Annotated in this window: 53 protein-coding genes and 2 pseudogenes; 42 read left to right on the top strand and 13 right to left on the bottom strand. The window is 49.2% G+C overall.

What is annotated here, in order from left to right:
• The 4 genes and pseudogenes from ACTCCX_RS06170 to ACTCCX_RS06155 form a co-directional block, all read left to right on the top strand.
• A pseudogene (locus ACTCCX_RS06170) lies at nucleotides 1-181 on the top strand (amino acid ABC transporter ATP-binding protein); the annotation flags it as partial.
• Between the two features lie 216 nt (nucleotides 182-397).
• Nucleotides 398-2,065, top strand: a complete 1,668-nt coding sequence (locus ACTCCX_RS06165) for a peptide ABC transporter substrate-binding protein (protein ID WP_463275187.1) — start codon at nucleotides 398-400, stop codon at nucleotides 2,063-2,065.
• Between the two features lie 130 nt (nucleotides 2,066-2,195).
• A complete protein-coding gene (pepT, locus tag ACTCCX_RS06160) occupies nucleotides 2,196-3,488 on the top strand; it encodes a peptidase T (RefSeq protein ID WP_463275186.1) in 1,293 nt (430 codons plus the stop codon).
• A 37-nt stretch (nucleotides 3,489-3,525) separates the two neighbouring features.
• Nucleotides 3,526-4,482 carry a hypothetical protein gene (locus tag ACTCCX_RS06155; RefSeq protein WP_422293689.1) on the top strand — a complete coding sequence of 319 codons (957 nt, stop codon included), beginning with the start codon at nucleotides 3,526-3,528 and terminating at the stop codon, nucleotides 4,480-4,482.
• A gap of 98 nt (nucleotides 4,483-4,580) precedes the next feature.
• On the opposite strand, the gene fghA is transcribed toward ACTCCX_RS06155, so the two are convergent.
• Together fghA and ACTCCX_RS06145 are read right to left on the bottom strand one after the other, a co-directional pair.
• The gene (gene fghA, locus ACTCCX_RS06150; RefSeq protein WP_463275185.1) at nucleotides 4,581-5,411 is read right to left on the bottom strand and encodes an S-formylglutathione hydrolase; all 831 of its coding nucleotides are present in this window, start codon (nucleotides 5,409-5,411) and stop codon (nucleotides 4,581-4,583) included.
• A 4-nt stretch (nucleotides 5,412-5,415) separates the two neighbouring features.
• Nucleotides 5,416-6,531 carry an S-(hydroxymethyl)glutathione dehydrogenase/class III alcohol dehydrogenase gene (locus ACTCCX_RS06145; RefSeq protein WP_068561550.1) on the bottom strand — a complete coding sequence of 372 codons (1,116 nt, stop codon included), beginning with the start codon at nucleotides 6,529-6,531 and terminating at the stop codon, nucleotides 5,416-5,418.
• 123 nt (nucleotides 6,532-6,654) lie between these two features.
• Here ACTCCX_RS06145 and ACTCCX_RS06140 point away from each other — a divergent pair, with 123 nt between their 5' ends.
• From ACTCCX_RS06140 to ACTCCX_RS06090, 11 genes are all read left to right on the top strand, one after another.
• Nucleotides 6,655-6,993 carry a winged helix-turn-helix transcriptional regulator gene (locus tag ACTCCX_RS06140; RefSeq protein WP_083546523.1) on the top strand — a complete coding sequence of 113 codons (339 nt, stop codon included), beginning with the start codon at nucleotides 6,655-6,657 and terminating at the stop codon, nucleotides 6,991-6,993.
• A gap of 398 nt (nucleotides 6,994-7,391) precedes the next feature.
• Complete coding sequence (locus tag ACTCCX_RS06135; protein WP_463275184.1) at nucleotides 7,392-10,049, top strand: lipocalin-like domain-containing protein; 2,658 nt, start codon at nucleotides 7,392-7,394, stop codon at nucleotides 10,047-10,049.
• A 213-nt stretch (nucleotides 10,050-10,262) separates the two neighbouring features.
• A complete protein-coding gene (locus ACTCCX_RS06130; protein WP_086990034.1) occupies nucleotides 10,263-10,847 on the top strand; it encodes an NfeD family protein in 585 nt (194 codons plus the stop codon).
• A complete protein-coding gene (locus ACTCCX_RS06125) occupies nucleotides 10,848-12,362 on the top strand; it encodes a flotillin family protein (protein ID WP_086990031.1) in 1,515 nt (504 codons plus the stop codon).
• Nucleotides 12,363-12,529: 167 nt separating this feature from the next.
• The gene (locus ACTCCX_RS06120; RefSeq protein WP_463275183.1) at nucleotides 12,530-13,627 is read left to right on the top strand and encodes a glycerol dehydrogenase; all 1,098 of its coding nucleotides are present in this window, start codon (nucleotides 12,530-12,532) and stop codon (nucleotides 13,625-13,627) included.
• The gene (ald, locus tag ACTCCX_RS06115; RefSeq protein ID WP_463275182.1) at nucleotides 13,624-14,736 is read left to right on the top strand and encodes an alanine dehydrogenase; all 1,113 of its coding nucleotides are present in this window, start codon (nucleotides 13,624-13,626) and stop codon (nucleotides 14,734-14,736) included. Before ACTCCX_RS06120 ends, ald begins: the two co-directional genes overlap by 4 nt.
• A gap of 131 nt (nucleotides 14,737-14,867) precedes the next feature.
• Complete coding sequence (locus ACTCCX_RS06110; RefSeq protein ID WP_068561544.1) at nucleotides 14,868-15,941, top strand: GntR family transcriptional regulator; 1,074 nt, start codon at nucleotides 14,868-14,870, stop codon at nucleotides 15,939-15,941.
• A 165-nt stretch (nucleotides 15,942-16,106) separates the two neighbouring features.
• Nucleotides 16,107-17,717 (top strand): xylulokinase, encoded by a 1,611-nt coding sequence (locus tag ACTCCX_RS06105; RefSeq protein WP_463275181.1) that lies wholly within the window; start codon nucleotides 16,107-16,109, stop codon nucleotides 17,715-17,717.
• 16 nt (nucleotides 17,718-17,733) lie between these two features.
• A complete protein-coding gene (locus ACTCCX_RS06100; protein WP_119092681.1) occupies nucleotides 17,734-18,432 on the top strand; it encodes an L-ribulose-5-phosphate 4-epimerase in 699 nt (232 codons plus the stop codon).
• Nucleotides 18,433-18,445: 13 nt separating this feature from the next.
• On the top strand, nucleotides 18,446-19,870 hold the full coding sequence (gene araA / locus ACTCCX_RS06095; protein ID WP_068561542.1) for an L-arabinose isomerase: 1,425 nt from the start codon (nucleotides 18,446-18,448) through the stop codon (nucleotides 19,868-19,870).
• Nucleotides 19,871-19,977: 107 nt separating this feature from the next.
• Nucleotides 19,978-22,383, top strand: a complete 2,406-nt coding sequence (locus tag ACTCCX_RS06090; protein ID WP_463275180.1) for a phosphoketolase family protein — start codon at nucleotides 19,978-19,980, stop codon at nucleotides 22,381-22,383.
• 230 nt (nucleotides 22,384-22,613) lie between these two features.
• On the opposite strand, the gene ACTCCX_RS06085 is transcribed toward ACTCCX_RS06090, so the two are convergent.
• Nucleotides 22,614-24,395 carry an ABC transporter ATP-binding protein gene (locus tag ACTCCX_RS06085; RefSeq protein WP_068561540.1) on the bottom strand — a complete coding sequence of 594 codons (1,782 nt, stop codon included), beginning with the start codon at nucleotides 24,393-24,395 and terminating at the stop codon, nucleotides 22,614-22,616.
• Nucleotides 24,376-26,133: an ABC transporter ATP-binding protein gene (locus tag ACTCCX_RS06080; protein ID WP_463275179.1), complete on the bottom strand. Its 1,758-nt coding sequence runs from the start codon at nucleotides 26,131-26,133 to the stop codon at nucleotides 24,376-24,378. Before ACTCCX_RS06080 ends, ACTCCX_RS06085 begins: the two co-directional genes overlap by 20 nt.
• 123 nt (nucleotides 26,134-26,256) lie before the next feature.
• Between ACTCCX_RS06080 and ACTCCX_RS06075 the strand changes: the two genes are divergently transcribed.
• The 3 genes from ACTCCX_RS06075 (at nucleotide 26,257) to ACTCCX_RS06065 (ending at nucleotide 28,723) form a co-directional block, all read left to right on the top strand.
• Nucleotides 26,257-27,096 carry an AraC family transcriptional regulator gene (locus tag ACTCCX_RS06075; protein ID WP_463275178.1) on the top strand — a complete coding sequence of 280 codons (840 nt, stop codon included), beginning with the start codon at nucleotides 26,257-26,259 and terminating at the stop codon, nucleotides 27,094-27,096.
• Between the two features lie 584 nt (nucleotides 27,097-27,680).
• Nucleotides 27,681-27,833: a hypothetical protein gene (locus tag ACTCCX_RS06070; protein WP_463275177.1), complete on the top strand. Its 153-nt coding sequence runs from the start codon at nucleotides 27,681-27,683 to the stop codon at nucleotides 27,831-27,833.
• A 167-nt stretch (nucleotides 27,834-28,000) separates the two neighbouring features.
• Nucleotides 28,001-28,723 (top strand): RibD family protein, encoded by a 723-nt coding sequence (locus tag ACTCCX_RS06065; RefSeq protein WP_463275176.1) that lies wholly within the window; start codon nucleotides 28,001-28,003, stop codon nucleotides 28,721-28,723.
• A 101-nt stretch (nucleotides 28,724-28,824) separates the two neighbouring features.
• Here ACTCCX_RS06065 and ACTCCX_RS06060 read toward each other — a convergent pair whose 3' ends face one another.
• A complete protein-coding gene (locus ACTCCX_RS06060; RefSeq protein ID WP_068561527.1) occupies nucleotides 28,825-29,193 on the bottom strand; it encodes a VOC family protein in 369 nt (122 codons plus the stop codon).
• Between the two features lie 180 nt (nucleotides 29,194-29,373).
• On the opposite strand from ACTCCX_RS06060, the gene ACTCCX_RS06055 reads away from it, so the two are divergent.
• Nucleotides 29,374-30,060, top strand: a complete 687-nt coding sequence (locus ACTCCX_RS06055; protein ID WP_072763807.1) for a CBS domain-containing protein — start codon at nucleotides 29,374-29,376, stop codon at nucleotides 30,058-30,060.
• Between the two features lie 259 nt (nucleotides 30,061-30,319).
• On the opposite strand, the gene ACTCCX_RS06050 is transcribed toward ACTCCX_RS06055, so the two are convergent.
• Nucleotides 30,320-31,759 carry a SulP family inorganic anion transporter gene (locus ACTCCX_RS06050; protein ID WP_463275175.1) on the bottom strand — a complete coding sequence of 480 codons (1,440 nt, stop codon included), beginning with the start codon at nucleotides 31,757-31,759 and terminating at the stop codon, nucleotides 30,320-30,322.
• Nucleotides 31,760-31,992: 233 nt separating this feature from the next.
• Between ACTCCX_RS06050 and ACTCCX_RS06045 the strand changes: the two genes are divergently transcribed.
• Entirely contained in the window at nucleotides 31,993-32,286 is a 294-nt protein-coding gene (locus ACTCCX_RS06045) for a helix-turn-helix domain-containing protein (RefSeq protein ID WP_068561524.1), read from the top strand.
• 63 nt (nucleotides 32,287-32,349) lie between these two features.
• Here the strand turns inward: ACTCCX_RS06045 and ACTCCX_RS06040 are convergent, their stop codons facing one another.
• The gene (locus ACTCCX_RS06040; protein ID WP_463275174.1) at nucleotides 32,350-33,153 is read right to left on the bottom strand and encodes a Cof-type HAD-IIB family hydrolase; all 804 of its coding nucleotides are present in this window, start codon (nucleotides 33,151-33,153) and stop codon (nucleotides 32,350-32,352) included.
• A 202-nt stretch (nucleotides 33,154-33,355) separates the two neighbouring features.
• On the opposite strand from ACTCCX_RS06040, the gene ACTCCX_RS06035 reads away from it, so the two are divergent.
• Both ACTCCX_RS06035 and ACTCCX_RS06030 read left to right on the top strand, forming a co-directional pair.
• Nucleotides 33,356-33,598, top strand: a complete 243-nt coding sequence (locus tag ACTCCX_RS06035; RefSeq protein ID WP_068561522.1) for a hypothetical protein — start codon at nucleotides 33,356-33,358, stop codon at nucleotides 33,596-33,598.
• 24 nt (nucleotides 33,599-33,622) lie between these two features.
• Nucleotides 33,623-33,934 carry a hypothetical protein gene (locus ACTCCX_RS06030; RefSeq protein WP_463275173.1) on the top strand — a complete coding sequence of 104 codons (312 nt, stop codon included), beginning with the start codon at nucleotides 33,623-33,625 and terminating at the stop codon, nucleotides 33,932-33,934.
• Here ACTCCX_RS06030 and corA read toward each other — a convergent pair whose 3' ends face one another.
• Complete coding sequence (corA, locus tag ACTCCX_RS06025; RefSeq protein ID WP_463275172.1) at nucleotides 33,935-34,888, bottom strand: magnesium/cobalt transporter CorA; 954 nt, start codon at nucleotides 34,886-34,888, stop codon at nucleotides 33,935-33,937.
• A 146-nt stretch (nucleotides 34,889-35,034) separates the two neighbouring features.
• Between corA and ACTCCX_RS06020 the strand changes: the two genes are divergently transcribed.
• A complete protein-coding gene (locus tag ACTCCX_RS06020) occupies nucleotides 35,035-35,838 on the top strand; it encodes a Cof-type HAD-IIB family hydrolase (RefSeq protein ID WP_463275171.1) in 804 nt (267 codons plus the stop codon).
• A 131-nt stretch (nucleotides 35,839-35,969) separates the two neighbouring features.
• Nucleotides 35,970-36,353 carry a MerR family transcriptional regulator gene (locus tag ACTCCX_RS06015; RefSeq protein WP_463275188.1) on the top strand — a complete coding sequence of 128 codons (384 nt, stop codon included), beginning with the start codon at nucleotides 35,970-35,972 and terminating at the stop codon, nucleotides 36,351-36,353.
• A 74-nt stretch (nucleotides 36,354-36,427) separates the two neighbouring features.
• Here the strand turns inward: ACTCCX_RS06015 and ACTCCX_RS06010 are convergent, their stop codons facing one another.
• Nucleotides 36,428-36,883, bottom strand: a complete 456-nt coding sequence (locus tag ACTCCX_RS06010; protein ID WP_422309374.1) for an OsmC family protein — start codon at nucleotides 36,881-36,883, stop codon at nucleotides 36,428-36,430.
• Nucleotides 36,884-37,111: 228 nt separating this feature from the next.
• Here ACTCCX_RS06010 and ACTCCX_RS06005 point away from each other — a divergent pair, with 228 nt between their 5' ends.
• The gene (locus ACTCCX_RS06005) at nucleotides 37,112-37,459 is read left to right on the top strand and encodes a hypothetical protein (RefSeq protein WP_086990091.1); all 348 of its coding nucleotides are present in this window, start codon (nucleotides 37,112-37,114) and stop codon (nucleotides 37,457-37,459) included.
• A 93-nt stretch (nucleotides 37,460-37,552) separates the two neighbouring features.
• Here ACTCCX_RS06005 and ACTCCX_RS06000 read toward each other — a convergent pair whose 3' ends face one another.
• Nucleotides 37,553-37,786, bottom strand: a complete 234-nt coding sequence (locus ACTCCX_RS06000) for a hypothetical protein (RefSeq protein WP_463275170.1) — start codon at nucleotides 37,784-37,786, stop codon at nucleotides 37,553-37,555.
• A gap of 156 nt (nucleotides 37,787-37,942) precedes the next feature.
• Complete coding sequence (locus ACTCCX_RS05995) at nucleotides 37,943-38,467, bottom strand: LysR family transcriptional regulator substrate-binding protein (RefSeq protein WP_463275169.1); 525 nt, start codon at nucleotides 38,465-38,467, stop codon at nucleotides 37,943-37,945.
• Nucleotides 38,468-38,534: 67 nt separating this feature from the next.
• Here ACTCCX_RS05995 and ACTCCX_RS05990 point away from each other — a divergent pair.
• Nucleotides 38,535-38,816 (top strand): annotated as a pseudogene (locus tag ACTCCX_RS05990) (hypothetical protein); the annotation flags it as partial.
• A gap of 249 nt (nucleotides 38,817-39,065) precedes the next feature.
• Here ACTCCX_RS05990 and ACTCCX_RS05985 read toward each other — a convergent pair.
• Nucleotides 39,066-39,620 (bottom strand): plasmid pRiA4b ORF-3 family protein, encoded by a 555-nt coding sequence (locus tag ACTCCX_RS05985; RefSeq protein ID WP_321434026.1) that lies wholly within the window; start codon nucleotides 39,618-39,620, stop codon nucleotides 39,066-39,068.
• Nucleotides 39,621-39,778: 158 nt separating this feature from the next.
• Here ACTCCX_RS05985 and ACTCCX_RS05980 point away from each other — a divergent pair, with 158 nt between their 5' ends.
• The 6 genes from ACTCCX_RS05980 to ACTCCX_RS05955 all read left to right on the top strand — a co-directional run bounded on the left by ACTCCX_RS05980 (nucleotide 39,779) and on the right by ACTCCX_RS05955 (nucleotide 46,469).
• Complete coding sequence (locus tag ACTCCX_RS05980; protein WP_422302818.1) at nucleotides 39,779-40,117, top strand: thioredoxin family protein; 339 nt, start codon at nucleotides 39,779-39,781, stop codon at nucleotides 40,115-40,117.
• Nucleotides 40,118-40,233: 116 nt separating this feature from the next.
• Nucleotides 40,234-41,982 carry a LytS/YhcK type 5TM receptor domain-containing protein gene (locus ACTCCX_RS05975; protein WP_463275168.1) on the top strand — a complete coding sequence of 583 codons (1,749 nt, stop codon included), beginning with the start codon at nucleotides 40,234-40,236 and terminating at the stop codon, nucleotides 41,980-41,982.
• 2 nt (nucleotides 41,983-41,984) lie between these two features.
• Nucleotides 41,985-42,719, top strand: a complete 735-nt coding sequence (locus ACTCCX_RS05970) for a LytTR family transcriptional regulator DNA-binding domain-containing protein (RefSeq protein WP_463275167.1) — start codon at nucleotides 41,985-41,987, stop codon at nucleotides 42,717-42,719.
• Between the two features lie 157 nt (nucleotides 42,720-42,876).
• Nucleotides 42,877-44,382: a carbon starvation CstA family protein gene (locus ACTCCX_RS05965; RefSeq protein WP_276645769.1), complete on the top strand. Its 1,506-nt coding sequence runs from the start codon at nucleotides 42,877-42,879 to the stop codon at nucleotides 44,380-44,382.
• A gap of 254 nt (nucleotides 44,383-44,636) precedes the next feature.
• On the top strand, nucleotides 44,637-44,996 hold the full coding sequence (locus ACTCCX_RS05960) for a Na-translocating system protein MpsC family protein (protein ID WP_463275166.1): 360 nt from the start codon (nucleotides 44,637-44,639) through the stop codon (nucleotides 44,994-44,996).
• Between the two features lie 183 nt (nucleotides 44,997-45,179).
• A complete protein-coding gene (locus ACTCCX_RS05955) occupies nucleotides 45,180-46,469 on the top strand; it encodes an L-lactate MFS transporter (protein WP_463275165.1) in 1,290 nt (429 codons plus the stop codon).
• Between the two features lie 89 nt (nucleotides 46,470-46,558).
• Here ACTCCX_RS05955 and ACTCCX_RS05950 read toward each other — a convergent pair whose 3' ends face one another.
• Nucleotides 46,559-46,816: a hypothetical protein gene (locus ACTCCX_RS05950; protein ID WP_276645779.1), complete on the bottom strand. Its 258-nt coding sequence runs from the start codon at nucleotides 46,814-46,816 to the stop codon at nucleotides 46,559-46,561.
• Between the two features lie 335 nt (nucleotides 46,817-47,151).
• On the opposite strand from ACTCCX_RS05950, the gene ACTCCX_RS05945 reads away from it, so the two are divergent.
• The 10 genes from ACTCCX_RS05945 to ACTCCX_RS05900 all read left to right on the top strand — a co-directional run bounded on the left by ACTCCX_RS05945 (nucleotide 47,152) and on the right by ACTCCX_RS05900 (nucleotide 54,024).
• A complete protein-coding gene (locus ACTCCX_RS05945) occupies nucleotides 47,152-47,505 on the top strand; it encodes a CidA/LrgA family protein (RefSeq protein WP_463275164.1) in 354 nt (117 codons plus the stop codon).
• Nucleotides 47,506-47,515: 10 nt separating this feature from the next.
• Nucleotides 47,516-47,743, top strand: coding sequence for an LrgB family protein (locus ACTCCX_RS05940; protein WP_463275163.1), 228 nt, complete (start codon nucleotides 47,516-47,518; stop codon nucleotides 47,741-47,743).
• Complete coding sequence (locus ACTCCX_RS05935; protein ID WP_463275162.1) at nucleotides 47,743-47,985, top strand: LrgB family protein; 243 nt, start codon at nucleotides 47,743-47,745, stop codon at nucleotides 47,983-47,985. The genes ACTCCX_RS05940 and ACTCCX_RS05935 overlap by 1 nt, the downstream gene beginning before the upstream one ends.
• Nucleotides 47,986-48,196: 211 nt before the next feature.
• Nucleotides 48,197-48,952 carry a nucleoside phosphorylase gene (locus ACTCCX_RS05930; RefSeq protein WP_463275161.1) on the top strand — a complete coding sequence of 252 codons (756 nt, stop codon included), beginning with the start codon at nucleotides 48,197-48,199 and terminating at the stop codon, nucleotides 48,950-48,952.
• Nucleotide 48,953: 1 nt separating this feature from the next.
• Nucleotides 48,954-49,562 (top strand): ECF transporter S component, encoded by a 609-nt coding sequence (locus tag ACTCCX_RS05925; RefSeq protein WP_463275160.1) that lies wholly within the window; start codon nucleotides 48,954-48,956, stop codon nucleotides 49,560-49,562.
• A gap of 12 nt (nucleotides 49,563-49,574) precedes the next feature.
• Nucleotides 49,575-50,342, top strand: coding sequence for an energy-coupling factor transporter transmembrane component T family protein (locus ACTCCX_RS05920; RefSeq protein WP_068561503.1), 768 nt, complete (start codon nucleotides 49,575-49,577; stop codon nucleotides 50,340-50,342).
• Nucleotides 50,339-51,190, top strand: a complete 852-nt coding sequence (locus tag ACTCCX_RS05915) for an energy-coupling factor ABC transporter ATP-binding protein (RefSeq protein ID WP_068561502.1) — start codon at nucleotides 50,339-50,341, stop codon at nucleotides 51,188-51,190. The genes ACTCCX_RS05920 and ACTCCX_RS05915 overlap by 4 nt, the downstream gene beginning before the upstream one ends.
• Nucleotides 51,183-51,983, top strand: a complete 801-nt coding sequence (locus ACTCCX_RS05910) for an energy-coupling factor ABC transporter ATP-binding protein (protein WP_463275159.1) — start codon at nucleotides 51,183-51,185, stop codon at nucleotides 51,981-51,983. Before ACTCCX_RS05915 ends, ACTCCX_RS05910 begins: the two co-directional genes overlap by 8 nt.
• 257 nt (nucleotides 51,984-52,240) lie before the next feature.
• Nucleotides 52,241-52,675 (top strand): MarR family winged helix-turn-helix transcriptional regulator, encoded by a 435-nt coding sequence (locus tag ACTCCX_RS05905; RefSeq protein ID WP_463275158.1) that lies wholly within the window; start codon nucleotides 52,241-52,243, stop codon nucleotides 52,673-52,675.
• Nucleotides 52,676-52,677: 2 nt separating this feature from the next.
• Entirely contained in the window at nucleotides 52,678-54,024 is a 1,347-nt protein-coding gene (locus tag ACTCCX_RS05900) for an MATE family efflux transporter (protein ID WP_463275157.1), read from the top strand.
• Nucleotides 54,025-54,482: the final 458 nt, after the last annotated feature.

The following is a 54,482-nucleotide window of genomic DNA, read 5'->3' as shown; positions in this document are numbered from 1 at the left end:
GGAAGGCACCACTATGGTCATTGTCACGCATGAAATGACCTTCGCCAAGGAAGTGGCCAACCGCGTCATCTTCATGGATCAGGGGGTCATTGTGGAGGAAGGCGCCCCTGAAGCTATTTTCGGCAATCCGAAAGAAGCCCGCACCAGAGGGTTCCTGCAGCGGATTTTGGCCCGCGCTTGATCTAGCTGGCAGCTCCCTTATTTAGCTCGTCCTACCGTTCGCAACGGGGGCGAGCTTTTTGTGGTTATTGGAAGTATCGGCGTTGCCTATCACAGTTGTTCGGAAATCGGAATTATCCTAAAGCATCCTGTGATGGTAAGCTACTTGTACATACATATCAAAGAAGTGAATTCCAACATAGGGATAAAAATAATGAGAATCGTCAGGAGGAACAGTATGTTAAAAGATAAATGGGTCATCACGACAACGCTAGCGATAAGTTTGGTGTTGGCGGGCTGTTCGACCGGGGATGCCGCAAACACGGAAAGCAGCGAAGGGGCAGCCGCTTCATCCGCCACACCTGCCGCGGAGCAAGTCATCACTATCACGAATACGGGGGAGTTGGCTTCCTTGGACAACGCCATCTCAGCAGATAACTCCAGCTTGGTGGTGCTCGAGAACGCAAATGAAGGTCTTTATCGCGTCGGTGACGATGGCGCGTTTGAATTGGGTATCGCCGCCGAAGAGCCTGTCGTCAGTGAAGACGGACTGGAATATACTTTCAAGATTAGGGAAGATGCGAACTGGTCGAACGGTGATCCAGTGACCGCGCAGGATTTCGTCTATACCTACCAAAAAATCGTCGATCCAGCAACGGCTTCCCCGAACATCAACAAACTGTACCCGTTGAAGAATGCCGAAGCAATCAACAATGGGGAGTTGGACAAAGCCGAACTGGGTGTCGAAGCGGTCGATGAAAAGACCGTGAAGTTCACTTTGGGCAATCCGACCGCTTATTTCAAGGATTTGTTGGGGACGTCTTCCTACTTGCCGCAGAACCACCAAGTGGCGAGCGAGTTGGGCAGCGCCTACGGAACGAACAGTGAAAACACGGTGTACAATGGACCTTTCGTCGTGGAAGGTTGGGAAGGCACGGATCTGAACTGGTCGATGGTTCCAAACGAAGCTTATTGGGACGCGGAAAACGTCAAATTGGATCAGATCAACTGGGAAGTCAGCAAAGAAATCGCCACGAACATCAACTTGTTCGAATCCGGTGAAGTCCAGTTGACGCAGATCAGCAATCCTTACATTGAACAATATGCAGGATCCGACGCTTTGGTGACGGAACCGAAAGCTCTGTCCGGCTATGTCTGGTTTAACCAAGGCCGCACAAGCACAGCCAATGTCCATCTAAGGAAAGCTTTGTCTTATTCATTCGACAAGGAAGCGTATGTGAACACGGTTTTGAATGATGGTTCCGTGCCTTCGAATGGTTTTGTGCCATCCAATTACGCCTTCAATCCGGAAACGGATGAAGATTTCCGCGAAGAGAGTGGCGATTTGGCTGCCTACGATCTGGAAACGGCTCAGGCCGAGTGGGAAACTGCGAAGGAAGAATTGGGCATCGAAACGCTGTCGATCGAATTGCTGACATCCGATACCGAGACTTCCAAGACAACTGCCGAATTCCTGCAATCGCAATGGCAAGAGAACCTGCCGGGCTTGACGATCACAATCCGCAATGTGCCACTGAAGAGCCGCATGGAATCGACCACGAACGGTGACTATGACATCGCCTACGGAACCTATACGCCGAGTTATGCCGATCCGATCGCCTTTTTGGAGATGTATGAATCCACAAGCGGCTTGAACAGTTCGCGCTTTGCGGATGAAGGCTACGATGCTTTGTTGGACGACACTAGAAGCACGTATGCCAACGATCCGGAAGGTCGTTGGGAAGCACTGTTGGCGGCAGAAGAGACCTTGATCGCCGAGAACGCCGTGAATGCACCGATCTATCAAGGCGCCAACGCCAATTTGGTCGATCCATCCTTGAAGGATGTGCAGATCCAACCGGTGGGCGCAGCGATGTATTTCCGCACGGCTTACGTGGAAGAGTAAACGGACAACAGACTGAAAACAAGCTCTTGAGAAAATATCCGCTTAACGGACTTGCCTGCAGAAGGCGCCCGTTAGTCGGATATTTCCTTATATCGATATGAAAATCGTCAAAGAAAGGCGGATGAGGAATATGTACGAAAATTTATTAGAAAGATTCATCGCATACGCAAAGGTCGACACGCGTTCGGACGACAGTAGCTACACGGTGCCATCCACACATAACCAAGTGACTTTCGCCCTGGAGTTGGCGAAGGAACTGATCAGAATCGGTCTGGAGGAGGTCGAATATAATGAAACGAACGGCTTTCTGACCGCGACCCTGCCAAGCAATACGGCAGAAGCAGTGCCGGTCATCGGTTTCATTGCGCATCTGGACACGGCCGATTTCAACTCAGTCAATATCCATCCACAGGTCCATTGTGCTTATGATGGCGGCGATATCGTCTTGAACGAGGCTGAAAAAATCATCCTCTCGCCGAAGGAATTCCCGCGCTTGCGGAACTATATCGGGGAGACGGTCATCACTACGGACGGCACGACCCTGTTGGGCGCCGACGACAAAGCCGGCATTGCCTCGATCGTGACCGCCTGCGAGCAATTCATCGCGCATCCGGAACGGAAACACGGGAAGATCCGCCTCGCTTTCGGACCCGACGAAGAACTGGGAGCTCGCGGGGCGAAACTGTTCGATGTGGACCATTTCGCCGCCGACTTCGCCTACACGATCGATGGCGGGCCGATTGGAAATCTGACTTACGACAATTTCAATGCAGCCCAAGCGGAACTCACCATCCGCGGCACGAGCGTCCATCCTGGTTCCGCAAAGGACACGATGGTCAACGCTCTGCTGGTCGCCAGCCAATTTGCGGCAGCTTTGCCTCAGCACGAAACGCCAGAGTGCACCAGCGGCTACGAAGGCTACTACTTCCTGACTAGCCAGAGCGGGACCGTCGATGAAGTCAAACAGACCTACTACATCCGCGATCATGACCGTGAGCGATTCGCTGCCCGTAAGCGTTTCTTCACCGAACAGGTGGCGGCGTTCAACTCCCAGTTTGCCGAACCGCGGATTTCCTTGACGTTGTTCGACCAATACTACAATATGCGCGACATCATCGAGCAGCATCCGGTCGTTGTCGATCTGGCTGTGCAGGCTTATGAATCCTGCGGCATCACACCGGTCTTTAAACCGATGCGCGGCGGAACGGACGGCTGCATCATCTCGCACAAAGGTTTGCCGACCCCGAACCTGTTCTCCGGCACTGAAAACGGCCACGGGAAATACGAATTCGTGACGCTGGAGACGATGGAGAAATCCGTCGACGTCATCATGGCGATCGTCGAACAGAGTGCCGTACTGAGTAAAACTTTTCAGCTGGAAGGCATCTTCTCCTTAACGCAAGCCGTCAAAAATCGGGTATAATATACTTAGCAAACTGCAATTGGGGAGGGTGAATTGCATGAAAGAAACGGAAAAAGTATTGAAACAGTTGAACAAATTCATTTTGAATCACGTCGAGGATTACGACTCTGTGGATGAAGCAGTTGAAGCATTCACGAAGCTTTCCAACGAGGCCAGTGCCAAGGGCGAAACGTTCGTAATCGGAGAAATGACAAACGAGGAAAAAGCGACTGAAGAGCTGGAGAAGCTGGAGTTCGCGGCTTCCGAACGCGAATACGCAGCGATTTTGGAGCGTGCCTTGAAGTTGGATCCGGATAATTTGGAAGCCCGGCTATTTAAACTGGATCCTGAATCACTCGAATTCATTCATGAACTCAAGAAACTGGAGACACTCGGAAAGGCAGTGATGCAAAAGCGCGGTCTGGATGATGAGGAGTCCATCGGAAACTATTGGGGAATCGTCGAAACCAGGGCATACTTGCGCATCAAGGCGCTGTATGCGGATGAATTGCAGAAACGCCGGATGTTGACGGCTTCCGTGAGGGAGTATGAAGATATTTTGCGGTTGAACGAAGCTGACAATATGGGGATCCGCTACATTCTGATGGGTATCTACTGTCAGTTGGAACAAATGGAAAAAGCCAAAGAGCTTTACCAGCGCTCCCCTGAAGCATCCGCTCAGATGCTGTTGCCGCTGATTCTGCTTTCATTGAAATACGATGACGAGTTGAGCGCGAAACGCTATTACAAAGATCTACAGAAAGAAAACAAAAGCTGCAAAAAAGTTTTTGGCCGGCGGGAGTTTGATCTGGAGAGCATGGTGGAAGCAATCGATGCTGTTGATTATCTTGCGGACAGCGAAGAAGAACTCTACATCGCGATTTCCAATGTAATGACCGACTTTGCGGTCGTGCCGGATATGTACTATTTCAACTGGCTGAAGAAAAATCTAATCAAACCGCCTTCATCTAAACCGTCTAAGCCATCTAAGAAATGGATCCAGAAGAAAAAATAGTTGCCTGGGTGTTTGACAAAAGCTCGGTAAAAAAGCCGATAAGGAAACGGAATATCCGTGACCTTATCGGCTTTTTGTGTGCTTATGGTTGCTGCTTTCTACTTCAAACAGTCTTTATGGAATTGCAGATGGTCTTCGATGAAGGTAGCGATCGTAAAGTAACTGTGATCGTAACCGTCCAGTTTTTCGTAGCGCACTTTCTTGCCTTCAGTGGCTTGCAGGAAGGCTTCCTCGTTCAGTTGGACATCATAAAAATTGTCAGCTGTCCCTTGCGAAATAAGGATGGGCGGAGCTGCAGGGCTTTCCGCGATCAAGCTGGTCGCGTCCCACTCCGTCCAATTTGTTTCATCAGTCCCCAGGTAGGCGGTGAAGGCTTTTTGGCCCCAGGGAACCTGTGACGGATTCAGGATCGGTGCAAATGCCGAAATGGAGCGGAAGCGTTCCGGATTCTTCAAGCCGATGACCAACGCGCCGTGGCCACCCATCGAGTGTCCCATGATGCTCTCTTTTCCTGAAAAATTCGGAATCAGAGCATAGACAAGTTGAGGCAATTCTTCCGTCAAATAAGCATACATCCGATAATTTTTTGCCCACGGTTCCTGGGTGGCATTCAGATAGAAACCGGCGCCTTGGCCTAAGTCCCAACCTTCATCATCCGCCACAGCCGTTCCGCGCGGAGAAGTGTCCGGCATGGCAATGGCCAGTTGGTGCTGGTTTGCGTATTTTTGGAAGGCGCCTTTTTGGCTGAAGTTGTCGTCGGTGCACGTCAAGCCTGAAAGCCACCATATTAAATCTGTCGGCTTATTGTCCGTTTGTTGGGGCAGGAATAGACTGAAAACCATATCGCAATCCAGTGTTTCAGAGTAGTGGCGGTATTTTCTTTGTTCGCCCCCGAACGCTTTATGCGTTTCGATCAGAGTTGTTGTCATGTCCTTATTCTCCATAGGTCAAAATCGTGCGGATCGACTCGCCTTTGTGCAACAGGTCGAAGGCTTCATTGATGTCGGTGAAATTCAGGTGATGCGTGATGAAGCTGTCCAAGTCGATTTCGCCGTTCATGAAATCCTCAACCATTCCGGGCAGTTCTGTGCGGCCTTTGACACCGCCGAATGCAGAACCTCTCCAGACGCGTCCTGTCACCAATTGGAACGGACGGGTATGGATCTCTTTGCCGGCTCCCGCGACACCGATAATGATGCTTTCGCCCCAGCCTTTGTGGCAAGCTTCCAAAGCGGCTTTCATGACTTCGACATTTCCGATGCATTCAAAACTGTAATCCACGCCGCCGTTGGTCATTTCGATCAGGACTTCCTGGATCGGACGATCATGTTCGCTTGGGTTGACGAAATCAGTGGCGCCCATTTTTTTGGCCAGTTCCCATTTGTCGGGATTCATATCAATAGCGATGATGCGCTTGGCTTTGGCTTTTTTCAAACCTTGGATAACAGCCAGTCCGATCGCTCCAAGTCCGAAGACTGCAGTCACTGCGCCTTCTTCGACTTTTGCCGTGTTTTCGACAGCCCCGAGGCCGGTCGTCACGCCGCAACCGAACAAAGCAACTTTATCCAATGGCGCCTCTTTATCGATGTTGACTAGGTTGATTTCATTCACAACGGTGTATTCACTGAAAGTACTTGTCCCCATATAGTGATAAATCGGCTCTCCGTTGTAAGAGAAACGGGTCGTTCCATCCGGCATCAAGCCCTTGCCTTGGGTTTCGCGGACGGCTGAACACAGATTTGTTTTGCCGGACAGACAGAATTCGCATTCCCCACATTCCGGCGTGTAAAGAGGAATGACATGGTCCCCGGGCTTCACGGAAGTGACTTCATCACCCACGGCAACGACCACACCGGCGCCTTCATGGCCCAACACGGCAGGGAAAACACCTTCCGGATCTTCACCCGACAAAGTGAACGCATCGGTATGACAGACGGAAGTGTAAAGAATTTTCACCAATACTTCTTTGGCTTTTGGCTCTGCCACATCTATTTCCACGATTTCCAACGGTTTGCCTGGTCCAAAAGCGACAGCTGCTCTGCTTTTCATAATTTAATTTCCTTCTTTCTAAAAAATGGTATTTCGTTCTGTTAAAGAATACTATATAATGACTGTTGTGTGAATACTGACATAATTGTCACTATGGTTAATTTTATGAAAAGAGGCTGCCTGATGATCCAATACCAAGAGAAAGAATTTTACAACACTAAAGATTTAGCGTTATCTGTTGTGGGGGGAAGATGGAAAATTGCCATCATCTGGTCCTTACTCCACAACGGAACGCTGCGGCTGAGCGAGTTCAACAAGATCCTTCCTGACATCAACCAACGGATGCTGATCCGGCAGCTGCGGGAGTTGGAGCGCGACCTGATCATCGCCAGGACGGTCTATCCTGTTGTTCCCCCAAAAGTCGAGTATCACCTGACCGACATCGGCAAGGAATTGGCACCGGTCGTCCAATCGATTTGCGACTGGGGAGACCAATATCTGAAAGTAATAACGGAGGAATAGTCTGTGATTGAGTCATTAGCCGGAAGAGTATAAGGCTGCAAGAATACTAAAAACCCGCCAAACCCTTTTTGGCGGGTTTTTAGTATCGAAAGGTGAGTGGAGTACCCCGCCAAAAACCAGTTGGCCGCTTATCTCGGCGAATATAACGCAAAATAAACGACCAAAAGCCCGTTGGCGGGTTATTTCAGCCAAAACGAAAGAAAAATAACCCGCCACCCTGCTCAAAATAAAAAAGTAACCTCCGACCACCATAATAGTTGTACGAACAAATTAAATTTTATATCTTAATTTGTAAGTACATCTATTTTGTGCGGAATCAAATGTTAGCGGTTGCAATTATAAAGGAGGCGTTTTTTATCATTACCAGGTCAAGAATATCCAAGTTGTTGCTTTGCGGTATGGCCATCAGCATGGCTGCAACGGTCCAGTCCAAGTCACAGGTGCACGCGGCAGAATCAGATGAGCCCATCACTTTCTCGAATGCATCGGTCCACGATCCTTCCATCATCCAAGATCAGAAATCCGGGATGTATTACGTATTCGGCTCGCATATCGCAGCCGCGAAATCGCCGGATCTGATCAATTGGCAGAATTTCACCAACGGCTACACCAGTACGGACAACACGATTTACGGTGACCTGAGCGGAAACCTTTCCGAATCCTTCGCTTGGGCCGGGGAAGATGATGCTGACAGCAAAGGCGGCTATGCGGTCTGGGCACCGGATGTCATCTGGAACAAGCAGTACAGAAATGCGGACGGCAGCAAAGGCGCCTACATGCTGTACTACAGCGTTTCATCTACTTACATTCGTTCGGCTATCGGCTTGGCTGTGTCCAAGAATATCGAAGGACCCTACACATATGTCGATACGATCATCTATTCCGGATTCACGGAGGAAGAAACGTATGATGCGAACAGTGACGTCAACAAGCAATGGGAGAGCACAAATATCGATGAGCTGATCGAAGAGGGCGTACTGGAAGAGCCTAATCCAGAGTGGTTCACGGAAAACGGTGTCTACAACAATGCGGAATACACGAACGCCATCGATGCCAATGTCCTGTACGACAAGCAAGGGAAACTGTGGATGACGTATGGTTCGTGGTCGGGCGGGACCTTCATTCTTGAATTGGACAAAAAGACGGGCATTCCGCTTTACCCGGGCGAAGACGGCGTGACTAAGGATGGCCGAATGATCGACCGTTATTTCGGAACCAAGATCGCCGCCGGGTATGGGCGTTCTTCTGAAGGGACTTATGCCGTCTACGACAAAAAAGCAGGCTATTATTATCTTTATTTGACATATGGTGGATTGGCGTCTGACGGCGGCTACCAAATGCGACAATTCCGTTCGAAGTCGATCACAGGACCTTACGTGGATGCAGCAGGAAGCGAAGCCGTCTATCCCGAAACCTTCGACAAAGGTGTAGGCAATTTCCCCGGGGTCAATGACCATCAGGCTATCGGCAACAAACTGATCGGGAACTTCCTGTTCACCCGCGAATTGGGTGAAGACGGAACCGGGGACGGCGTCGGCTATCTGTCGGCGGGACACAATTCCTATTACATCGATGCCAAAGCTGATAAGGAATTTCTCGTGTTCCATACCCGCTTCCCGAACAAAGGCGAGACGCATGAAGTGCGTGTCCATCAGACGTTCAAGAACAGCAACGACTGGCCGGTTCCGACACCGTATCGCTATGCCGGCGAGACGATAACGGAAGTGACCCGAGAAGAAGTCACCGGCACTTACAAATTCGTCAACCACGGCAACCAGATCACCGGCCAATTGACGGAATCCACACTGATTCAGTTGCAGGCTGACGGTACGGTTGCGGGGGCACAGGCAGGCACATGGCGGCTGTATGATGATTATCGGGTTGAGCTGAAACTGGCTGACGGCACTTATGACGGGGTGTTCATCAACCAATGGGATCCGACGACAGAAGCGTGGGTCATGACCTTCAGCGGCATGTCCGAGAGCGGACAGGTCATCTGGGGAAGTCAAACGAGTACGACAACGGACGCGCAGCAGATGGAGAAAATCAAAGCGGAACTTTCTGCGTCCATGCCGGAATCCGTCGTGAAGAACATCGAGTTGCCGACTACCGCTGCGGGCGGAACCACTATCCAATGGACTTCCTCCGATCCTGCAGTCATTTCGGAAACAGGCGTCGTCACACGTCCCGAAGCGGACCAACCGGCAGCGATCGTGACGTTGACGGCACTTATCCAAAACGAGCTGCAATCGGAGCAGCTCAGCTTCGAAATCCAAGTCGAACCGAAGGAAGCCGGCAAGCTTTCGGCTTATTATTCCTTTGATGAGACCTATCAGAATGCGGCAGGCGATCAAACCGATGCGCAAGTGACCGGGGACCGGATCAACAACACAGGCGGAGCTGTGCCGTTCGTTGAGGGTATCAAAGGGCAGGCTGCTTCGTTCGACGGTAAATCCGGACTGTCGCTTGGAAAGGGCTTGATCACCCAGAATGCCTATACCGTAGCTTTTTGGATCAATCCAGCTGAGTTGAATCAGTTCACGACGGCCTTCTTCGGGGCTGCCACTGAGCAAAGTTGGATCAGCCTGACGCCTGTAGGTCCAGCCAACCAGACGATGCTCTGGTCTGGTCAGCAATGGTATGATGCGCCGATCGGTTCCACCATCCCGGCTGATACGTGGAGCCACGTGGCCTTTACCGTTTCGGATGGAAAGGTTGCCGTCTATACCAATGGCGAGGAACGGTTCGCGGGTGAGGCGTTCCCGAACATCTTTGAAGGTTCAGCTGCATCATTCGGCTTGGCCGTCAACTACTGGGATCAGCCGTTCAAAGGTCTGATCGATGAATTGTACATCCAGGACGGCATCGTCCTCCCGGCGGATGAAATCAAAGCGCTGTACGATGAAGGGGCCGCAGTTAATCCTGATGCGCTCGTCGCCGAAACATCCGTCAGCCAATCGACTTTATTGTACGGCGGACTTGCTATCGGAGTTATGGCCATCGCTAATGTTTCGGGGATTTACTTCAACAAGTCAGGTAAGAAAACAGAAGAGTAGTTCATCCGAATGGGGAAGCCATGTTTTCCTTGAACGGAAATGTAAAGAGGCCGGATCGCTGTATCTGGGCCTCTTTTGGTGGTTTCCGGCTAGGCCATAGCCGAAAAGGCCAAAAGGGTTCTGGCTTTACTTCAGGCTCATTTTGTTCGATAATGAACATGTGCGCGGCTCATTTTTGTTACAAAAAATTTATCGAAAGGAGGATGACGAAATATGATTACACTTTTCCGAACGATTGAGCCGTTGGAATTGCTGTTCATCATTGGTGTGGCCGGCACTGTCTTGACATTCCCGCTCAATGATATTTTGTCTGTGGGCTTCTACGATATCACTGATTTTTTTCTGGGCATTTTGACGGCGAGTCTGCTCGTCAATGCGCTGCAAAAATCGGATAGTTGGTCAAATGCCTCGTTCGCAGTGGCTTTTCTGGTTGTTTCAGCTTTCATCATCGCCTTCAAGATTTTCTTTGTCCTGCCCTTATTGAAGCGCGCGGAAAACAGCACCATCACCAGCTCAAAAGATTTGGAAGGCAAAGAAGCGACGGTGACCGTGCCGATCGGGCAGAAAACGATCGGTGAAATCATCGTATCGACCGGATTCGGTAAAATGAACAGAATGGCGCTCATCTATGCCTGTTCCGACACCGCGGATATTCTGAACATCGCCAGCGGAGAAACGGTACTGATCATTGAAGTCCGGGATAACATTGCCTATGTCACGCCCTACAGAAATGCTATCCACAGCCCTGTGGATAAAACGACTGAATGGAATCAAAAAAAATATAAAGGTGGAAAATAAATGACGAATTTTTTGGATCAGTTTATGGGTATCGGTATTTTAGTGGTTTTATTGGTGGTTGCTTTGATCATTTTCATCGGGCGCTACAAAACGGCTTCGCCGGATAAGGCGCTGATCGTCAGCGGAAGTTTTCTTGGCAGCAAGAATACGCACATCGACAAAGCGACCGGCAACACGATGAAAGTGGTGCGCGGCGGTGGTACTTTTGTCATCCCGGTATTTCAGACAGCCAAGGAGCTATCGCTCTTGTCGAGCAAATTGGAAGTCAGTACGCCGGCTGTCTACACGGAGGAAGGGGTTCCTGTCTCAGCTGACGGAACAGTTATCATTAAGGTCGGTTCCACAGTGGAAGAAATAGCCACAGCAGCCGAACAGTACTTAAGCAAGCCGACAGAGGATCTGGAGAATGAAGCCCGCGAGGTTTTGGAAGGCCATTTGCGCTCCATTCTGGGTTCTATGACGGTCGAAGAAATCTACAAGAACCGCGATAAGTTTTCGCAAGAAGTCCAGGCAGTCGCCAGTGTTGATTTGGCTAAGATGGGCTTGGTCATCGTCTCTTTCACCGTGAAGGAAGTGACGGATGAAAATGGTTATCTGGATGCTCTGGGACAACCGCGGATCGCCCAGGTCAAACGGGATGCGCATATCGCTCAGGCTGAAGCCGATAAAGAGACGCGCATCAAGCGTGCCCAAGCGGAGCAAGAATCGAAGGAAGCCGAAATTTTGAGAGAGACCCAGATTGCGGAATCGAATAAACAGAAGGAATTGAAGCTGGCGGCATTCCGTCAAGAGCAGGACGTAGCCAAAGCAAAAGCCGATAATGCTTATGCGCTGGAAAAAGCGCAGCTGGACATCTTGTTGAAAGAAAAAGAAATGAACGTTGACATAACGGAACGTGTGAAACAAATCGAACTGGAAGAGAAAGAAATCATCCGGAGAGAAAAACAATATGACGCAGAAGTGCGTAAGAAAGCTGATGCAGAGCGGTATGCCATCGAAACCAAAGCGGCTGCCGACAAACAAAAAGCAATCTGGGAATCCGAAGCAAGGGCCAAAGAGAAGGAACTGAACGGTTTGGCGGAATCTGCCAGCATCCTTGCGATCGGGGAAGCCGAAGCGAAAGCGAAGGAAGCTTTAGCGAACGCGTTGAAACAATACGGGGAAGCAGCCATCTTGACGATGCTGATCGAAAAATATCCGGATATCGTGCGTGCTGCTGCGGAACCGATCTCCAATATCGACAGAATCACGGTAATCGATGGCGGCAACGGCAGTCAAGGGGCTGCAAAAGTGGCCAACTATGCCAGTCAAGTCCTCACTGCTACCCAGGAAGGCCTCAAAGAAACGACCGGGATGGATGTGACTGCTTTGATCGAGTCTTTCATCGGAAATAAAAATATCGGCAGCAAACTGGGCGCGCTCAATGACACCTTGTCTGCAGACATTTCAGCTGATAAGGAGATCAGTCCAGCGGCAGCCGGCAAAGAACCGGAATCGGGAGTAGCAGTTTCTTAAAAGTAGGCATACAGCCAAGGCCTAACAGTCAGAATATTCATAAAATCAGAATCCTTCGGAAGCCCAAAAGCTCCGAAGGATTTTTTTTTGACCAGAAAAAAACGGGGTGTAATTGTGGTAAAATCATTATATGATAATTAAATCACAATTGGAAAAGGGGCGCGCATATGGCTTATCATGTTTTTCGGTCGCCTAGCCGGTATATTCAAGGAGTAGGCGCTATAGACATATTAGGGAAGGAAACGGCTGTCTATGGGAAAAGGGCATTCCTGCTTACGGACGATTTCGTTTGGTGCTTGCTCCAGGAAAAAGTGGAACGGGCGCTGGAGGGTTTTCCTTACCATTATGAAGCCTTCACTGGCGAAGCCTCGCTTGATGAAATGGTCCGTTTGGCTGACGCGGTCGCCGATGTCACTGCGGATGTGGTCATCGGTCTCGGCGGCGGCAAAATCATCGATGTCGCGAAAGGCATCGCAGCGGCTTGTGATTTGCCGGTCGTGATTGTCCCGACCACCGTTTCCACGGATGCACCGACCAGCGCCATCTCTGTTCTCTATACCGAGGACGGGTTGTTCGATCATTACCGGTTCTATGCGAAGAACCCTGATTTGGTGCTCGTGGATACGCAGATCGTTATTCAAGCGCCGATTCGATTCTTCGCAAGCGGTATGGCGGATGCCTTGGCTACCTGTGCAGAAGCGCTGGCAACGAAAGCCTCGGGGGAGAATGCTTTGGCCGGCGGTTTGCCAACGATTGCCGGCACCGCTATTGCGGAAGCGTGCGAAGAAACCTTATTCCGTGAAGGACTCAGCGCATTCGCTGCTGTCCAAAAAGGCTTGGTGACGCCGGCTGTCGAGGCGATCGTCGAGGCGAACACGCTGCTGTCGGGACTGGGTTTTGAAAATGGTGGCTTGGCCGCCGCCCATGCCATCCACAACGGATTCACGGCCATCAAAGGCGAGGTCCATCGCTTGACGCATGGGGAAATAGTCGGCTTTTGCCTGTTGGTCCAACTCATACTTGAAGAGCGCCCACAAGAAGAATTCAAAAGGTATAGCCGTTTCCTGGCCGCAATCGGGATGCCGACGACTTTGGCCGAGATGCATCTGACCGGAGCCACGCGTGAAGAGCTCCTTGAAATCGGAAAGCTTGCAGTGGCGCCGAGCAACACCATGAAAAATCTAAACAAAAACATAACGGCTGAGCAAGTCGTCGCCGCCATTTTGGCAGTGGATACATTCATCGGAAAGGAAGAAAAAGAATGATCATTGGAGTACCGAAGGAAATCAAAAATAACGAAAACCGCGTGGGAGTAGTGCCGGCAGGTGTGCAGATGCTGGTACAGAACGGCCACCAGGTAATGGTCGAATCCGGATGCGGTGTCGGATCAGGATTCGAAGACGGACAATACGAAAAAGCGGGAGCGAAAGTGTTGGCAGACGCAGGCCAAGTCTGGGCCGCGGAAATGGTCATCAAAGTGAAGGAACCGTTGGAATCGGAGTACAAATACTTCCGCGAAGACCTGATTCTGTTCACATACCTGCACTTGGCGGCCGCACCGAAATTGACGGAGGCGATGCTGCAAGGGGGCCTGACCGCAATCGGCTACGAAACGATGGTCGGCAAGAAAGGGGACTTGCCGTTGCTGACGCCGATGAGCGTCATAGCGGGCCGTCTTTCCGTCCAGATCGGTGCGCAGTTCCTGGAAAAACCATACGGCGGTAAAGGTATTCTGTTGAGCGGCGTTCCGGGTGTTGCGAATGGGAAAGTCGTCATCATCGGTGGCGGTGTGGCCGGACGCAATGCGCTGCAGATTGCGTTGGGTTTAGGTGCCCATTGCACGATCCTGGACGTCAGACCGGAAATATTGACGGAAATCGAAAATTTGTACGGAAACGCGGTCATCACGTTGCTGTCGAACGAGTGGAACATTGCCCATGCCATCAAGGATGCTGATGTCGTCATCGGGGCTGTCCTGATCCCAGGCCGGAAAGCGCCTACGTTAGTGACCGAAGAAATGGTGAAAAGCATGCAGCCGGGTTCCGTGATCGTCGACATCGCCGTGGATCAGGGCGGTATTTTCGAAACCGAAGATCGCACGACCACCCACGACAATCCAGTCTATGAAAAATACGGCGTCCTGCATTATGCGGTGCCGAACATGCCTGGTGCCGTCGCACGCACTGCCACGATTGCGTTGACAAATGTGACCTTGCCTTATGCTTTGGAGATTGCTGATCAGGGAGCAGTCCAAGCGGCAAGAAACAATCCGACCATCCTGACCGGATTCAACGTGCACAACGGCAAGTTGACGAATAAAGATGTCGCCGAATCGGTCGGTGCAGTCTACACCCCAATCGAAACTTTGTTGTGAAAGTTACCGGAATCCCTGCTATATCAAGCAGGGATTCCGTTTTTTGCATAGTATCCATCAATGGGCACTTGTATTTTTCTGCACAGTTTACTATACTATTTGTACGGACATATATAGAGGGAGAACATACGATGAAAACAAAATACCAGGTGATTGCCGATGAGATACGCTCAAAAATACTTTCGAACGAATTCGTGGTAGGTAAAGTCATTCCGCCCGAACTGCAATTACAGAAGGACTATGGAGTCAGCCGCCATACCGTCCGGGAAGCGATCGCCTTGTTGGTGAATGAAGGCTTTTTGCGCAAGGAGAAAGGTTCCGGGACTTACGTCGACGATACGTATCAGAGACGTGGTGACGGAGTGTCTTCGAGCAAAACGATCGGCGTTATCACGACGTATCTGTCGGATTATATTTTCCCGTCGATCATCCGCGGCATCGAGCAGAAGCTGCGGGAAAATGGCTACTCCTTGCTGTTGGCGAGCACGAACAACGATGTCGATCAGGAGCGGGAGTGTCTGGAACAGATGCTCAGCCAAGGCGTCTCGGGGCTGATCGTGGAACCGACAAAAAGTAACCAATACAATCCAAATTTGGCTTATTATCTATCCTTCAAGGAACGCGGCATACCGGTCGTCATGATCAATGCCAACTATGAGGAACTGTCGGTCCCGTTCATTTGCGTCAATGACACGAAAGCGGGCTATCTCGCTACGAAACATCTGTTCGAGCAAGGCCATCAGCATTTGGCGCTGATCACGAAAATCGATGACCTGCAAGGGAAGTACCGCATGAAAGGCTTCATCAAAGCCCACGAAGAGATGCGTACAAATTTCGATCCGAAAAATGTCTACACGTACACAACAGAGACGAAGGCGCAAGTTTTCCAAACGATTCGGGAGAAACTGGCGAGCGATCAGGAAGTCACCGGAATCGTCTGCTACAACGATGAAGTGGCGCAGGGCTTGATCCAAGCGCTTGCTGACATGGGCAAACGGGTTCCGGAAGATTATTCAGTGGTCGGCAACGACGATTCGTTCCTGAGCACGGCAGGCAGCGTCAAGCTGACGACGCTTTCCCATCCGAAAGAAGAATTGGGAGCGGCAGCTGCTGAATGGATCATGCTGGCCGTACAGCAAGAAGTGACAGGCAACAAAATATTCGAGCCGGAGCTGATCATCCGCGATTCGGTCAAACGGATCTGATAACTGAAGAATGAAGCTGTCCCAAAAACCGGGATGGCTTCTTTTTTTGTGTTCGGACAAATATTCAAATTACTCCTTTACATGTACGGACATATAGAATATAATGAATCCAAGAAGAACGGACAGCATCCGCAAAAGGGTGTACCGCAAAAAGGAGGAAATATTTTGACTGAGAAGTTACAAGCGATAGTCACTGATATCGAATCGCGGCAGACGAGCATCGGAATCGAATTCGGCTCCACCCGCATCAAGGCGGTGCTGATTGACTCCCGCTTCACTCCGATCGCATCCGGCAGTTACGAATGGGAAAACCAATTGGTGGAAGGCATTTGGACGTATTCATTGGACCAGATTTGGAAGGGCCTTCAGACAAGCTATGCAGAACTGACGCGCGAGGTTAAAGAGAAATACGGCGTGACCTTGACCGCAGTCGGATCGATCGGTTTCAGCGCGATGATGCACGGCTACATGGCGTTCAATCAGGAAAATGAGTTATTGGTGCCGTTCCGGACTTGGCGCAACGCCACTACGGCTGATGCCGAAAAGGAATTGACCGCACTGTTCAAATACAATATCCCGCAACGCTGGAGCATTGCTCACCTGTATCAAGCGGTTTTGAATAAGGAAGAACATACAAATGAAGTCGCTTTCTTTACGACTTTGGCAGGCTACATCCATTGGCAACTGACAGGCAAGAAAGTTTTGGGAATCGGCGACGCATCCGGGATGTTCCCGATCGATGTCGAGAAGAAAAATTACGACGAACGGATGATTGGTCAGTTCGATGCATTGGTCGCAGAAAAAGGCGCGACTTGGAAATTGGCGGATCTGCTGCCGGAAGTACTGTTGGCAGGGGACGCAGCCGGGAATCTGACGGAAGTGGGGGCCAAACTGCTTGATCCGACAGGCACACTCGAAGCGGGCATCCCGTTATGTGCGCCGGAAGGGGACGCCGGGACCGGCATGGTCGCCACGAACAGCGTGGCGGAGCGCACCGGAAATGTATCCGCAGGGACTTCGGCATTTGCGATGATCGTATTGGAGCAGGACTTGAATGAAGTGCATCCGGAAATCGATCTCGTGACGACACCGGCAGGAAGCCTGGTCGCGATGGTCCATACCAATAACTGTTCATCCGATATCAACGCCTGGGTCAAGCTTTTTCGGGAATTCAGCGAAGCTGCCGGTTTTACAATTGATACGGACAAATTATTCGCTACGTTATTCAACAAAGCGCTTGAAGGCGATGCCGATTGCGGCGGATTGCTCTCGTACGGTTACTACTCGGGCGAGAACATCACCCATTTGGCGGAAGGTCGGCCGTTGTTTGTCCGCACACCGGAAAGCAACTTCAACTTGGCCAACTTCATGCGCGTGCATCTCTTCACCGCTTTCGGAGCGATGAAGATCGGCATGAATATCCTGAAGCAGGAACATGTTGCAATCGACAAGATCGTCGGCCACGGCGGTATCTTCAAAACCCCTGAGGTCGGCCAGAAAGTACTGGCTGCCGTCATGGACGCACCGGTCACCGTCATGGAGACAGCGGGAGAAGGCGGGGCATGGGGCATCGCATTGTTGGCTGCCTACATGGACCGCAAGGAAACGTCAGAGAGTTTGGATGCATTTTTGGACAAGAAAGTATTCGGTGCCGATGAAGGCATCACGATCGCTCCTGATGTGCGCGACGTTGAAGGTTTCGGAACCTTCATCGAACGTTACCAAGAAGGGCTGGCGATCGAACAGGCTGCAGTCGAGCATTTGAGTTTGAGATAGAAGGGAAGGAAACATCTTGCTGGAACAATTAAAAGAAGAAGTTTTTCAAGCCAATCTGGAATTGCCGGAACGGGGATTGATCAAATACACCTGGGGAAACGTCAGTGCGGTTGACCGCGAAAAAGGCTTGTTCGTCATCAAGCCCAGCGGTGTCGGCTATGACGACATGAAAGCGAGCGATATGGTTGTCTGCGACTTTGACGGCAACGTCATCGAAGGGGATCTGAACCCGTCATCCGACATGCCGACGCATGCCGTCCTCTACAAAGAATTCCCGGAAATCGGCGCGGTTGTGCACACACATTCGACTTGGGCCACGATTTGGGCGCAAGCTGGATTGGATGTGCCGGCCATGGGTACGACACATGCCGATACCTTCTACGGCACGGTTCCCTGCGCGCGTTTCCTGACGCAAGCGGAAATCGATCGGGGTTACGAGGAAGAAACGGGAAACGCCATTGTGGAAACGTTCCGCGAACGCGGCATCAAACCGATGGAAGTTCCCGGCGTATTGCTGCATGGGCACGGGCCTTTCACTTGGGCCAAGGATGCGAAGGGTGCTGTACTGAACGCGGTCGTATTGGACGAGGTCTGCAAAACCAATCTGTTCGCCCGTCAATTGAATGCCTTCGCGGAAGAACTGCCGCAACGCATTCTGGATAAACATTATTTGCGAAAACACGGAGAAAACGCCTATTACGGGCAGAAAAAATAGAGGAGCTGGAGATATGTTAGAAGTAGGAAAAAAAGAATTTTGGTTCGTAGTCGGTTCACAACATTTATATGGTGAAGAAGCTTTACAAACAGTTAAAAACAATGCGGCTGTTATCGTGGAAAGCCTGAACAACAGCGGCAAACTGCCTTATCCGCTTGTGCTGCAGGAATTGGCGGTAACGCCCGATACGATCACGAAGATCATGAAAGAAGTGAATTACCGTGATGAAGTGGCAGGTGTGATCACTTGGATGCATACCTTCTCGCCAGCCAAAATGTGGATCCGCGGAACGAAACTGTTGCAAAAACCGTTATTGCATCTGGCAACTCAATTCAACGAAAGCATTCCATGGGCAACAATTGATATGGATTTCATGAACTTGAACCAAGCGGCACATGGCGACCGCGAGTACGGCTTCATCAATGCGCGCCTGAAAAAGAACAACAAAGTCGTTGTCGGCTATTGGGAACGTGAAAATGTCCAAACCCAAATCGCGGAATGGATGGACGTGGCGGTAGCCTACAATGAAAGCTTCTCCATCAAAGTGGCGCGTTTCGGCGATAACATGCGTAACGTTGCCGTGACCGAAGGCGACAAAGTGGAAGCACAAATCCAATTCGGCTGGACAGTCGATTACTACGGCATCCGTGATCTAGTGGACTATGTCGATGCGGTCGCAGACGAAGAAGTCGATGCTTTGTTCAATGAATACAAAGATTTGTATGATTTCGACTACGGCGATTATGAGCAAGGCAAATGGGAAGCGCACGTCAAAGTGCAGGCGCGTCAAGAAATCGGCATCCGTCGTTTCTTGGAAGCGGGCGGCTATACTGCCTTTACCTCAAACTTTGAAGATCTGCATGGCCTGCAACAATTACCAGGTCTCGCAGTACAACGTTTGATGGCAGAAGGCTACGGATTCGCAGGCGAAGGCGACTGGAAAACAGCAGCAATCGACCGCTTGATGAAGATCATGTCCCACAACATCGACACCGGCTTCATGGAAGACTACACGTATGAAATGGCTGAAGGCAGAGAAGCGATTCTGCAATCGCATATGTTGGAAGTCGATCCAGGACTGGCAGTCAACAAACCGAAAATTCTGATCGCACCATTATCGATGGGGAATCGTGAAGAGCCTGCCCGCCTTGTATTCGACGGCAAAGCAGGGGACGGCGTTGTCGTTTCGATGGCTGACTTCGGAACGCACTACAAGTTATTGGTGAATGAAGTTCTTGCCTTTGAACCGACTGAGGCAGCTCCGAACCTTCCTGTCGCACGCGTCCTTTGGGAAGTGAAACCGAATTTCCATGACGGCATCCGCGCTTGGATCGAAGCTGGCGGCGGTCACCACACTGTTGTTTCATTGAGTTTGAGCACAGATCAGATCCTGGCTTGGGCAAAACTGGTCGGCCTTGAAGTGGCCTTAATCAAATAGTTTTTTTCGATCGGTTTGACAGAAAATCGTCAAACCGATTTTTTGGAGGGCATTTGTGAAAGTGTTCGCAAACGTTTTCAATAATATAATGAAAAGGAGCAACAAAAATGACTGCATTTGATTCAAAAGCGTATCTGGACAAGGTGGATGCCTTCTGGCGCGCCGCCAATTTCATCTCCGTGGGACAACTGTACCTGAAGGACAATCCTTTGCTGCAACGCCCGATCGAGGCAACCGATGTGAAGCTGCATCCGATCGGCCACTGGGGAACCATCTCCGGACAGAACTTCATCTATGCCCACTTGAACCGCGTCATCAACAAATATGATTTGAACATGTTCTATGTCGAAGGTCCGGGACATGGTGGCCAAGTCATGGTTTCGAACGCCTATCTGGACGGTTCTTACACAGAAATCTATCCGGAAATCACGGAAGATCTGGAAGGGTTGACGAAACTCTACAAACAATTCTCCTTTCCCGGCGGGGTCGCTTCCCATGCGGCACCGGAAACACCCGGATCGATCCATGAAGGCGGCGAACTCGGCTATTCGCTTTCTCACGCCACCGGCGCTATCTTCGACAATCCGGAAGTGATCGCGGCGACTGTCGTCGGTGACGGGGAAGCTGAAACCGGTCCGTTGGCGGCTGGTTGGTTCTCCAATGTGTTCATCAATCCGGTCACGGATGGGGCTGTCTTGCCGATCCTGTACCTGAACGGCGGCAAAATCTCCAATCCGACGATCCTCGACCGTAAATCGAACGAAGAATTGACGCAGTACTTTAACGGCATGGGCTGGGAGCCGTTGTTCGTGGAAGGGACCGATCCGGAAGCGGTGCATCCGATCATGGCGCAAGTGTTGGATACGGCTGTCGAAAAAATCAAAGCGATCCAAACCGAAGCCCGTAAAGGCTCCGCAGCCGAAGCGAAGATGCCGGTTTGGCCGGTCATCATTTTCCGCACCCCGAAAGGCTGGACGGGTCCGCAAACATGGGACGGTGAACCGATTGAAGGCGGCTTCCGCGCTCACCAAGTGCCGATTCCGGTAGATGCGCATCATATGCAACACATCGATGCGCTGGTGGATTGGATGCAGTCCTACCGTCCCGAAGAACTGTTCACTGCCGACGGCCAATTGGTGGCTGAGCTGAAAGAAATGGCACCGAAAGGCGACCGACGGATGGCTATGAATCCGGTCACGAACGGCGGAATCGATCCGAAACCACTCAATATTCCGGATTGGAAGCAGTATGCCGTCGACACGACGACTCCGGGCGCAGTCATTGCCCAGGACATGATCGAGTTCGGTAACTTCGCGCGCGACCTGGTCGTGGACAATCCGGATAACTTCCGCATCTTCGGACCGGATGAAACCAAATCGAACCGCCTGAACAAAGTCTTCGAAGTGACGAACCGCGTCTGGATGGAAGCGATCGATCCTGCTTATGATGAATGGCTTTCACCGTCCGGCCGTGTCATCGATTCGCAGTTGTCCGAACACCAGGCCGAAGGCTTCCTGGAAGGGTATGTCCTGACCGGTCGCCATGGTTTCTTCGCAAGTTACGAGGCTTTCCTGCGCGTGGTGGACTCGATGATCACCCAACATTTCAAATGGTTGCGCAAAGCCAAAGAACAGACATGGCGCAAGCACTATCCGTCATTGAACTTGATCGCGACTTCTACCGTTTTCCAACAAGACCACAATGGTTACACCCACCAAGATCCGGGTTTGTTGACGCACTTGGCTGAGAAGAAACCGGAATTCATCCGCGAATACTTGCCGGCGGATGCGAACTCCTTGATGGCCGTGATGGCGGAAACGATGGTTTCCGAGGAACAGATCAACCTGATCGTGTCTTCGAAACACCCGCGTCCACAATTCTACTCTGCTGAAGAAGCAGAAGTATTGGTGAAGGATGGCCTGAAAGTGATCGACTGGGCTTCGACTTGCGGTGACGAAGAACCGGATGTCGTGATCGCAGCAGCGGGAACGGAACCGAACCTGGAGGCACTTGCGGCAGTCACGATTCTGCACAAGCAGTTCCCGGCATTGAAGATCCGTTTCATCAACATCGTGGATCTGTTGAAACTGCGCCATCCGGATGTGGATCCGCGCGGCTTGAGCGATGAAGCCTTCGACGCCTATTTCACGGCCGACAAACCAGTCATCTTTGCTTTCCACGGTTTTGAAGGCTTGATCCGTGACATCTTCTTTGATCGCCACAACCATAACCTGCACATCCATGGCTACCGCGAGAATGGGGACATCACGACACCATTCGACATGCGCGTCTTGTCCGAGATGGACCGTTTCCACTTGGCGCAGGATGCGGCCAATGCTGTTTACGGCGAAGAAGCGTCAGCCTTCTCGCAAAAGATGACGGAAACGGTGGACTTCCACCATAAGTTCATCCGCGAGAACGGCGAGGACATTCCGGAAGTGATGGAATGGAAATGGGAAGCTTTGGAAGGTGCGGCAGCAGCCAAAGAACTGATCGCAAACAAAGCGGACTGACGTAAGAAAAACTGTTAAAAACATCAAAAAGATGCGTTCCCGCGCCTAGGAGCAACTGCTCCAAGGCCGGGAACGCATCTTTTTCGGATATTTTTTGTAAATGGAGAAGCTGCCGGGAAATACGGCAATAATCATGTTCGTGGGACCGCGTTGCGGGCTGGTTGTCCGATTCGATCGGGTTATCGGACAACCTGATCAGACAGTGCGTTCAGCTATGCGGCTAACGTTATTCACACGGCCTGCAGCAGGTCGTATTGGGATTGGTAGAGATGGTGATACAGGCCTTTTTTGGCCATCAGCTCTTCATGGGTGCCGGCTTCGGCGATATTGCCTCCTGCCACGTAGAAGATCCGGGAGCTGTTTTTGATTGTCGACAGCCGGTGGGCGATGATGAAGGAAGTCCGGTCTTTCAGCAGTTTCTGGAGGCCTTCCTGCAGCAGTTCTTCGGTCCTGGTATCGATGCTGGCGGTAGCTTCATCGAGAATCAGGATCTTCGGATCGGCAAGCAGGGCCCTGGCGAAGGAGAGCAATTGTCGTTGGCCAGCCGATAGGGTACTGCCGCGCTCTTCAACAACGGTGTGGTAGCCGTCCTTCAGGTTTTGAATGAAATCATGGGCGCGTACAACTTTCGCGGCTGCGATCACTTCCTCCTCGGTTGCATCGAGCTTGCCGTAGCGGATGTTTTCCAGAATCGTACCGGAGAAGATGAAGGTATCCTGCAGCATGACGCCCATTTGGCTGCGCAAGGAGCCGAGGGTGACATCGCGGACGTCGTGACCATCGATTTTGACGCTGCCTTCATTGATGTCGTAGAACCGGCTCAGCAGATTGATGACGGTCGTTTTGCCCGCACCTGTTGGACCGACTAAAGCGATGCTCTGTCCCGGTTCGATATGGAAGTTGACCTTGTGTAAAATATCTTTGCCTTCCTCATAACGGAAGGTTACATTTTCGAAGTCGACTGCGCCTTTGACTGGCGGCAACTCGTAGGCGTCCGGCGCATCCTGGATGGAAGGCACCTCGTCCAATGTTTCGAAGATGCGCTCCAAATAGGCCGTGGCAGTGATCAAGGAATTATAGAAGTTCCCGATATTGATGACGGGATTCCAGAAATTGTTGATGTAGCCGATGAAGGCGATCAATGTTCCGGTCGAAACGGACACACCGATCTGACGGATGCCCACAAAATAGATCAGGCAGGTCGTCAGTACCGAAATATTCAGTACACCGGGCCACATCAGGAATTGGATTTTGACGGCTTTCATCCAAGACGTCCGGTATTCCTCGCTGACTTCATTGAAGATGTCATAATTGACCTGTTCGCGGGCAAACGATTGGGTGATTTTGATTCCCGAAATACTTTCGTGGATATAGGCGTTGAGGTTGGACTGTTTGTTGCTCAAAATCTGAAAGGCTATCCGCTGGCGCTTTTTGATGAACAGCACCAGTCCGAAGAGAACCGGCAAAAGAGCCATGCTGTAAAGCGTCAAGCGCACATCGATGAGAAGCATGAAGCCCAATGTGATCACTACATTGAAAAGGTCAGAAATCAGATTGATGAGCCCATTGCTCAGCAGGTCGCTCAGCGTATTGATGTAATTGACTACGCGGATCAAAATCTTGCCGTGGGGCCGGTTGTCGAAGTAAGCAAACGGCAGGCGCTGCAGATGTGCAAAAATATCGTAGCGCATGTCTTTCAGAATGTCCTGGCCGACTTCGGTGATGGCATAGATCCGATAGCGCATGCACCAGCCGATCAGCACAAGGGAAAGGATGAAGATCCCACCCAAACCCAACAGCTGGGGCACATTTCCTGACGGTATCAGGTCATCGATTGCAATTTTTGTGAAATAAGGTCCCGCCATGCCGGCGATGTTCGCCACAATGATGACAGCCAATATTTTTGAAATTGGTTTTTTGTAGGGGCGGATATAGCCGGCCAAGCGCCGGTAATGTCCCCAATTGAATTCTTGTTCTAAGCTTTCGTCGACATCATACGTATTGCGTGCCATTGATTTCCCCTCCAGTCAATCCGAGTTGTTTGCAGTAAACGTCATAGTATTTGCCTCGCTTGGCCAAAAGTTCCGCATGGGTTCCTTGTTCGACGACTTGGCCTTTTTCCATCATTAGGATCAGATCTGCATCCCGCACCGACGAAATCCGGTGGGCGATGATGAAGGTCGTTTTGTTTTCCGTCAATCCAAGCAACTCCTGTTGGATCTTCGATTCGGTTTCCATGTCGACCGCGGAAGTGGTGTCATCCAAAATAAGGATGGCCGGATCCTTCGCCAATGCCCGTGCCAAAGAAATACGCTGCTTTTGCCCCCCAGACAAACCGACTCCGCGTTCGCCGACAATCGTGTCGTATCCTTGGGGCATACTTGTGATGAAGCCATCCGCATCGGCGATCCGGGCCATTTGTTGGATGTAGGAACGGTCCACCTGCGGATTGCCGAAAGCGATGTTGTCCTCGATCGTATCGGAAAACAGGAAAACGTCCTGCATGACCATGGCGATGTTCTCCCGCAATTGGCGGACCGGGTAGTCTTTGGCACTTTTGCCATCGATCAGGACGGTTCCCGAAGTGGGATCGTAGAATCTTCCTACCAGATTGACGAGCGTCGTCTTGCCTGAGCCGGTTTCGCCCAAAATCCCCAACGTTTGTCCGGGACCGACCGTAAAGGAAACGTGGGACAGGATATCCGTTCCGGGGTCATCGGAGAAGGCGAAAGAGACATCGTCGAATGTGACGGTCCCCTTGATCCGCTGGTGCTCTTGGACAGCCGTTACCGGAATCCGCGCCTCTGTGTCCAACATGTCACGGATTTTGACGCAGGCGGCGGAGAAGCGTTGTACATCGTTGATGAGCCATCCGCTCATGCGCATTGGCATGTTCAGCATCCAGAGGAAGCCATTGAAGGCGACCAGATCTCCCATCGACATTTCCCCGCGGATGACGTACAAGCCGCCGAGCACCAAAGCTATCGCGTTCAGTGTCCCGGCAAAGCCGTCGAGCCAAGGGAGATACGTGCGGGATACGGAAGCGGAATCCAGATTGCGGCGCTTGAAGTCCTCGTTGTGCTTCGTGAATTTTTCGATTTCATGGTCTTCCCTCGCGAACGCTTTGACGATGCGGTTGCCGCCGATGTTTTCTTCCACCATCGAATTCAGGCGGGAGAAGCTTTCCCTGATCTGGAAAAACAGCGGGAAGGCTTTCTGGGACATCTTTTGCGTCAGGATGAAGATGATTGGCGTGACTGCCACCAAAGCCAGCATCAGCGGAAGGTGGATTGTGCCCATGACTGCGACGGCCATCACGAACCAGAGGATGCTTTCCAGGATGTTGTAGGTGACCCAGGAAACAAAGTGACGGATAGCATCGGTATCCCCGGTCATCCGCGCCATAATGTCCCCGACCCGGGTATGGTTGAAGAAGTCGAAGTCCAACTCCTGCAGTTTCCGGTACATGTCCTGGCGCAACACAAAAAGTGTGTTTTGACCGATCCGCTCGAATAGCATCTGGTAGCTGTAGCGGATGGTCGTCCGGAAGAGCGTGATGCCGATCATCAATGCCAAAATTGGCACCAATAAATTATCCTGCCCGCCATCGATGACTTTGTCGATCAATTCCCCCGCCAAGAGCGGATCGATGATGATCAGGAGGGCATTCAGGAAAATAAATAATAAAGCCAGTAAGCTTTTGGATTTGTATGCCTGTGCGTAGCGCCAAATCCATTGGTAATGATTCATAAGACAGTCCTCCTCAAAAAAAGTGTATGTTAACAGGTTACTGTTTTTTTTAGGAATGAGAATGGCTTTTCTTCGTCAGATTCCTGTACAATATAAGGGTATTCAACAGAAAGGACTTTTGCGATGGCCTACACACACGTACAAACATTCAATCCCGAAATTCTCTATGCTTTCGATCCGCTGAACGAAGCCGGAAACTGTTCCAAAACGCATAGCCACAACTTTCTGGAAATCAGCATCCTGCTCGAAGGGGAAGCTGATTACTTGGTGGACGGAATCCGCCAGGACTTGAGGACCGGCACCGTTATGCTGTTTAACCCGGGCGTAAAACATGCGGAGCGACAAAAAGAGGGTACATTTTCCCATCAGCTGCATATCGGACTGACAAACGTCTCACTGAACGGACTTCCCCGTAATCATTTTCCGAACAAACGCGCATTGCTGGATCTTGGCTGTTATGCGGATGCCTTCATGGAGAAGGCATGGCGGGTGACGAAGGAGTTCAACGAGCAGCGGAGTGAATATCAGCTGATGGGCAAAGGGCTGATATTGGAGATGCTGGGATTATTGCTGCGGAGTCTGGAGGACGGATCCGACAATACGATCCCTTCGGCGCTTTCCCAAACGGCCGTGCGCCAACAGCATCTGGTGAACCATGCCGTCTATTATCTGGAAAACCACCATTCCGAAGAAATCACGCTGGAACAACTGGCGCAGCAACTCTTCGTCAGCCCGGCCCATCTTTCGAAAATCTTCAAGGAAGCGACCGGGTTGAGTCCGATCCATTACCTGATCCACGTGCGCCTGAAGCATGCGAAGGAACTGCTGAAGCAGGAAGAATGGACCATCAAAGAAGTCGCCCAGGCTGTCGGCTATCAGGACGCGTACCACTTCAGCAAATTGTTCAAAAAATACTACGGAACCGCGCCTTCGCAATTCGCTAAGGAAGAGCGAACGGTATAGGAGTATCAATAACAAGAAAAGGAGCCGACTCAAGTTGAGGCGGCTCTTTTTGTTGGAAACTTCCGGATACCTGATGGCATAACGGTGAACGCAAGATCCGGCCCTCAGTTCCGTTGAACCGAGGCTTGGTCGGAGTTTAGGATTTTATTTCAGTTGTTCTCCGATGAGGATGACTTCGCCGGAGAAGGTGCCGATAGTTAGCGTTGTCCTCCTGCGAGCGGGAGCCTCACCGGAGCTATAATCAGATTCCGATCCCTCCGGCCAGAGGAGCATCGGATCGGATTCGAGAATAATCATTACTGACAGACCCTTCTTGACTTGACCGTGCCTGATATCACTCTTCAAGTAAGAAAGCTCATGGTTTAGTTCGTTAGGTGGGAGTTCTTCTTTGCGGAATCGAAGCAACCGTAACCCTGCCAACTGTTATTTTGTATCTTTTCCTTGATATCTGCGGATGATACTCTTGAACAACGCTTTAAATAAATGTTTTAATAAAATTTTTCAAGAAATCAGTAAACCGTTGTGCTGAATTGCTGGAAACGCATCAAGAGAAATGTTTGGACTTAAAGAAAGAGGTGATTTTTGTGTCAATAAATGCAAAACAAATCATTGAACATAATGAGTCGATCATTGAAGATAATATTTTTTTTGGATTGAAGAATGATTACACGGAAACCGAGATAAATCAATATGTGGCAGAGGCAAAGGAAGAATTGCGACGCCTAAAAAACACCTGAAAGATAATGGTTTGGTCGAATATGACAATGTAACACAGATGTATGTACGAAAGTAGAAACGTGATTTGATAGATGTGGGCCAAATTTGCGCTTTCTTCTTGACTTAAACTAACCTCAAGGGTTTATGATGGAATCATCAACTAAGATTCAGAATGGAGGAAAAAGAAATGAACAGACCTTACAGAGTGATTTGCCACATGGCGATGTCGATAGACGGGCGCGCGGCGGGGCACTATTTAAGTGCGGTCGAATTCGGGCCGTACGGAAAGGCCTATGAGGATACGCTACAAGCTTACGGTTCGGACAATTGGATCTGCGGGCGGATCACGTTCGAGCAGCACATCACCCTCGGGAACAAAGTGGACCTGTCCATTTATTCGGATGAAGCCATCCCAAGGGAAGATTACATTCATCCGGCTGCCTTCAGCACTTACGCGATTGCGGTCGATCCGGAAGGGAAACTCGGCTGGCAAACGAATGTGATCGGTGACGAGTATCCGGAAAGAAGAGGCGACCATATCGTTACGATTTTGAGCGAGGCGGTCTCTGATCGGTATCTGGCCCATCTCAGGAAAGTGGGCGTTTCCTACATCTTTGCGGGGAAGAGCAAACCATTGTCGATGACAGTCGCCTTGGACAAACTGCACAGCCATTTTGGCATCGAAACTTTCATGCTGGTCGGCGGAGGATTTGTGAACGGATCGTTCGCGAGCGAACGATTGGTCGATGAAATCAGCCTCATCATCGCTCCACTTATCGAAGGCATTTCCGATTCCGTTTCTTTATTCGAGTTCGGGAACAGTGTTGATCAGCGTATCCGGAAGTTCAGGCTGGATAAATTCGAGCGGATCGGTCCGGATGGCATCCGGCTGAATTATCTTTCGGAGTGAAATGAGGGTCATGCAGAACGAAAGAACCACCGGATCCAAGGCGTTTTGCCTTTGGATTCGGTGGTTCTTTGACTAAACTTTGTTCGGAGCGCGTGGTCTGCTTATTCAGCCGCCTCCCGGACGGCGAAGTAGTTCCCGTCCCTGTCAGGGAAGTTGAAAGTCCTGGCGCCGCCCATTTCGATGATCTCACCGACTGTCTCGTTGTTCTCCTTGAAGCGCGCATAAAGCTCATCGAAATCGGAGATGTCGAACAATAAGGAAGGTTTGTTGGAGGCCACTTCCGGTGAATTCTTTCTGATGAAATCGATATTGAAAAGCTGCAGATTGCACGTAGAGCTCACCGCCAGCACGATGCTGATGGAATCCCCAAAGTCATAACGCTCAACCTCCTTGAAATTGAGATAGTGTTTCCAAAAATCGGCATTCGCTTCTACATCCTCTACGTAAAGCATGATATTCGCTGTGGTCATATCATTTCCTCCGTTTCTTATCAATCATAATATCATTATACGCTCGGAGTAATTCGGAGGCCAATGTGAAGAACGGTTGCAGCAAGCGTCTTTGGATGAAAGGCTTTGGATTCGTATTTCCCGCTTTGACTTGTTAGAATAGAAGCATAACGAGATCAATTTGAGAGAGGGTGAAGGCGATTGAATAGCAATAACGAAGCATTTATGGGTTATTTCAATGATATCGAGAGTTTCTTCAACAAGACGTACAAGCCCAATCGCGGGAAATCCTACTACAGCTTTTATGAGTTGGTGGAGAACGCCGCGCGCTACGACAGTTTTGTGAAAAGGAAGCGGGATGACTTCCAGATACTAGGGGATCTGCGCAATTTCTTGAGCCACGGAAACCAAAGCGATCTGGTGCTCGTCAATGAGGAGTCACTGACTATGATCAAAGCAATCCATGAACAACTGTTGAAACCAAAGACGGCTTTCGACATCAAATCGGATGATGTGAAATTCTTCAAGGAAACTACCCCGCTATCCGCTGTCCTCGAAACGATCAGGAACACTGATTTGACGCAATTCCCGATTAAAGACGGAAAAGGAAAAGTGATGGGCTTGTTGACAGAAAATGGCATCACGCACTGGCTGTCCCAACATGCGCATGAGGCAACCGTGTCGATCGGCGGAACGCTGGCACGCGATATCCTTGTATTGGACGATAACAAGGATAATTTTGCCTTCGTCAAAAAAGATGCGAGCATTTATGAGGCGGAAGCGCTATTCGACAACCAAAAAATCGATGCATTGCTGGTGACGCACAGCGGCAAAAATACGGAAAATCTGCTTGGCATCATTACACGATTTGACCTGGTGGAAGTGTAGATAGATTTTAGTTCAGAAAATACGACAAAGACAGGCTACCCATTTTTGTGGGAAAGCCTGTCTTTTTTGGAACAGAGCGCCGAAATGTATACGCAGCTCCTGTGAGTGACCCCTTCGCCGGAGGCAACCTGTAACAATCAGCCTCACCTCCGATTAAGCTTGGTTCATCGGAGAACGCAACTCGGAATGATAGCCGTTCTCCGGCGAAGATCACGCTCGCCGGAGGAAGAAGATGATAAAAGGCCGCCTGTGAGTTTTCTTATTTTTCCGTGTGGATCGAAATCCGTTTGAAAAGAGCGGAACTTTGCGTGTTCGCACCGGTAAGCGTCGTTTTTACACCCCGTTTGTTGTTGCGGGTAATGAGCTTGTCGATCGCTTCGACAGCAGTGGAATCCCATAGAGTCATGGCGCTGATGTCGATGACGATTTCTTCCTCATGTTCGATCTCTTCAGCGAAAAAGTCCAGGAATTTTTCGGCGGAAGCGAAGTAAAGGTGGCCGTCCACTTTGTAGTGGTGATCATCATCAGCAGTCCCTGTTGCAACATGGAGATGGGACATTTTGAAAGCTGCGAAGACGGCGCTGACCAAAGTACCGGCTACGACACCGTAAGCCAAGTTGTGCGTTCCGATAACGATGGCGACGGTCAGGATCATTGCGAAGCTTTCGTTTTTAGGGTTCGTGCGCAAACGTTTGATCGAATCCCAATTGATGGTTTCAATAGAGACAACGACCATGACCGCCGCCAAAGCGACAACCGGAATCTGCACGACAGAACCGTTTAAAAGAACAACGGACAACAACATGAAGAATCCGGACAGGAAAGTCGCAAGACGGCCAAGGCCGCCGTAATTCAGGTTGATGATTGTTTGACCGATCATGCCACAACCGGCGATACCGCCGAAGAATCCGGAAACGACATTCCCGAGACCTTGGCTCAACGTTTCCTGATTTTTGTCGCTCTTCTCGTCAGTGATTTCATCGACCAATTGTGCAGTCAACAAGGACTCAACCAATCCGACGATAGCAACCGAAAGTGCAGTTGGGAAAATGATCCGCAAAGTTTCCACTGTCATCGGAACAGCCGGGATGCCGAAGCGCGGCAAATCCGTAGAGATGGAGCCCATATCGCCCAACGTTTTCACATCCAAGCCAAAACCCAGGACAATCGCGGTGATGACCAAGATCGCAACGATAGGCGCAGGGATTTTCTTCGTAATTCTAGGAAACAGGAAAATGATCGCGATTCCCAACAGACCCAGGAGCGGCAAAAGCAGGCTGCCTTGGAAATGATCCAATTGCGAAGTGAACATCATGATCCCCAAGCCGTTTACGAAACCGGTCATGACAGGCTTCGGAATGTAGCGCATCAAGGTGCCTACCTTTAATAAGCCAAGCGCGACCTGCAGGATACCTGCCAAAATCGTAGCAGCAAAAAGGTACTGGATGCCGTATTCAGCGACCAGATGGGCCAGGACCAAGGCAACTGACCCAGCAGCGGCTGAAATCATGCCTTTGCTGGAGCCGAAAAAGGCTGCGATGGCTGTGATGAAAAAAGTGGCGTATACTCCGACAATCGGTGGCACCCCTGCGACGATCATGAAGCCGATGACTTCTGGGAAAAGCGCCAGACAGACGACGATACCGGCTAGGATATCCCCTCTGATATTGCCGAACCATTCTTGCTTGTATTGTTGCATAAATACCTTCCTTCTTGAAAAAATAGTGTCTATTTTGATTTAAAAAATTATTGAACGTGCTCACAAAAACATATGTTAACACATAACAGAATAAAGGGGAATAAAAATTTATTCATAGGTGTATATTTTGAATGATACGTTTAAAAAAGAGTTAAAAAGCTTTAAATTTTAAGCTGGGGTGTGCTAGTATGTAAAAAGAAAAGTTGAATCAAAGGAAAGAGGATCAGATACGCATGGAAGTAGGCAGTCGTATTCAGGAATTACGCAAACTGAACAAAATAACGGCGAAAGAGTTGGCTGAGCAGATCGACGTTTCGCCTTCCTTCATTTCAGCCATCGAACACAATTCGACTAAATTGTCCTTGAAGACGCTCAACCATATCTGTGAGGTACTTGGGGTCACCTTGGCGGAATTTTTCAATACGGAAATGAGCCCTGTGGAAAAGAAACTGACTGCTCAAATCAAAAAAATGCCGGAAGAGAAAAAGTATGAATTATTGGCCTTTTTGACAGGCTTGATTTCCTGATAAGAATAGAAAGGGAAGATGCATCCCGCTTCAATATGAGGCGGGGACATCTTCCTTTTTCGTTTACTCCATTTCGAGCAGTTGTTCGATTGCAGCCAGTACGCCTTCTTCGTTGTTCGAAAGGGTACAGAATTTGGCGGCCTTTTTGACGTCATCGGCCGCGTTCGCCATCGCGAAACTGTAGGCCACATGCTCCAACATCTCGATGTCATTCCCGCTGTCTCCGAATGCGGCGGTCTCCTCATCGGAGATGCCCCACAGCTTCTGCAGCAGTTGGATGCCGGAAGCTTTATGCATGCCCGGAATGATGAGGTCGATGGAGCCTTGGCCGGTCGATACCGGGGAGACGACATCGCCTATTTCGCGTGTGAAGTGCTCCAAGAGGGCGGGGACTTCTTCTTCAGCGAAACCGGATGCAAATTTGAAGATGGTGTCATCTATTTCGGAAAAAGAATCCACCCGCTTCAGGCGATGATAGAAGCGTTGCGTGTTTTGGAAAAAGTAATCGGAAACGGAACTGTCGACATAGGCACTATTTTTGCCGCAAACGACCAATTTTGAATAGGCATCCAACTCCTTGAAGATCCGGAGCACCTTGTCAATCGTCTCCTGTGTCATCTCACCGACGGACAGCTCTTTGTTGCAATCCACGACGAAAGCGCCATTTTCCGCTACAAAAGCAATATTATCCTGTATTTCAGGAAAAAAAGAACGCAGTTGGTAGTATTGGTTCCCGCTGGCCACGACAAAACGGATATCCTTTTCGAGCATGCGTTTATAGAGGGCATCAAAGCGTTCCTTGTTGAACTTTTTCCTGCTGTCCAGGAATGTTCCGTCCATATCGACGGCGATCAGTTTGATGGACATGGCGAATCTTCCTTTCGTTGGATGCGAGCGTTTTCCGGTTGGAGCCATCAGCTTTTAACATCCGCTTATGTTTAAAACATCTTAACATGTTCCCTTATTATTCCCAAAAGGAAAAGAATGCTTTGAGCCGTTTTTCCGATAAGGAAACAGTTGACAAAAAGAACGCATGTTCGTATTATAAGTGTTAAAGGATGTGACTGATATGGAAAATGGGATTTGCCTGAAAGGCTCAGTGGAAAAGATCAAAATTCTCAAACTGGAAGAGACGCCACTGATCCGCTTCACGCTGACGGTGGACAAGGAAGAGAAACAGAATTGCCTGATTCGCGCGCACTCGCTGGATTTTTTGTATCAGGTCACCGAAGGGAACGCAATCGTGATCTATGGCAGGAAGAACAAGCGCAATCAAGTTGTGGTGCAGAAATATCATGTAAATCAAAAATGATGGCTGATGGATAGGGTGAGGAAAATGAGGTTGATGCAAAAAGGAATCTGGAGAAAAAAGTTGGATGTTGCCGATCTGTTGGAACGAAAAGGTTGCTATGAGTTTACGTTGTTGGAGGATAAGCTTTCTGTCGGGGCGGAGCTGTTCGAAATCTGGTGGTACGCCTATGGTGGCAACAATCATATTTTGGCAAAAAGCAAACGTTACCCAACTCGCCTCTATTTCTTTTTGCTTGAGCCAGGAGATCTTTTCGCGGTGGATGATTTCCGCATCTATCTGGAAACAGGGAAATTAAAATACCCTGTCGCCAAATATTACAACAAAAACGGCCGGTGATCAGAACCAGCCGCTTTTTTTGAACCAGCGATACATTGCCAAACCGATTCCAAACATCAGGCCGATAGCCAAAAAGTAGCCGTATTTCCAAGTCAATTCCGGCATGTTTTCGAAGTTCATCCCATAGATGCCGGCGATCAATGTCAAAGGCGAGAAAATTGAAGTAATGATGGTAAGCACCTTCATCACATTATTGGTCTGATGGGAATTCAGCGATAGATAGCTGTCGCGCATATCCGTCGTCACTTCGCGGTTTGAAGTAATCATCTCGGATACCTTCAGCAAATCATCGTGGATATCCGAAAAATAACTCCGTCTTTTGCGGACACCTTCCAAATGTTGGGAATTCAGCATGCGATAAAGCAGATCCCGCATTGGATTGACGGTCTGCAGCAGACCCAGCAGAAGATGCCGAGACTCCATCAATTCTGGTATGAATGCGGCAGTCGTTTTGTTCAGGTTATCCTCTTCAAGTTGAGCCAGACTGTCTTCGATGTCGTGGATTAAAGGGAAATAATTATCCACAATCTGATCAAGGATTCTGTAAAAAATAAAGTACGGATCCCAGTTTTCGGCATTATGTTGGGCCAACAATTGTTTCTGTACATAGGCTACTTCTTTTGAGTGAGCGAGTTGAAAAGTGACGATGAGTTTTTCACTGACAAAGAAGTCCAATTCTTCTTTGAAGAGGTCTCTACCTTCTTCGCGAACGTGATGCGTCACATAAAATGTGTAATCGTCATAATAATCCAGCTTCGGACGCTGCAGTATCTGCAGGCAGTCTTCGATAGCGAGTGGATGGAAATGGAAGGTCTTCTCGAGATATTTTACTTCGGATGGGCTAGGTTCATTGAAGTCGGCCCAGATCCATTTGTAGGCTGAAAGGTCGATCGCATCCAAATCGATGTCTGTGTGGACGAGATTGTCAGCTGTGATGCCGATAACTGTTATCATATAATTGCACCTTCTTTAAGAGTGATTTCAATATCCATTATACGGGAAATGCACTGCCGATGCCATTTTTGGGTCATTCAGCAGTCCAGTAGCAGAGAAATGTGCGATAATGGGAGCAAGAAGACAAACGGAACGGGGGACATCGGATGATCAAGTTGATTTTGACTGATATGGACGGCACTTTCCTGAACAGCCAAGGGGATTTCAACAAGGAGCTTTTCAAGCAGGTCAAGCAGATGATGACGGAAAAAGGAGTCATCTTCGCGCCCTGCACAGGCAAGCAGAGCGAGCGCGTCGAGGAAATATTCGGCGAAGATGCCGCTGATTTTTGGATCCTAGGGGACAGTGCTTCACGGATCAAACACAACGGCGCAATCGTCTACGAATCGTTGTTGGAGAATCGAACAGGCCTTGCCATCCTGCGCGAACTGGAAGAGATGCAACTTGGGCATACGTTGATTGCTTGCACGAAAGAAGCTGCCATGATCAAAAATGATCTGTCGCCCGAAGAATCTGCAGCTGTCAGGAGATCCTATAAGAAAGTGATCACGGTAGCTGATTTCGGGAGCATCGAGGATGATTTCATCAAAATAACGGTTCGCGATATGCAAGAGCGCTGCATCGAGACTGCTGAAAAACTGGCTGCTTTTCGCAATCGGGCGCATATCGTCGCTTCGGAAAAGGCCTGGCTGGACATCACCGATTTGAACGTGCACAAAGGGAGCACGGTCGCCCATCTGCAGGAGCTGCTGCAGGTCACCCCGGAAGAAACGATGGTGTTCGGAGACGGAATGAACGACATCGAAATGATGAAGAGCGGAAGATACAGTTTCGCTGTGCGGAATGCATACCCGATTATCAAGGACACGGCGGCCTTCACCACGGGCAGGACGAATGATGAAGATGCGGTGTCGCACACGATCCTTCAGTTGCTTGCGTTGCAAGGGTAGCGGTTTATTGAAGAGGGTTAGTCCCCCGTTGTCCGAAGATTCCATTTGACTTGGAGTCCACTCCAAGGTGTAGGATACAATTGAAGCTAACTGTCAGGATAAGTTTTGATGCCGAAAGGATGGACGAGATGATAAACATAAAGAAAGCCAGCGAGGAAACGGGTGTATCGGCCGATACGATCCGCTACTATGAGAGGATCGGTTTGATTCCACCGATCAAAAGAAACGAAAACGGGGTCCGTGAATTTGATGAAGAAGATCTGAAGTGGATCGCCTTCAGTCACCAGATGCGCAATGCGGGGCTATCGATCGAATCCTTGATCGAATATCTTGCGCTCTTCCGCAGCGGTGAAGAGACTGTTCCGGCAAGGATGGATCTTTTGGTCGAACAACACCATGAACTGCAGGAACGGATCGATGTCATGCAGCAGGCAATGGATCGGCTTACATTCAAAATCGAAAATTATACAAGTCATATGGTTCCGAGCGAAAACAAATTGAGGGAATTTAAGTGATTCAAGCCTAAAAAGCTCCCGCCAAAACATTGCAGCTATACAGCGATGTTTTGACGGGAGCTTTTGCATTTCTTTTAGTTGGTTCGGATCCATTGAGTCGACATGTCGACGCCCGCATCCAGCATGAGATTATAGACGGGACACCTCCTTTCAACTTCAGTCGCCAGCTTCTCGATGGCTTCGTCGGTTTCATCGGTCTCGATATGGTTCACGAGCGTGACTTCCTGGAAGTAGGTCCGTATATCATCTTCTCCGGCAAAACCGCGCGGGTCAAAAGTGCCTTCCACCGTGAAAGACAGACCGCTGTAGGAGAAACCTTGTTGTTCGGAAACATAATAGGCGATGATCGAGGTGCAGCCTGCCAGCGAACCCAAAAGATACTCCAGCGGATTCGGACCTTTGTTGTCGCCGCCCATCCGTTCCGATTCATCGACAAAAAATTCGGGCAGATTGCGGACTTTTACCGTAGTGGTGATGCCATTGTGCGATTGACCAGTGATCCTCAGTTTCGATAATTTTGTTTCTGTCATCTGGATAACCCCGTTTCTATTTTTTTAGTCAGCGCTTACACACCTATTTTATCATAGCGATTTGAGATAGACTTAACAGAAGCCCTCAGTGGATGTCCAAAACTGTCCGGGAGTGGTATACTATCCTTGAAGGAAAAAGTGCGGGCAAGTGTTGAAGTGCGAGCCTGTATTCACGTTTTTTAAGCAAATAATCGTCTGTTTGATTCATGAAGAAAAGGGGTTTTCTCAATGGAAAAAAAGGATTTGGATCTTATATTGGCTAATTTTGGACCGGAAAAGGAATTCATCGGCGATGGCTATTTCCGTATCCGTGACAAGGGCAATGAGCATTATGAGATCGCTTATCTTGTATCCGCCTGTTGTGGAACAACGAATTACTTCCCACAGATTACGGTTCATGTCGAAGGCGATAGAGTGGTTCCCGACTCCTTACTGGATCTGGTATCCAATCCGGCAAAAATGCTCAGTTATTCACCTGAGACGAGTGCTGTGATGGAAGAGGAATTGGATAAACTCTGCCAAAAGTTTTTGGATATCAAAGGGTTGAAAACAGCAAACGCCGGAACACCAGACTGATCTCTGGTGTTTTTTATATTAGTTTGAAAAAAGAGCAAGTGAGTGCGGAAATGACGCACTCACTTGCTCTTTTTTTGATTTTTTTCGTTTGGATCAATGAGGCTTTGCCGCTTCAAACGAGCCTTCGATGACGCGGTTGCAGTCTCCGCACTTCAGCCAGTGGCCAAGATCGTTGCTTTCCTGATAAACACTCGAGGGCTTCTTGCATTGGCAGTAAAGGATTTCGGTTTCTTGAGGGGGATCTTCGGGAATGATATCCAGATAGGGTTCTTCCATTAACCAAGTGGCATCGATAGAATCGTGGTTATCTTTTGGTAGTTTATCCATGATAATCCCTCCTATGGGTAAGTTGTACGTTCTTGTACGCAAAGTTTAAGGAGCATCTTTGCTCACTTTGATGATACAACTTCTGCTGCCGAAGGCCAAATGATATGGTTCCGAATGGAATAAGCGGAGCCCATTTTCTTATGCAGATGCTAATTTTCAAATGGAATCGCTGTAGGCTTTCATCAATTCCTTCGCCATATCGATCATGGCCAAGTCGACTGAGGAAAGTGTCTTTTCTTTGCTGTAGGCGATGAAATGACGGGTGCGGACGATGCTGGTTTCGATATAAAAAATATTGTAGCTGTCCATCAATTCGCTGTTATTTAGCGCACTCTTCGGCAGAAAAGTCAGTCCCATCCCTTTTCTCGCAAGCGCTGCTGCGGTTGAAATGTTCTGCGATTCCATGACGACATCCGCTTTGATGTCCAGATGCTTCAGGAATTCGTTTGCCTGTTTGCGGATCCCGGATTGGGAAGTGGTCAGCACATACTTTTCGTTCTTCAACAGGTTCAAAGGATAAGGGAATTTTTCGATTTCCTTCAAGCCGGGCTGATACAGCGGGCTCGTGTCCGGAACGATGACGCACCATTTGTCATCCGCAAGCATTGTGTAGGAAAGCTGTTCATTATGGATCGGCAGCATGCCTAAGTAGAGGTCGACTTTGTTTTCCAGCAGGTCCATTTCCGTCGTTTTGGCGTTGGGTTCTTTGAGCAAAGCTGTATTCGAAGGCGATGTCGAGAACGGATCGGTCATGGATAACTTCGGACCGAAATTCCAAGGCGTCAACTACGGTATCGTGTTCATCGGTTACTCGACAGCCGCTTTTGTTGCACCTAAAGTAACAGCGGGAATCGCTGCTGCGAACAACGGTGACTTCACTAAAGCTTTTTATGTCGCTATCGTGGTTGCGGTTGCAGGTTTGATCCTGGATCTTGTCTACAAGAAAAAACAGCACCGAAAGCAATCACAGAAACAGCTCAACAAACAAAAACACCTTCTCGAACGCGAGAAGGTGTTTTTATTGAAATGATTTGTCTGATAACTGGGAGTTATCCGACATTGCGTGAGAATGTTCCACAGAAGTTGTCGGATTCTTCCGGGTTATCCGACAACGAGGCAGTCCCCGGTGTTGATTATGTCGGATTCTTCCGAGTTATCGGACAACCCGACAGCCCTCGGGAAGGATTATGTCGAATAATTACGGATTATCCAACAAATAGAGACTGGTCACGCGGTTGATTTTGATTACTTGCAGATATTTCCTTTTGCAACAATGCCTTCAAATGTGGCCGCCGTCGTCTTCCCATTCATCTTCGTCATCATCCAGAGCTACCCATTCATCTTCATCGAGCCCCGGCAGGCCTTCGCCAAGGCCGCTGACGTTCAGATAGGCCAATTCTTCATTGATCGCTTTCGCGATTTCCCCGGAATCTTTGTATGCGAGGTCGAGTGTGCCGTCCGTGATGTCCAGGCGGGTATGGTCTTCCTCAGGCGCCAGATTCTCGGCGCGCACGCAACGGGGATAGAGCACGTCATCCTTCGCCTCGAAGGCTTTTTGCAGGACGATTTCATGTTCCCAGTTCTCTTCCATGTTGTACGTGTAAATGATTTTATCGTCTTTTCCTTGGATGTGGTCCCGCAGACGATCGGCTTCTGCCAATGTATCCTTATGCGGCTGGGCAAACCGGAAAGTGTGCGGGTGGAGATCGGACCAATTGAATGCACTTTGGAGAATGAAATGCAGATCGGAGAAAGTGGTGTCGTCATCCAATTGTATATCCCGCCAGACTGGTATGCCGACATCCAAAAGCGTAATTCTTAGTTCGAACATCATCTGAAAAACCACCTTTTTTGTTTTCAGTATAACGTTTTCATAGAGCAAGTTCAAATAACAGGACATTCATCCATCAGTGCCTCAGAATCCGCAAAACGGACTTGTTACGATTGGTGTGCTATAATTACCGCAAAAATAAACAGGAAGAAGGTCTAATCGTGTTTTATCCAAATAATTTTCAACAAGCAACATCAATAGAAGAAATCCGTCACTTCATCGATGATAATAAGCTGGCGTTCGTTTATATTTCCCGGACGAACTGTGGCGTCTGCCATGCGGTTCGGCCACAAGTGCAGGAGATGCTGGAGGAATTCCCCGCAATCAAAGCAATCCAGGCGAATGCCGATGACATCCCGGAAGTTGCAGGTGAATTCACCGTCTTCACCGTTCCGGCCTTGTTGCTTTTCGTTGAAGGCAAGGAAATGATCCGCGAAGCCCGCTTCGTGGTGATGGATGAGCTGCATCACCAATTCCAGCGGATCACGGATAACTTATGATAGCTTGATAAAGGAACGATAGCCTGAAGTGCAAAGCTTGGGCTATCGTTTTTTCTGCACAAATTAGATGTTTCTGGTGTAAACTGAAGATAATCATTTTCGGGAAAGGAGCGACCATGTTTAATTTATTCATTTTGATATTGGAGCGGGTCGGGCTGATCATCATTTTGGCTTATCTGCTGATGAATATCCATTATTTCAGGGACAAATTGGGTGAACGCCAACGACTGAGCACCAAGTTGGCGCTGATTGTCGTATTCGGCATTTTCGCCGTCATCTCGAACTACACAGGTGTTGAAATCAGTCATGACCAAATCATATCCGATCAGGTGCTGATGAAGCTTTCGGAAGGCGCATCCTTGGCGAACACACGGGTGCTCACAATCGGCGTTGCCGGCTTGATCGGTGGGCCGTTGGTCGGCACATCCGTCGGCATCATCTCGGGCATTATCCGTTTCTTCCAAGGCGGGGAAGAGGCCTATATTTATGTGGTTTCTTCCATCTTGATCGGGCTCATATCCGGTCTGTACGGCGCAAAAACGATGCGGAAAAATGCCTATCCGACGATAAAGGAAGGTTTTATGATCGGCGCCATAACGGAAGGCGTCCAGATGCTCAGCATCCTGGTGTTGAGCCGGAATCCTCAGGCGGCCTGGGATCTGGTGACGTTCATCGCGTTTCCGATGGTCCTCGTCAATAGCATGGGGACCGGTATTTTCCTTTCCATCATCGGCTCCACGCTGCGCCAAGTAGAACAGACGAAAGCGGTGCAAACGCATGATGTGCTCCAATTGGCGAATCGAACGATGCCATATTTCCGCTCCGGCATGAACGAAGCTTCTTGCACGGAAGCGGCCAAAATCATCCAACAATTGATGAAAGTATCCGCTGTCAGCATCACGAATACCGAACGGATTTTGGCCTATGTCGGTGCGGCCAGCGATCACCACATCGCCTCCAATGAAATATTGACCGAATTGTCCAAAGAAGTGCTGCGGACAGGTGAAATCAGGGAAGTCCATTCCCATGACGAAATCGGCTGCAACCATCCGGGCTGTCCCTTGCAAGCGGCGCTCGTCATCCCGCTGAAAGCGCAAGGGAAAACGATCGGCACTTTGAAGCTGTATTTCACGGATTCGGCCAAACTGACTTTTGTCGAAAGGCAGTTGGCGGAAGGGCTCGGCAACATCTTCTCCAGCCAGATCGAATTGGGAGAAATCGAACTCCAGAGCAAACTGTTGCAGGATGCCGAAATCAAGTCCTTGCAGGCGCAAGTGAATCCACATTTCTTTTTCAATGCCATCAATACCGTTTCGGCCTTGATACGGGTCGACAGTGAACAGGCGCGCAGGCTGCTGATCCAACTCAGCAATTTTTTCCGTTCCAATCTCCAGGGCGCCCGCACCAATTTGATTCCGCTGATGAAGGAACTCATGCAGGTAGAGGCCTACCGTTCATTGGAACAGGCCCGTTTCCCTGATCGCTACCAAGTCACTATTGCCGTTGAGGAAGGCATGGAAGAAGTGCTGCTGCCGCCGTTCCTGATTCAGATTCTGCTGGAAAATGCATTCAAACATGCTTTCGGCAGCCGGAAAACCGACAATCGGGTGTGGATCGACGTGAGAAGCAGTCCCGATGGCGTGTTCATTTCCGTCCGGGACAACGGCGAAGGCATCGATACAAAGCGCTTGGAGAAACTGGGCAAAGAAGCCGTGCCGTCGCTGGAAGGCACAGGATCGGCATTGGATAATCTGAATAAACGGTTGACTAGTCTGTTCGGCGAATCGGCCAAATTGCATTTTGTATCTTCACCAACAGGAACGACCGTGCATTGCACGGTACCTTATCAAGAAAGGCAGGGATGAGTATGCGGGTATTGATTGTGGATGACGAACCATTGGCAAGGGATGAATTGGCTTACCTGCTGGGGAAATGCGAAGGCGTGAGCGCCATCACCCAAGCGGATTCGATCGAAGAAGCGCTCGGGACGATGCTGGAGGACCCGGTGGACCTGATTTTCTTGGATATTCACCTGACGAATGAGAGTGGCCTCTCACTGGCTGCTAAGATCAACAAACTGAAGAAGCCGCCGATGATCATTTTTGCCACGGCGTATGACGACTATGCCGTCAAAGCGTTTGAGCTGAATGCAACCGATTATGTCCTGAAGCCTTTTGAGCTGGACCGGATCCAGCAAGCGGTCAAAAAAGCCTACGGACAGTACCGCAAGCAACAGATCGAAGAGCCTGAAACACCGAAGCAGAAGGATACTGGATTGCAGGTGCTGCCTATCCAGATGGACGAGCGGATCTATATACTGCAGGTCCCGGAAATCATTGCGATCGGAATCGAGAACGGCGAAACGACCATCTACACGAAAAATATGGAGTACATCATCCACGAACCGCTCAGTGCGCTCCAGAAAAAGATCAGCGGACATCCGTTCCTGAGGGTTCACCGGGCCTTTCTAATCAATCTGAAGGAAATAAAGGAAATCCAACCATGGTTCAATCATACATTCCAACTGACGATGAGCAACGGCTTGAAGATACCTGTCAGCCGTTCTTATATGAAGGATTTTAAGGAAAAAGTAGGCATCTGATCCCAAAATAGATGAATTTCAAAACTGCAGGCGTGCAATTCAGCCTGCAGTTTTGTCGTTTCGGGCGCAAATGACCCAAAAGTTTCTTTTTCTCCAGTAAAGTAAGGGCATAGAAAAAACGTGTTGGCCGCACATTTATTTTGAAGGAGGAAAAAAGATGCTTACTTTACTTGGAGGAATCGCCTTACTGATTCTAGGTTACTTTACTTATGGGCGCTACATCGAAAAGAACTTTTCCATCGATCCGGAAAGAACGACCCCCGCTGAAGCACTGAAGGACGGATATGATTTTGTCCCGATGTCAAAATCAAAAAATGCCATCATTGAATTGTTGAATATTGCCGGAACGGGTCCTATTTTCGGACCGATTATGGGAGCGCTTTACGGTCCGGTTGCCTATATTTGGATCGTCGTGGGCTGTATCTTCGGAGGGGCCGTCCACGACTACATGATCGGGATGATTTCCTTGCGGAACGACGGTGCGCACTTGCCGGAATTGGCCAGCAAATACTTGGGCAAACCGGTCAAACATGTCGTCAACATCTTCGCCATGCTGCTGTTACTGTTGGTAGCTACGGTCTTTGTTATTTCGCCGGCCAATCTGATCGCCAGCATTACGCCTGATTGGATGACAATCGGCATCATCACCATGCTGATTTTCGCTTACTATCTCATCTCAACCATCCTGCCGATCGACAAGGCGATGGGAAAAGTCTATCCTTGGTTCGGTGCAATTCTGATCATCAGTACGATCGCAATCGGCATCAGCTTGTTGACGGGCGGCCATAACTTGCCGGAATTGACGATGGGCGCTATGCAGAATTTCCATCCGAAAGGCACACCGATTTTCCCGGCCATCTTCTTTACGATTTCCTGTGGCGCCATTTCCGGTTTCCATGCGACCCAAGCGCCGATGGTTTCCCGGACGTCGACGAACGAGCGGGAAGGCCGCTTCCTTTTCTACGGCATGATGATCGCAGAGGGCGTCATCGCTATGATCTGGGCTGGAGCGTCCATGGCCTTGTTCGATGGTCAAACATTGAGCCAAATGATCGATGCCGGAACACCATCAGCTGTCGTCAACCAAGTTTCCACTATGTTATTGGGTAATGTCTTCGGTACGGTCGCTATCATCGGCGTCATCGTCTTGCCGATCTCTTCAGGACTTTCAGCATTCAGAAGTCTGCGGACAATTTTGGCTGACTACATGAACATCAAACAGGATTCAATGAAAAAAATCCTGATGATGACGATTCCGTTGTTTGTCATCTCGTTCTTCCTTACTAAAGTGGATTTCAACCTGATCTGGAGATACTTCAACTGGGCGAACCAAGTTACAGCCGTCATCGCTTTGCTGATGTCGACGCGTTACTTGTATCTTAAAAATAAAAATTACCTGGTTACCTTATTGCCTGCAACATTCATGCTTTATGCCTGTGTCGTCTATATCCTGAGCGAGCCGATCGGATTCCGGATGGGGCTGCAGACGGCCACTTACTTGGTCGGTCTGGTCGCAACTGTTGCAATCATGGCACTTTACTGGACAACCGGCGTGAAACAGAAGGTTGCTTTGAGTCCTGAATCGGAACTCTTGAACGATCATCTGCCGATCGGGACGTTTTCTTCCGCTGGTGCAGTCCCGGCAGCAGTGGCGGCCGAATAAGCGTAACTTACAGATTAACTCATACTTAACATAGAAACTCCCTTTGAGTCCTACACCACTTCAGGATTCAAGGGGAGTGTCTTGTTGTAGATGCATTTTTAAAGCCCTGCATCGGTTGATGCCCTGCCTTTATTGCGACAGAGGAAACCTGTTGACGACCATATGTTGGTATGCTATAGTTTTGGCTGTAAGAAACGTTTCACAACTTTCATATGATTTAGGGGTTGAAGCGAATGACCTACACTGGAAGTTCAATGACAAAAGGACAAATCGAATCGAAATTGAGCGAAGCGATCAGTAAGTTTGAAGTTGAACAAATGGGTAGAGGTCCAGAGAAAATCCGGACCGTCATCTTTCAGGATTTGATCCTGATAAGACTCAAAGGTTTCTTGAGTATATCTGAAAAAAATCTGGCCAGAAACCCAGGGGGAATCCAGCTGATAAAAAATGCTCGGACTGCCTTGTTTGAGAATGCTCGGGCAGAACTTGAAGCAACAATTAAAACAGTAATTGACGTAAATATCGTAAGTACCTATTCCGATGTCAGCACCAAGACGGGCGAGAAAATCATCGCAATAGTTATAGATCAAGATATCGAAAATTTGATGAAGTAGATACGGAAGATGCAACGAAGGGCAAACAGCCAGTCGACGCGTAAGCCAATGGCAAGTACTCCATAGGGGTGCTTGTTATTGGCTTTTTTTGTGCAGATTTGGAACTTGTATTGCGTGGCAAGGCGGTAGGGGAAGATTGTTTTTGAATTTATCTATTTAAAATGGGAAGAAGGCGGGATGCAGATGCAACAGAAAATGATAACAGAAAAGAAAAGGATACCGAGTGCCAGGTGGCTATACGTGTTTTTAGGGCTTGTGATCATGATGATGCTTGGCACGGTCTATTCCTGGAGTGTTTTTCGTCTTCCTGTGGAGGAATTGTATAATGTGGGGTCTGCTCAAAGTGGATTGCCATACATGACGGCGCTGCTGTTTTATTCCTTGTTCATGTTTTTTACCGGGCGCTATTTCAAATCATGGAGTCCGCGGGCGACCATCTTGGTGGGGTCATTGCTGGTTTCAATCGGGTGGATTTTATCAGCGTTTGCCCCGAATATTCAAGTGTTGACTGTTACCTACGGTGTAATAAGTGGCGCGGGTGTCGGGATAGCTTACGGGGCACCATTAGCGGTAGTGACTAGGTGGTTCCCGGAAAAAAAGGGTCTTGTGATTGGGATGGTGCTGCTGGGATTTGGACTTTCCCCTTTGTTGACGGCACCGTTGGCCCGAACGCTGGTTGAACAATATGGAGTGACGAAAACATTCCTTGTATTGGGAGTCGTTTTTGGCATGCTGCTGCCTTTGTTTTCGATGCCTTTCAAGTACCCTGAAAGGGAAAGTGTTGAATCGGGGGATTCATCCGAGAAAAATGCGGATACGCGCGATGTTACCAGTGCTGAAATGATGAAATCAGCCAACTTCAAAGGGTTATACTTCAATTTCATTATCGGAACGATGATTGGACTGATGATGATAGGTTTGACAAACAGCATAGGCATCGAGTTGATAGGGATGGCGCAAAAGGATGTAGTACTGTTCATATCGGTGTTTGCAGTTTTCAACGGCATCGGGCGCCCGGTATTCGGGTGGCTGACTGACAGGTTATCGGCAAGGACTGCCATGCTCCTTTCTTACGCTCAAATCATTACGGCAGCCGGTTTGATGCTGTGGGCAAAAAATGGCAGTGTGGGCTTGTTTGCCGCAGCCTTTTCGATATTTTGGTTCAATGTTGGTGGTTGGTTGGCTATAGCGCCTACTGCAACCAACAATTTGTATGGCCCAAAACACTACAGCCAGAACTATGGCATCGTATTTACCGCATATGGAATAGGCGCAGTGCTGGGAGTGAGCAGTTCAGGGGTGCTGCTGGATACTTTCCAGAATTACGACTATATATTCTATCTTGTGATTGCTTCCTGCCTGATGGGCTCGTTGCTGACGCTAATGCTCCTTACGGGAAATAGGGCATATAAAAACGAAGTAGCGGCAGAAAAGCATCTGCCTGATTTGGCGGGCCGCAACAGCAGTCACTAGCCTGTTGGTCCTGAGGCAAAACCAATTTTTTAATGAAGAAACTCCCCGAAGGAGCTCTGCGTTTTGCAGGTCCTTCGGGGAGCTTTTTTCTATAGATATTGCTTTAATGATTCAGCGATGCCTTCCAGCATGGCCAGTTCATCGTTTGACGGGTTTTCCAACGTGATCAATGCTTCCTCATCACGGGCTGTAGCGTTGCCCTCTGCATCTGTTGTTACATCCAGTATCAGCAGTTCGGCATAAAGATCATCCAAATCCCTTTGCGGTTGCACGAGGAATTCAAATGTACCTTCGGGATGGCTTGCTTTGAATGCTTCAATCTTTTCGATCAATTTTTCTAAATTCAATTATTTTCGCCTTCTTTCTGTTCGTGTTCATTTGCTGCACGGCTTATTATACCTCATTACGCCATCGGTTGTATCGTGTAACAGGTTTCAACCGACATGGAAAGCGAGATTTTGGGTTGTGGGATATATCGTTTCGGATCGGAAACCGGTATACTTGATGTTGAGAAAGTCCACTTTTTAAGGGGATTCGGTCCGGATGCCATTGCGGTGTTTGGGTGCATAGGACAATTTGTTTTGTGATTTTGTCACAATACATCTTTTCAATTCAGTTTGGACTGATATGATTAAGCAATAGAATTCCGAATTACTTTGGACAAGGAAGGAGCCTCTCTAGCATGCATTATTTGAAACAATTTACAGTCATCATCGCTATTTCGGCCGTAAGCGAATTGCTGGCCATCTTCATCCCATTAGCCATTCCGGCCAGCATCTACGGCATGTCGCTGCTGTTCTTGTTGCTGATGATAGGAGTGTTGAAGCTCAAGCAAGTGGAAAGTGCCGCCAATCTGCTGTTGGGCATCATGCCTGCTCTGTTCGTGGTGAGCGGGGCTGGGCTGATCACTTCCTACGGGCAGATCGCCGAACACTTCTTCGGCTGGGTAGCCGTCAACATAGGCTCCACCATCGTGATTTTGGCGACGACCGGCCTATTGGCTCAGGGGATGATAAGAAGGAAGAAAGCGAAGTAGGCTGACGGAAATGATTGATCATCTGCTGGAGACGACAAAATATCTCGGCTTGTTCATCAGCTTGGGGGCCTTCATGATCGGCTTGAAGCTGAATAAAAAATATCCCTATGCCTTCATGAATCCTTTGCTGATCGGGACGATCCTGGTGATGGGCTTGATTCTTGTCCTGGACGTCGAAGTTGCTGTTTTTCAAAAAAGCGCGCAAATCTTGTCCGATCTCCTGACGCCGGCATCATAGTGGCAGGGGTCATCTTCGCGGGCATTTTCGGAACGGTGGTTTCGGGGCTGATTTTCAGAATCTTCAGGATCGAAGAACCGATCGCGAAAGGGTTGGCCTTGGGTGCGGCTTCCCATGCCATGGGGACGGCTGAATCGTTGAAAGCAAGCGAACTGCAGGGTGCCATGAGCAGCTTGGCGATGGTCGTTTCCGGTGTCATGATGGTCGGCTTGATCCCGCTTGCGGCGCTGTTCGTCCAATAAGGTCAATAACTAAGAGAAAACATAAGAAGCAGCTCTAATTAAAAAAGAGACTGCTTCTTTTTTTTTGCGCCGGGAAGGCTGTTTTCCATCAAGGGTTATCCGGTGCCAGACGTTGGGCTCTATGCTATACTGAACTCATAATGGGTATCAGTATCTTGAAGTTTTGTCGGGCTATTCCGGAGTCGAACGTTGCGAAAAGGACGGTGGAGAAATGGAACAAACACTGCAGGCACATATCCAATTATCAGCCGATTTGGATGTGAAATATGCGCTGTTGCCGGGTGATCCAGCCCGCGTTGAAAGAGCGAAATTACTGTTGGAGGACGCTGTCGATTTGGCGTTCAACCGTGAGTACAAGAGTGTTCTGGGGACTTATCAAGGAATGAAGGTATTGGTCATTTCCTCCGGGATCGGTGGACCATCCACAGTGATAGCCATCGAAGAGTTGGCAAGGATCGGAATAGAAGGCATCATCCGCATCGGCAGCTGCGGGTCTTTGCATCCAGCAGTGCATCTGGGCGATGTGATCATCGCGACGGCAGCGGTCAGGGATGATGGCGCCAGCAAGGCCTATGTCGATTCCGCATATCCCGCCGTTGCCGATCTGGATTTGTTGATGGATCTGCGGGCAATTGCGGAAACGGAGCGGATCCCTCATCGTTTGGGGATTGTCCGCAGCCACGACAGTTTCTACACCGCCCGTGAAGCGCAACTTACTGCTTATTGGAGCGGCAACGGCATCATCGGGTCGGATATGGAAACAGCCACGTTGTTTGTTGTTGGGGCGCTGAGGGGATTGAAGACCGCATCGCTGCTGAATGTCGTTGTCGGTCCGGAAGAAGGGATGGCGGAAGGCGTCCGTCAATTCGTTTCAGGAGAAGCGGCGACCAAGCAAGGGGAACAGAATCAAATCCAACTGGCATTATCCGCTTTCCATGCATGGCATCAGGCAAAAGGAGGAGAATAAAATGAATCCAGAAACAAAAAACAAACTGAGCTACAAGTTGTCAACGGCTTCCATCGTTTTGATCCCGATCGCGATTGGGATCAATTATCTCGGCAAATACATCGCGGGCGTATTGCGTCTGCCGCTTTGGTTGGACTCGATCGGAACGGTATTGTCCGGTATGTTGGCGGGACCGGTAATCGGTGCCGCTTCCGGGATCATCAATAACGTCATCTACGGCGTGACGGCCGATCCGATTTCGACAGTGTATGCAGTCACCAGTGCAGTCATCGGTTTGATGGCGGGTCTGTTTGCCGCTAAAGGCTGGTTCAAGGACATCAAGACCGTGCTGTTGGCAGGTTTAATCATCGGCTTGGTGGCCGCCACAGTCTCGACGCCTTTGAACATCATCTTTTGGGGCGGCCAGACCGGGAATGTCTGGGGGGATGCCCTCTACGCGTTGCTGATTTCGAACGGGCAACCGCAATGGCTGGCTTCTTTTCTGGATGGCATCGTTGTGGACGTGCCGGATAAACTAGTGACGGTTCTCATCAGTTACTTTATCTTCAGGGGCTTGCCGAAGAAACTCACGAACACTTTCCTGAAGGATGGCGCGATAGAAGAATTATAGGGGCTGATTTGAATGGATGCAATGACTTTGTATGTACCGCGCAACTCGCCGATCCATCATTTGGATCCGTTGACGAAGATGCTTTATGTCGTCGTGAGCATCGCTGCGGCCTATTTATTGGATGATCTGTGGCAAGTTGCGGCAGTCATGCTGACCAGTTTTGGTATCTTGTTGGTAGGGAAGGTATTCCGTAATATTTTGCCGGTGATTGCACTCAGTTTTTTATTGATTCTGTCGATCGTCATTGTGCAAGGTTTTTTCAATCCTGCCAACGAAACGTTACTTTATGAATTGGGCCCGATAAAATTCTACAAAGAGGGCCTGATTATAGCCTTTCGTCTGACCATGCGCGTCATCAATATGGTCAGCGCCTTTGGAGTGTTGGTGCTGACGACTTCACCGACGGAACTGGTTGAACGGCTGCAGCAGAAAGGCATGTCCCCGAAAATCGGCTATGTCATCCTTTCGGTTCTGCAGATCATCCCGCAGCTTCGGGCCACTTACGGCAAAATTCAGGATGCACAACGGTCGCGCGGGATGGAGACTGAGGGCAGCCTGTTTGTTCGGGTAAAGGCATTCTTCCCATTGTTGGGACCGGTCATTCTGAACGCCCTGAACGATACTAGGGAGAGAGCGATTGCGCTCGATGTCCGCGGCTTCGACAGGGACACTCCGAAAACCTATCTGAATGAAGCGAAGTCCTATCGTTACAGTACTTTTTTGAATATTTTGCTGTTGGTGATTCTGGCCGGTTTGATCGTTTGGAGGGTGATGGGATGAGTATCATAGAAGTGAAGGATCTGAAATATCGTTATCCCGACACGACCAAATTGGCGTTGGACGGCATCAGCTTTTCGGTCGAGGAGGGTGAATTCATCGGCCTGATCGGAAGAAACACCGCCGGCAAATCGACTTTGTGCTATGCGCTGAGCGGCTTGGTGCCGCACTTCTTCAAAGGGGCCTACGGCGGATCGGTGATGATAGCCGGTTTGGATGTGCGCACGACGGATGTGAGCGAAGTCACTGCAGCAGCCGGATTGGTGTTCGAAAACCCGTTTTCCCAGATCACCGGCTCGCGTTTTACAGTATATGAAGAAATCGCATTCGGGCTGGAAAACATGGGACTGCCGCGCGACGAAATCATCAAGCGGATCGAAGAAAGTTTGGACTTGCTGGATATCCGCAAAGTGAAGGACAAGAACCCGTTCGATCTTTCCGGCGGGCAAATGCAGCGGGTTGCGATCGCCGGTGTGGTCGCGATGAAGCCGAAAGTGCTGATATTGGATGAACCCACGTCCCAGCTGGATCCGCAAGGGTCGGATGAGGTCTTCAAAGTTGTGGAAAACCTTACGAAAGAAGGCATCACCATCATCATGGCCGAGCAAAAGATGGAAAAAATCGCGCAGTACGCAGACAGGGTCCTGCTTTTGGACGATGCCAAGTTGATCGCGTATGATACGCCCGAAGCTATTTTTTCGCGCGAGGACTTGGCGTCTCTGGGCGTACAGCCGCCCGCCGTGACCGCGATCGCCCGCCATTTGAACAAGCGGAAGGCCAATGGGCATTATCCTGTGGAATTGGATGAGCTGAAAGGCTTGCTTGCGGAAGAAGGTGTCCCTCATGAATAAACTGGAAATAGAGAAGCTGCATTTTGCATACGACAAAACAACACCCGTCATAAAAGGCATTAATCTGGTGCTGGACGACCGCAAAACCGCCATCATCGGACAGAACGGCTCGGGAAAAACCACCTTCGTAAAACTGCTGAAGGGACTTTTGCGTCCCGATTCCGGCAGGATCCTGCTGGACGGGATCGACTTAAAAACTTTGACGGTTGCCCAGATATCCAAGAAGATTGGTCTGGTTTTTCAGAACCCCGATGACCAGATTTTCAAGAATACGGTTTTGGATGAAGTGATGGTCGGTCCGTTGAACATCGGACTTTCTTTGGATGAGGCAAGAGCCAGTTCACGCGCGGCATTGGCTCAAGTAAAATTGGTGGATATCGAGAAAGTGAATCCATACGACCTCAATCTGGCGCAAAGAAAGATGGTGGCGTTGGCTTCGATTTTAGCGATGGACACGCCCATCGTCATTTTCGATGAACCCACGATGGGGCAGGACGCTACCGGGAAAGCAATCATCAAAAAAGTGATCGAAAACCTGCAGGCAGAAGGGAAAGCCGTACTGTGCATTCTGCATGACATGGATTTTGCGGCGGCAGTTTTTGAACGCGTCGTCGTCTTCAGCCAAGGGCAATTGCTGCTCGAAGGCGGTGCAAGGGAAGTCTTCAGCAAAAAAGACCTTCTGCAGCAAGCCTATCTGGATCAACCCCAAGCCATGAAAATCGCGCAAGCTTTGGGAATGCAAGGGTATCTTTTGAGCGTTGAAGAAGTGATATCCGCTTTGGAGAAACCATGATTTCAGCAAAGGACCGAAATAGTGGAATCGTACCTTGCGGATTGTAAAGATGAGACGGAATCATCTGCGGAAACTCTGTCAGCTATCAATAAAACACATACAGCAATAGGGCTCTTTGCGAGTTCGTATTGTTGCGTGTGTTTTTTTTGATGGGAAGGTTGTTCTGCCATGAAAAGCAGCTCGTAAACGGATGGTATACAAGTGAACTATTTAGCGGTAAAATAGTTTTAGTTTGAATACATGGGGGCGTAAGATTTATGAAAGAAAAGAAAAATCTGCTGATCAGCTTGTCCAAGCTGTCGAAAGTGTATCGGGCAGAAGTGAAGGTAGAGATGTCCGCTTCGGATTTTTCTCCGAACGAGTTGGATCTGATCACCTTTTTGTCAAATAACGAAATGGACACATCCAAAGAAATAGCAGATTTCCTGGGACTATCAAAGTCTTTGATTGCCAGATCGGTCGATTCGCTTGTCGCAAAAGGGTACTTGGAGACAAACGTTGATGAGGGAGACCGTCGCTATATTCATCTTGTATTGACTGATCGGGCAAAGCCGATAGAGGACCGATTACGGAATATCCGGAAACAGTTTATCGCGTCGATGACAGAAGGAATCAATCAAGAACAGTTCACGCAGTTTGAAGCGATGCTTGAAAAAATGGTAGCGAATGTGGAACGGAAGAAGGAGGAGTAATCGTGCAAGAATTAAAAGGATCACGCATGGGGACGGAGAAAATCCCTAAACTGATGATGGAACTGGCCATACCGAGCATTATTGCCCAAGTCATCAATATTCTTTACAACATTGTGGATAGGATGTACATCGGACATATACCCGATGTAGGGGCTGTTGCATTGACTGGGTTGGGAATCAGCGCACCGCTTGTGCTGATCATTTCTGCGTTCAGCAGTTTTGCCGGAGGTGGCGGGGCTCCTTTGGCGGCCATTGCGTTAGGCAAGAACGACAAAAATGAGGCCGAAAAAATCCTCGGCAATGCTTTTTCCATGCTCACGCTCATGGCAGTCGTTTTGACTATTGTCTTTACTTTGATCAAAGAGCCATTATTATATTTATTCGGTGCCAGTGATGTTACTTTCAATTATGCGAATGACTATACTTCCATCTATATAATGGGCACAATTTTTGTACAATATGCATTAGGCCTGAATCTATTTATAACCAGTCAAGGAAAAACAAAAAACGCTATGTTTTCAGTACTGATTGGAGCTATTGCCAATATTATCCTGGATCCGATTTTTATTTTCGGTTTTGATATGGGAGTTCAGGGTGCTGCGATTGCAACAGTCATTTCCCAAACCCTGAGTGCGATCTACGTCCTCCGATTCTTGACGTCCGACCATTCGATTATCCGGATCCGCAAGAAGAATATGGGGCTAGAGATTGGGCTGATAAAGAGAATTGTTTCCTTGGGAATTTCGCCATTCATTATGCAAGCGACCGAAAGTGCGATTGTGATTGTCTTCAATACAGGACTGCTGAAATACGGCGGCGATCTTTATGTTGGTTCCATGACAATCATGCAAAGCATCATGCAATTGCTGACAGTGCCTGTACAAGGTTTTACGCAAGGTGTTCAACCAATCATCAGTTATAATTATGGAGCAGGGAATTACAAGCGTGTGCGAGAAACTGTGCGCCATTCCATGAAGGTAACGGTTGGACTTACAGTCTCCTACTTTTTATTGGTGCTGTTCGTGCCGGGTCTGTTCGCACGCATCTTTACGACAAATTCGGATTTGTTGGCTTTAGTCACCCGTGTTCTGCCGATTTACATGGGCGGAATGTGGCTGTTCGGAGTGCAGATGAGCGCGCAAATGTTTTTTGTCGGTGTGGGGGAGGCGAAAAAATCACTTTTCATTGCTCTTTTGCGCAAAGTGATCATCCTGATTCCGTTGGCGCTTATCTTACCCAACTATTTTGATGTGATGGGAATCTATTACTCGGAACCGATAGCGGATATCCTGTCTGCAACGACATCCGGCATCCTTTTGTATATGACTTTGAGGAAATTGCCGGGGTGAAGATCCTGGCTGCGATGCATCTTTTTCTGGATAATAAGGATGAAGAAAAACCGGACTGAGCCGAAACGGGACAGTCTGGTTTATTTGCAGAGTTAGCTGGTGTCCCAAAAAGTTCAAAAAAATAATTGACAATGACAGGAGAAGAGTGATAGTATAAATGAGTTGTCTGAAGTGCCGAACAATTAAATGCAAGAAAGATGTTGACAGGCTGACTTCGGAATGATATTATATAAAAGTTGCTGCTCGGGATATTTCGAACCAAGAATAATAAGAATAAATAATTCAAAAAAGTTCTTGACGAAATCGGAAAGTTGCGATATTATGAATAAGCTGTCACGTAACAAGTGATGCGCGATTGGCCTTTGAAAACTGAACAAAGAATGAACGAACCAAATGTGCAGGGAGCTTCGATTTCGGTCGAGGCAAACGAAGGCGATACATCGTATCGCAAACATAAA

This window comes from Trichococcus sp. (assembly GCF_055118575.1).
Note: the sequence above shows the minus strand (reverse complement) of the source record. Positions and strands in the feature narration are given on the sequence as shown.

Bases quoted from the DNA above. Each gene is read 5' to 3' on its own strand.
- ACTCCX_RS06165 (WP_463275187.1), top strand. From the start codon at position 398: ATGTTAAAAGATAAATGGGTCATCACGACAACGCTAGCGATAAGTTTG.
- pepT (WP_463275186.1), top strand. From the start codon at position 2,196: ATGTACGAAAATTTATTAGAAAGATTCATCGCATACGCAAAGGTCGAC.
- ACTCCX_RS06155 (WP_422293689.1), top strand. From the start codon at position 3,526: ATGAAAGAAACGGAAAAAGTATTGAAACAGTTGAACAAATTCATTTTG.
- fghA (WP_463275185.1), bottom strand. From the start codon at position 5,411: ATGACAACAACTCTGATCGAAACGCATAAAGCGTTCGGGGGCGAACAA.
- ACTCCX_RS06145 (WP_068561550.1), bottom strand. From the start codon at position 6,531: ATGAAAAGCAGAGCAGCTGTCGCTTTTGGACCAGGCAAACCGTTGGAA.
- ACTCCX_RS06140 (WP_083546523.1), top strand. From the start codon at position 6,655: ATGATCCAATACCAAGAGAAAGAATTTTACAACACTAAAGATTTAGCG.
- ACTCCX_RS06135 (WP_463275184.1), top strand. From the start codon at position 7,392: ATGGCCATCAGCATGGCTGCAACGGTCCAGTCCAAGTCACAGGTGCAC.
- ACTCCX_RS06130 (WP_086990034.1), top strand. From the start codon at position 10,263: ATGATTACACTTTTCCGAACGATTGAGCCGTTGGAATTGCTGTTCATC.
- ACTCCX_RS06125 (WP_086990031.1), top strand. From the start codon at position 10,848: ATGACGAATTTTTTGGATCAGTTTATGGGTATCGGTATTTTAGTGGTT.
- ACTCCX_RS06120 (WP_463275183.1), top strand. From the start codon at position 12,530: ATGGCTTATCATGTTTTTCGGTCGCCTAGCCGGTATATTCAAGGAGTA.
- ald (WP_463275182.1), top strand. From the start codon at position 13,624: ATGATCATTGGAGTACCGAAGGAAATCAAAAATAACGAAAACCGCGTG.
- ACTCCX_RS06110 (WP_068561544.1), top strand. From the start codon at position 14,868: ATGAAAACAAAATACCAGGTGATTGCCGATGAGATACGCTCAAAAATA.
- araA (WP_068561542.1), top strand. From the start codon at position 18,446: ATGTTAGAAGTAGGAAAAAAAGAATTTTGGTTCGTAGTCGGTTCACAA.
- ACTCCX_RS06090 (WP_463275180.1), top strand. From the start codon at position 19,978: ATGACTGCATTTGATTCAAAAGCGTATCTGGACAAGGTGGATGCCTTC.
- ACTCCX_RS06085 (WP_068561540.1), bottom strand. From the start codon at position 24,395: ATGGCACGCAATACGTATGATGTCGACGAAAGCTTAGAACAAGAATTC.
- ACTCCX_RS06080 (WP_463275179.1), bottom strand. From the start codon at position 26,133: ATGAATCATTACCAATGGATTTGGCGCTACGCACAGGCATACAAATCC.
- ACTCCX_RS06075 (WP_463275178.1), top strand. From the start codon at position 26,257: ATGGCCTACACACACGTACAAACATTCAATCCCGAAATTCTCTATGCT.
- ACTCCX_RS06065 (WP_463275176.1), top strand. From the start codon at position 28,001: ATGAACAGACCTTACAGAGTGATTTGCCACATGGCGATGTCGATAGAC.
- ACTCCX_RS06060 (WP_068561527.1), bottom strand. From the start codon at position 29,193: ATGACCACAGCGAATATCATGCTTTACGTAGAGGATGTAGAAGCGAAT.
- ACTCCX_RS06050 (WP_463275175.1), bottom strand. From the start codon at position 31,759: ATGCAACAATACAAGCAAGAATGGTTCGGCAATATCAGAGGGGATATC.
- ACTCCX_RS06045 (WP_068561524.1), top strand. From the start codon at position 31,993: ATGGAAGTAGGCAGTCGTATTCAGGAATTACGCAAACTGAACAAAATA.
- ACTCCX_RS06040 (WP_463275174.1), bottom strand. From the start codon at position 33,153: ATGTCCATCAAACTGATCGCCGTCGATATGGACGGAACATTCCTGGAC.
- ACTCCX_RS06035 (WP_068561522.1), top strand. From the start codon at position 33,356: ATGGAAAATGGGATTTGCCTGAAAGGCTCAGTGGAAAAGATCAAAATT.
- ACTCCX_RS06030 (WP_463275173.1), top strand. From the start codon at position 33,623: ATGAGGTTGATGCAAAAAGGAATCTGGAGAAAAAAGTTGGATGTTGCC.
- corA (WP_463275172.1), bottom strand. From the start codon at position 34,888: ATGATAACAGTTATCGGCATCACAGCTGACAATCTCGTCCACACAGAC.
- ACTCCX_RS06020 (WP_463275171.1), top strand. From the start codon at position 35,035: ATGATCAAGTTGATTTTGACTGATATGGACGGCACTTTCCTGAACAGC.
- ACTCCX_RS06010 (WP_422309374.1), bottom strand. From the start codon at position 36,883: ATGACAGAAACAAAATTATCGAAACTGAGGATCACTGGTCAATCGCAC.
- ACTCCX_RS06005 (WP_086990091.1), top strand. From the start codon at position 37,112: ATGGAAAAAAAGGATTTGGATCTTATATTGGCTAATTTTGGACCGGAA.
- ACTCCX_RS06000 (WP_463275170.1), bottom strand. From the start codon at position 37,786: ATGGATAAACTACCAAAAGATAACCACGATTCTATCGATGCCACTTGG.
- ACTCCX_RS05995 (WP_463275169.1), bottom strand. From the start codon at position 38,467: ATGGACCTGCTGGAAAACAAAGTCGACCTCTACTTAGGCATGCTGCCG.
- ACTCCX_RS05985 (WP_321434026.1), bottom strand. From the start codon at position 39,620: ATGATGTTCGAACTAAGAATTACGCTTTTGGATGTCGGCATACCAGTC.
- ACTCCX_RS05975 (WP_463275168.1), top strand. From the start codon at position 40,234: ATGTTTAATTTATTCATTTTGATATTGGAGCGGGTCGGGCTGATCATC.
- ACTCCX_RS05970 (WP_463275167.1), top strand. From the start codon at position 41,985: ATGCGGGTATTGATTGTGGATGACGAACCATTGGCAAGGGATGAATTG.
- ACTCCX_RS05965 (WP_276645769.1), top strand. From the start codon at position 42,877: ATGCTTACTTTACTTGGAGGAATCGCCTTACTGATTCTAGGTTACTTT.
- ACTCCX_RS05960 (WP_463275166.1), top strand. From the start codon at position 44,637: ATGACAAAAGGACAAATCGAATCGAAATTGAGCGAAGCGATCAGTAAG.
- ACTCCX_RS05955 (WP_463275165.1), top strand. From the start codon at position 45,180: ATGCAACAGAAAATGATAACAGAAAAGAAAAGGATACCGAGTGCCAGG.
- ACTCCX_RS05945 (WP_463275164.1), top strand. From the start codon at position 47,152: ATGCATTATTTGAAACAATTTACAGTCATCATCGCTATTTCGGCCGTA.
- ACTCCX_RS05940 (WP_463275163.1), top strand. From the start codon at position 47,516: ATGATTGATCATCTGCTGGAGACGACAAAATATCTCGGCTTGTTCATC.
- ACTCCX_RS05930 (WP_463275161.1), top strand. From the start codon at position 48,197: ATGGAACAAACACTGCAGGCACATATCCAATTATCAGCCGATTTGGAT.
- ACTCCX_RS05925 (WP_463275160.1), top strand. From the start codon at position 48,954: ATGAATCCAGAAACAAAAAACAAACTGAGCTACAAGTTGTCAACGGCT.
- ACTCCX_RS05920 (WP_068561503.1), top strand. From the start codon at position 49,575: ATGGATGCAATGACTTTGTATGTACCGCGCAACTCGCCGATCCATCAT.
- ACTCCX_RS05915 (WP_068561502.1), top strand. From the start codon at position 50,339: ATGAGTATCATAGAAGTGAAGGATCTGAAATATCGTTATCCCGACACG.
- ACTCCX_RS05910 (WP_463275159.1), top strand. From the start codon at position 51,183: ATGAATAAACTGGAAATAGAGAAGCTGCATTTTGCATACGACAAAACA.
- ACTCCX_RS05905 (WP_463275158.1), top strand. From the start codon at position 52,241: ATGAAAGAAAAGAAAAATCTGCTGATCAGCTTGTCCAAGCTGTCGAAA.